The 56,057-nt window shown below is 72.4% G+C and carries 51 protein-coding genes and 1 pseudogene (1 of these 52 running past the window's edge); 24 read left to right on the top strand and 28 right to left on the bottom strand.

The features are described from left to right. Positions 1-895 carry the 3' portion of a MarP family serine protease gene (locus tag ACRWNP_RS00260; RefSeq protein ID WP_431958798.1) on the top strand. It extends 308 nt beyond the left edge of the window, so the window shows 895 of its 1,203 coding nt (coding positions 309-1,203); the start codon falls outside the window, past its left edge; its stop codon occupies positions 893-895. Between the two features lie 41 nt (positions 896-936). On the opposite strand, the gene ACRWNP_RS00255 is transcribed toward ACRWNP_RS00260, so the two are convergent. The 7 genes from ACRWNP_RS00255 to ACRWNP_RS00225 form a co-directional block, all read right to left on the bottom strand. Then, positions 937-1,119, bottom strand: coding sequence for a hypothetical protein (locus ACRWNP_RS00255; RefSeq protein WP_431958797.1), 183 nt, complete (start codon positions 1,117-1,119; stop codon positions 937-939). A 94-nt stretch (positions 1,120-1,213) separates the two neighbouring features. Beyond that, complete coding sequence (locus ACRWNP_RS00250; protein ID WP_431958796.1) at positions 1,214-2,137, bottom strand: alpha/beta fold hydrolase; 924 nt, start codon at positions 2,135-2,137, stop codon at positions 1,214-1,216. A gap of 12 nt (positions 2,138-2,149) precedes the next feature. Further along, complete coding sequence (locus ACRWNP_RS00245; protein WP_431958795.1) at positions 2,150-2,632, bottom strand: phage holin family protein; 483 nt, start codon at positions 2,630-2,632, stop codon at positions 2,150-2,152. 52 nt (positions 2,633-2,684) lie between these two features. Beyond that, positions 2,685-4,124, bottom strand: coding sequence for a Na+/H+ antiporter NhaA (gene nhaA, locus ACRWNP_RS00240; protein ID WP_431958794.1), 1,440 nt, complete (start codon positions 4,122-4,124; stop codon positions 2,685-2,687). Positions 4,125-4,327: 203 nt separating this feature from the next. Further along, positions 4,328-6,289, bottom strand: a complete 1,962-nt coding sequence (gene acs, locus ACRWNP_RS00235) for an acetate--CoA ligase (RefSeq protein ID WP_431958793.1) — start codon at positions 6,287-6,289, stop codon at positions 4,328-4,330. A gap of 245 nt (positions 6,290-6,534) precedes the next feature. Beyond that, positions 6,535-8,829 carry a SulP family inorganic anion transporter gene (locus tag ACRWNP_RS00230; RefSeq protein ID WP_431958792.1) on the bottom strand — a complete coding sequence of 765 codons (2,295 nt, stop codon included), beginning with the start codon at positions 8,827-8,829 and terminating at the stop codon, positions 6,535-6,537. A 196-nt stretch (positions 8,830-9,025) separates the two neighbouring features. After that, positions 9,026-10,006: an ATP-binding protein gene (locus ACRWNP_RS00225; protein WP_431958791.1), complete on the bottom strand. Its 981-nt coding sequence runs from the start codon at positions 10,004-10,006 to the stop codon at positions 9,026-9,028. A 200-nt stretch (positions 10,007-10,206) separates the two neighbouring features. Here ACRWNP_RS00225 and ACRWNP_RS00220 point away from each other — a divergent pair, with 200 nt between their 5' ends. Next, entirely contained in the window at positions 10,207-11,037 is an 831-nt protein-coding gene (locus ACRWNP_RS00220) for an oxidoreductase (RefSeq protein ID WP_431958790.1), read from the top strand. A gap of 371 nt (positions 11,038-11,408) precedes the next feature. Here the strand turns inward: ACRWNP_RS00220 and ACRWNP_RS00215 are convergent, their stop codons facing one another. After that, positions 11,409-12,239, bottom strand: coding sequence for an HAD family hydrolase (locus ACRWNP_RS00215; RefSeq protein WP_431958789.1), 831 nt, complete (start codon positions 12,237-12,239; stop codon positions 11,409-11,411). A gap of 554 nt (positions 12,240-12,793) precedes the next feature. Here ACRWNP_RS00215 and ssd point away from each other — a divergent pair. From ssd to ACRWNP_RS00200, 3 genes are all read left to right on the top strand, one after another. After that, positions 12,794-13,891, top strand: a complete 1,098-nt coding sequence (gene ssd / locus ACRWNP_RS00210) for a septum site-determining protein Ssd (protein WP_431958788.1) — start codon at positions 12,794-12,796, stop codon at positions 13,889-13,891. Further along, positions 13,888-15,171: a TadA family conjugal transfer-associated ATPase gene (locus tag ACRWNP_RS00205; RefSeq protein ID WP_431958787.1), complete on the top strand. Its 1,284-nt coding sequence runs from the start codon at positions 13,888-13,890 to the stop codon at positions 15,169-15,171. The genes ssd and ACRWNP_RS00205 overlap by 4 nt, the downstream gene beginning before the upstream one ends. Before the next feature lie 179 nt (positions 15,172-15,350). Next, a complete protein-coding gene (locus ACRWNP_RS00200) occupies positions 15,351-15,578 on the top strand; it encodes a GntR family transcriptional regulator (protein WP_431958786.1) in 228 nt (75 codons plus the stop codon). 54 nt (positions 15,579-15,632) lie between these two features. Here the strand turns inward: ACRWNP_RS00200 and ACRWNP_RS00195 are convergent, their stop codons facing one another. The 13 genes from ACRWNP_RS00195 to ACRWNP_RS00135 all read right to left on the bottom strand — a co-directional run bounded on the left by ACRWNP_RS00195 (position 15,633) and on the right by ACRWNP_RS00135 (position 24,128). Beyond that, positions 15,633-16,166, bottom strand: a complete 534-nt coding sequence (locus ACRWNP_RS00195; protein ID WP_431958785.1) for a hypothetical protein — start codon at positions 16,164-16,166, stop codon at positions 15,633-15,635. Positions 16,167-16,322: 156 nt separating this feature from the next. Then, positions 16,323-16,943 (bottom strand): helix-turn-helix domain-containing protein, encoded by a 621-nt coding sequence (locus tag ACRWNP_RS00190; protein WP_431958784.1) that lies wholly within the window; start codon positions 16,941-16,943, stop codon positions 16,323-16,325. Continuing rightward, the gene (locus tag ACRWNP_RS00185) at positions 16,940-17,506 is read right to left on the bottom strand and encodes an HNH endonuclease (protein WP_431959215.1); all 567 of its coding nucleotides are present in this window, start codon (positions 17,504-17,506) and stop codon (positions 16,940-16,942) included. The genes ACRWNP_RS00190 and ACRWNP_RS00185 overlap by 4 nt, the downstream gene beginning before the upstream one ends. Before the next feature lie 230 nt (positions 17,507-17,736). Further along, positions 17,737-17,895 (bottom strand): hypothetical protein, encoded by a 159-nt coding sequence (locus tag ACRWNP_RS00180; protein ID WP_431958783.1) that lies wholly within the window; start codon positions 17,893-17,895, stop codon positions 17,737-17,739. 98 nt (positions 17,896-17,993) lie between these two features. Beyond that, positions 17,994-18,332, bottom strand: coding sequence for a hypothetical protein (locus tag ACRWNP_RS00175; RefSeq protein ID WP_431958782.1), 339 nt, complete (start codon positions 18,330-18,332; stop codon positions 17,994-17,996). A 765-nt stretch (positions 18,333-19,097) separates the two neighbouring features. Beyond that, the gene (locus tag ACRWNP_RS00170; RefSeq protein ID WP_431958781.1) at positions 19,098-19,256 is read right to left on the bottom strand and encodes a hypothetical protein; all 159 of its coding nucleotides are present in this window, start codon (positions 19,254-19,256) and stop codon (positions 19,098-19,100) included. Between the two features lie 68 nt (positions 19,257-19,324). Further along, complete coding sequence (locus ACRWNP_RS00165; protein ID WP_431958780.1) at positions 19,325-20,077, bottom strand: hypothetical protein; 753 nt, start codon at positions 20,075-20,077, stop codon at positions 19,325-19,327. Between the two features lie 37 nt (positions 20,078-20,114). After that, the gene (locus ACRWNP_RS00160; protein WP_431958779.1) at positions 20,115-20,309 is read right to left on the bottom strand and encodes a hypothetical protein; all 195 of its coding nucleotides are present in this window, start codon (positions 20,307-20,309) and stop codon (positions 20,115-20,117) included. A 62-nt stretch (positions 20,310-20,371) separates the two neighbouring features. Continuing rightward, the gene (locus tag ACRWNP_RS00155; RefSeq protein WP_431958778.1) at positions 20,372-20,650 is read right to left on the bottom strand and encodes a hypothetical protein; all 279 of its coding nucleotides are present in this window, start codon (positions 20,648-20,650) and stop codon (positions 20,372-20,374) included. 194 nt (positions 20,651-20,844) lie between these two features. Next, on the bottom strand, positions 20,845-21,093 hold the full coding sequence (locus tag ACRWNP_RS00150; protein ID WP_431958777.1) for a hypothetical protein: 249 nt from the start codon (positions 21,091-21,093) through the stop codon (positions 20,845-20,847). A 9-nt stretch (positions 21,094-21,102) separates the two neighbouring features. Next, positions 21,103-21,348, bottom strand: coding sequence for a hypothetical protein (locus ACRWNP_RS00145; protein ID WP_431958776.1), 246 nt, complete (start codon positions 21,346-21,348; stop codon positions 21,103-21,105). Between the two features lie 112 nt (positions 21,349-21,460). Further along, positions 21,461-21,961 (bottom strand): hypothetical protein, encoded by a 501-nt coding sequence (locus tag ACRWNP_RS00140; RefSeq protein WP_431958775.1) that lies wholly within the window; start codon positions 21,959-21,961, stop codon positions 21,461-21,463. Between the two features lie 628 nt (positions 21,962-22,589). Beyond that, on the bottom strand, positions 22,590-24,128 hold the full coding sequence (locus ACRWNP_RS00135) for a recombinase family protein (RefSeq protein WP_431958774.1): 1,539 nt from the start codon (positions 24,126-24,128) through the stop codon (positions 22,590-22,592). A gap of 45 nt (positions 24,129-24,173) precedes the next feature. Between ACRWNP_RS00135 and ACRWNP_RS00130 the strand changes: the two genes are divergently transcribed. The 6 genes and pseudogenes from ACRWNP_RS00130 to ACRWNP_RS00105 form a co-directional block, all read left to right on the top strand. Beyond that, entirely contained in the window at positions 24,174-24,500 is a 327-nt protein-coding gene (locus tag ACRWNP_RS00130; protein WP_431958773.1) for an ATPase, T2SS/T4P/T4SS family, read from the top strand. Beyond that, positions 24,497-25,405 carry a type II secretion system F family protein gene (locus tag ACRWNP_RS00125; protein ID WP_431958772.1) on the top strand — a complete coding sequence of 303 codons (909 nt, stop codon included), beginning with the start codon at positions 24,497-24,499 and terminating at the stop codon, positions 25,403-25,405. The genes ACRWNP_RS00130 and ACRWNP_RS00125 overlap by 4 nt, the downstream gene beginning before the upstream one ends. Beyond that, on the top strand, positions 25,402-26,175 hold the full coding sequence (locus ACRWNP_RS00120; RefSeq protein ID WP_431958771.1) for a type II secretion system F family protein: 774 nt from the start codon (positions 25,402-25,404) through the stop codon (positions 26,173-26,175). Before ACRWNP_RS00125 ends, ACRWNP_RS00120 begins: the two co-directional genes overlap by 4 nt. A 10-nt stretch (positions 26,176-26,185) precedes the next feature. Then, the gene (locus ACRWNP_RS00115; protein ID WP_431958770.1) at positions 26,186-26,383 is read left to right on the top strand and encodes a DUF4244 domain-containing protein; all 198 of its coding nucleotides are present in this window, start codon (positions 26,186-26,188) and stop codon (positions 26,381-26,383) included. Beyond that, positions 26,370-26,717: a TadE family type IV pilus minor pilin gene (locus ACRWNP_RS00110; RefSeq protein WP_431958769.1), complete on the top strand. Its 348-nt coding sequence runs from the start codon at positions 26,370-26,372 to the stop codon at positions 26,715-26,717. The genes ACRWNP_RS00115 and ACRWNP_RS00110 overlap by 14 nt, the downstream gene beginning before the upstream one ends. Beyond that, positions 26,714-26,974: pseudogene (locus tag ACRWNP_RS00105) on the top strand (Rv3654c family TadE-like protein); the annotation flags it as partial. The gene ACRWNP_RS00110 and the pseudogene ACRWNP_RS00105, both read left to right, overlap by 4 nt. Positions 26,975-27,030: 56 nt before the next feature. On the opposite strand, the gene ACRWNP_RS00100 reads toward ACRWNP_RS00105, so the two are convergent. Further along, on the bottom strand, positions 27,031-29,436 hold the full coding sequence (locus ACRWNP_RS00100) for a DEAD/DEAH box helicase (RefSeq protein ID WP_431958768.1): 2,406 nt from the start codon (positions 29,434-29,436) through the stop codon (positions 27,031-27,033). 135 nt (positions 29,437-29,571) lie between these two features. On the opposite strand from ACRWNP_RS00100, the gene bldG reads away from it, so the two are divergent. The 5 genes from bldG (at position 29,572) to ACRWNP_RS00075 (ending at position 35,540) form a co-directional block, all read left to right on the top strand. Then, entirely contained in the window at positions 29,572-29,913 is a 342-nt protein-coding gene (gene bldG / locus ACRWNP_RS00095; protein WP_018562186.1) for an anti-sigma factor antagonist BldG, read from the top strand. A gap of 84 nt (positions 29,914-29,997) precedes the next feature. Continuing rightward, positions 29,998-30,492 (top strand): ATP-binding protein, encoded by a 495-nt coding sequence (locus ACRWNP_RS00090; protein ID WP_431958767.1) that lies wholly within the window; start codon positions 29,998-30,000, stop codon positions 30,490-30,492. A gap of 310 nt (positions 30,493-30,802) precedes the next feature. Beyond that, positions 30,803-33,226, top strand: a complete 2,424-nt coding sequence (locus tag ACRWNP_RS00085) for a sodium-translocating pyrophosphatase (RefSeq protein WP_431958766.1) — start codon at positions 30,803-30,805, stop codon at positions 33,224-33,226. A 173-nt stretch (positions 33,227-33,399) separates the two neighbouring features. Further along, entirely contained in the window at positions 33,400-33,966 is a 567-nt protein-coding gene (locus ACRWNP_RS00080) for a small secreted protein (protein ID WP_431958765.1), read from the top strand. Positions 33,967-34,022: 56 nt separating this feature from the next. Further along, on the top strand, positions 34,023-35,540 hold the full coding sequence (locus ACRWNP_RS00075; RefSeq protein WP_431958764.1) for a DUF7059 domain-containing protein: 1,518 nt from the start codon (positions 34,023-34,025) through the stop codon (positions 35,538-35,540). Positions 35,541-35,606: 66 nt separating this feature from the next. Here the strand turns inward: ACRWNP_RS00075 and ACRWNP_RS00070 are convergent, their stop codons facing one another. The 3 genes from ACRWNP_RS00070 to ACRWNP_RS00060 form a co-directional block, all read right to left on the bottom strand. Then, positions 35,607-35,870, bottom strand: a complete 264-nt coding sequence (locus ACRWNP_RS00070; RefSeq protein WP_431958763.1) for a TM2 domain-containing protein — start codon at positions 35,868-35,870, stop codon at positions 35,607-35,609. A 156-nt stretch (positions 35,871-36,026) separates the two neighbouring features. Continuing rightward, a complete protein-coding gene (locus tag ACRWNP_RS00065) occupies positions 36,027-36,437 on the bottom strand; it encodes a DUF2752 domain-containing protein (protein ID WP_431958762.1) in 411 nt (136 codons plus the stop codon). 5 nt (positions 36,438-36,442) lie between these two features. Further along, positions 36,443-36,868: a TM2 domain-containing protein gene (locus ACRWNP_RS00060; RefSeq protein ID WP_431958761.1), complete on the bottom strand. Its 426-nt coding sequence runs from the start codon at positions 36,866-36,868 to the stop codon at positions 36,443-36,445. A gap of 283 nt (positions 36,869-37,151) precedes the next feature. Between ACRWNP_RS00060 and ACRWNP_RS00055 the strand changes: the two genes are divergently transcribed. From ACRWNP_RS00055 to ACRWNP_RS00035, 5 genes are all read left to right on the top strand, one after another. Next, the gene (locus ACRWNP_RS00055; RefSeq protein ID WP_431958760.1) at positions 37,152-37,352 is read left to right on the top strand and encodes a hypothetical protein; all 201 of its coding nucleotides are present in this window, start codon (positions 37,152-37,154) and stop codon (positions 37,350-37,352) included. 161 nt (positions 37,353-37,513) lie between these two features. Beyond that, positions 37,514-40,390: a type I DNA topoisomerase gene (gene topA, locus ACRWNP_RS00050; RefSeq protein ID WP_431958759.1), complete on the top strand. Its 2,877-nt coding sequence runs from the start codon at positions 37,514-37,516 to the stop codon at positions 40,388-40,390. Positions 40,391-40,469: 79 nt separating this feature from the next. Further along, positions 40,470-43,469 carry a dTMP kinase gene (gene tmk, locus ACRWNP_RS00045; RefSeq protein WP_431958758.1) on the top strand — a complete coding sequence of 1,000 codons (3,000 nt, stop codon included), beginning with the start codon at positions 40,470-40,472 and terminating at the stop codon, positions 43,467-43,469. Between the two features lie 126 nt (positions 43,470-43,595). Continuing rightward, positions 43,596-46,844 carry a BTAD domain-containing putative transcriptional regulator gene (locus tag ACRWNP_RS00040; RefSeq protein WP_431958757.1) on the top strand — a complete coding sequence of 1,083 codons (3,249 nt, stop codon included), beginning with the start codon at positions 43,596-43,598 and terminating at the stop codon, positions 46,842-46,844. A 114-nt stretch (positions 46,845-46,958) separates the two neighbouring features. Beyond that, positions 46,959-47,657, top strand: a complete 699-nt coding sequence (locus ACRWNP_RS00035; protein WP_431958756.1) for a DsbA family oxidoreductase — start codon at positions 46,959-46,961, stop codon at positions 47,655-47,657. Positions 47,658-47,687: 30 nt separating this feature from the next. On the opposite strand, the gene ACRWNP_RS00030 is transcribed toward ACRWNP_RS00035, so the two are convergent. Beyond that, positions 47,688-49,547, bottom strand: coding sequence for a sigma-70 family RNA polymerase sigma factor (locus ACRWNP_RS00030; protein ID WP_431958755.1), 1,860 nt, complete (start codon positions 49,545-49,547; stop codon positions 47,688-47,690). Between the two features lie 111 nt (positions 49,548-49,658). Further along, the gene (locus ACRWNP_RS00025) at positions 49,659-50,357 is read right to left on the bottom strand and encodes a TetR/AcrR family transcriptional regulator (RefSeq protein WP_431958754.1); all 699 of its coding nucleotides are present in this window, start codon (positions 50,355-50,357) and stop codon (positions 49,659-49,661) included. Between the two features lie 293 nt (positions 50,358-50,650). Here ACRWNP_RS00025 and ACRWNP_RS00020 point away from each other — a divergent pair, with 293 nt between their 5' ends. Together ACRWNP_RS00020 and ACRWNP_RS00015 are read left to right on the top strand one after the other, a co-directional pair. Then, entirely contained in the window at positions 50,651-52,030 is a 1,380-nt protein-coding gene (locus ACRWNP_RS00020) for an NAD(P)/FAD-dependent oxidoreductase (protein ID WP_431958753.1), read from the top strand. A gap of 116 nt (positions 52,031-52,146) precedes the next feature. Then, positions 52,147-53,796 (top strand): ATP-binding SpoIIE family protein phosphatase, encoded by a 1,650-nt coding sequence (locus ACRWNP_RS00015; RefSeq protein WP_431958752.1) that lies wholly within the window; start codon positions 52,147-52,149, stop codon positions 53,794-53,796. Positions 53,797-53,803: 7 nt separating this feature from the next. On the opposite strand, the gene ACRWNP_RS00010 is transcribed toward ACRWNP_RS00015, so the two are convergent. Then, entirely contained in the window at positions 53,804-55,051 is a 1,248-nt protein-coding gene (locus tag ACRWNP_RS00010; protein ID WP_431958751.1) for an MFS transporter, read from the bottom strand. Positions 55,052-55,167: 116 nt separating this feature from the next. On the opposite strand from ACRWNP_RS00010, the gene ACRWNP_RS00005 reads away from it, so the two are divergent. Continuing rightward, the gene (locus ACRWNP_RS00005) at positions 55,168-55,731 is read left to right on the top strand and encodes a MarR family winged helix-turn-helix transcriptional regulator (RefSeq protein ID WP_431958750.1); all 564 of its coding nucleotides are present in this window, start codon (positions 55,168-55,170) and stop codon (positions 55,729-55,731) included. Positions 55,732-56,057 lie beyond the last annotated feature (326 nt).

The following is a 56,057-nucleotide window of genomic DNA, read 5'->3' as shown; positions in this document are numbered from 1 at the left end:
CGGCGGCGCCCTGGTCAACGTCCTGGCGATGCTGCTCGTCGCCTGGCTCATCGGTTCCGCGCTCGCCACCACCACCACGCTGCCCAGCCTCGGCCGCGAGGTCCGCTCCTCCCGGGTGCTGCTGGGGGTGGCGCAGATCGTGCCGCGCGAGGCCGACAACTGGTTCGCCGACTTCAGCTCGGTGCTCGCGCAGAACGGACTGCCCCAGGTCTTCTCGCCGTTCGGCAACGAGCCGATCACCGCCGTCCCCGCTCCGGACCCGGCGCTCGCCGACAGCGCGGTCGTCGGCCGCGCGCGGCGCAGCATCGTCAAGGTCGTCGGCACGGCACCGAGCTGCGGCAAGGTGCTGGAGGGCACCGGCTTCGTCTTCGCGCCGCACCGCGTGATGACCAACGCCCACGTCGTCGGCGGCGTCGACAACCCGACGGTGCAGATCGGCGGCGAGGGCCGGGTGTACGACGGCAAGGTCGTGCTCTACGACTGGCAGCGCGACATCGCGGTCATCGACGTACCGTCCCTGGACGCGCCCGCGTTGTCCTTCAGCACCACCGACGCCCGGTCACGGGACGACGCGATCGTGGCCGGCTTCCCGGAGAACGGCGGCTTCGACGTGCGAGCCGCCCGGGTGCGCGGCCGTATCCCCGCCTCGGGCCCGGACATCTACCACCGGGGCACCGTGGAGCGCGACGTCTACTCCCTGTACACGCTCGTCCGCCAGGGCAACTCGGGCGGACCGCTGCTCACCCCCGAGGGGCGGGTCTACGGCGTGGTGTTCGCCAAGTCCCTCGACGACGCGGACACCGGCTACGCCCTGACGGCGGACGAGGTCGGGCCGGACGTCCGGGCCGGCCGTACGGCGAACCGGCAGGTCGACACACAGGGCTGCGCCCTGTAGGCCTGCCGGGGGAGCCTGCCGGCCGGTGCGGGGCCGGGCGGTCAGTCGCTGCGGGTATGCCTCAGCCGAGCGCCCACCCAGCGGGCGCGGCGCCTGAGGATATGGGGAATACCGAGTCGGGAGCCTCCGGACCGATGGTCCGGGGCCTGCGTCCCGGTGGTGATCCGCGCTCCGTCGGCGCGGCGGTCGCGTGACACGTCACGGTAGTCGTGCGTCCAGCCCATACCGAGCTGTCTGCCCGGGGTCCATGGTCGGTAACCGCCTGGCGCTCCATCAGTTGGCCTATGCGCCCGGCATTTGGCTGATCGTCGTACGAGATTAACGATCCGGTTCGGGGTCCTTGAGCCAGTTGACCAGCTCGGTCGAGAACGCCGCCGGATCCTCCTCATGGGGGAAGTGCCCCAGACCGTCGAAGAGCCGCCAGCGGTACGGCGCCTCCACGTACTCCCCGCTGCCCGCGGCGTGCCGGGCCCGCATCGCCGGGTCGAGTGAACCGTGCAGATGCAGCGTGGGCACCCGCACCGGACGCTTCATGCGGCGGTTGAACTGGAAGCCGTCCACGCGGGCCAGTGAGCGCACCATCCAGCGGTACGGCTCGATCGAGCAGTGCGCCGTCGACGGGATGAGCATCGCCCGGCGGTAGGCGTCCACCGTCTCGTCCTCCGGCAGCCGGGGCCCCGACCAGTCCCGCAGCAGCCGTCCCACCAACGCCGCGTCGTCCGCGACCAGCTGCCGCTCCGGGATGAACGGCCGCTGGAACCCCCACACGTAGCCGCCGGCCGCGCTGTGCCGCAGGTCCGTCAGCATCGCCGACCGCCAGCGCCGGGGATGCGGCATGGAGCACACCGCCAGCCGCCGGACGAGCTTGGGCCGCATCGCCGCCGCCGTCCACGCCAGGTAACCGCCGAGGTCGTGCCCGACCAGCGCGGCGTCCGGCTCACCGAGCGAGCGGATCACGCCGGTGACGTCGAGCGCCAGGTTCGCGGGGTCGTAGCCGCGCGGTGTGCGGTCACTGCCGCCCACTCCGCGCAGGTCCATGGCGACCGCGCGGAAGCCCGCGTCGGCCAGCGCCATCAGCTGGTGCCGCCAGGTCCACCAGAACTGCGGGAAGCCGTGCAGCAGCAGCACCAGCGGGCCGTCACCGAGCTCGGCGATGTGGAAGCGGGCACCGTTCGCGGCGACGTCCCGGTGGGTCCAGGGCCCGTCGATGCGTACCACCGGGGAACTGTCAGCGACCGTCATGCCCTGAGCGTGTCACACCTTGGCCTCAACCGCGGCCCCCGTCGTGCCGGAGTGGGCGCTCCGGGGGTGCGGCTTGACACCCTGCAGCACCGCCGCCGTCTCCTTTGCCGAGGCGATGCTGCGCTCCGGCTTCTTGATCTTCTTGAACTTCGAGCGCGCCATCAGGCCCAGCACACCGGCCAGCACCAGATAGGCCGCGCCGACGATCAGGAACGACCAGGCGAGGCCCAGCCCGAGGTTGTGGATGCCGTACGCCGCCGCGAAGCTCAGCACCGGCAGCGAGAAGAGCGCCAGGATGCCGGCCGCGCCCACCGCGCCGCCGCCCATGCCGGCGCGCTTCATGTCCTGCCTCAGCTCGGCCTTGGCGAGGGCGACCTCCTCGTGGACCAGCTCGGACAGGTCCGCCGTCGCCGAGGCGAAGAGCTGACCGAGGCTACGGCTTCCGTTGGGGCTCACGGTCACCCCCACGTTCACGGGCTCGTCCGCTCGGCTCATCGGGTCCTCCGTCGTCGTCATGGTGCGTCAGTCGTCATCCGGGGCAAACGGGTTACCCCCCGATCATGCCCGACTCATCCTCGCCGCTGCCCCCGGAGCGCGCCACTTCCGCGAGCCTGCGGTGCTCGGCCGCCTTCGCCTCGTGGATCGCGGCCATGCGCAGGTGGAACTCGGGGTTCGCCCACTCGTAGACGTCGGGGACGCCGTCCCGGTCCTCGTCGCGCTCCTCGTCCTCGCACATGCGCCGGTACTTGGCGTTGCGGAGCTTCAGCAGCACCGCGGCGAGCACCGCGGCGATGAACGACCCGAGCAGGACGGCCGCCTTGACCTCCTCGGTCAGCAGCTGGTCGCCCTCGAAGGCCAGCTCGCCGATGAGCAGGGAGACCGTGAAGCCGATCCCCGCGAGCGTGGCGACGGCCAGCACGTCGGCCCAGGCCAGGTCGGGGTTGAGCGCCGCGCGGGTGAAGCGTGCGGCCAGCCAGGTGCCGCCGATCACGCCGAGCGGCTTGCCGACGACCAGTCCCAGCACCACGCCCAGCGTCTCGGGGCGGCCGAACACCTCGGCGACCGCGCTGCCGGCGATCGGCACCCCCGCGGAGAAGAGCGCGAACAGCGGCACCGCGAGTCCGGCCGACAGCGGCCGTACGAGGTGCTCGATCCGCTCTCCGGGGGACCGCTCCTCGCCCTCGCGGCGGTGGCAGCGCAGCATCAGGCCCATCGCGACGCCCGCGATCGTGGCGTGCACCCCGCTGGCGTGCATCAGCGCCCAGTTGACCAGGGCGAGCGGCACGTACACGTACCAGCCGCGCACCTCCTTGTGGAGCAGCAGCCGGAACAGCACGAGCCCGGCGAGGGCCAGCGCCAGCGCGACGAGGTTGATCCCCGAGGTGAAGAAGACCGCGATGATCAGGATCGCGAAGAGGTCGTCCACGACCGCCAGGGTCAGCAGGAACGCGCGCAGCGCCGACGGCAGCGAGGTGCCGAGCACGGCCAGCACCGCGAGGGCGAACGCGATGTCGGTCGCCGTGGGCACCGCCCAGCCCTGCAGGGAGCCGCCGCCGACGCCGTTGACCACCGCGTACACGACCGCGGGCGCGGCCATGCCGCAGACCGCGGCGATGACGGGGAGCGCCGCCGCCGACGGACGGCGCAGCTCGCCCGCGACCAGTTCCCGTTTGAGCTCGATGCCGGCGACGAAGAAGAAGACCGTCAGCAGTCCGTCCGCGGCCCAGTGCCCCACCGACAGGTCCAGGTGCAGCGACTCGGGCCCGAAGGTGAAGGCGACGGTGGACCGGTACGAGGCGCTCAGCGGGCTGTTCGCCCAGATCAGCGCGACGACGGCGGCCAGCAGCAGAATTACGCCGCCCACGGTCTCCGTCCGCAGCGCGTCGGCGACGTAGTTCCGCTCGGGGAGGGGCATCCGGCCCAGGAAGACGGAACGGCGGCGGTTGGTCGCGGTCACGGGGGGTGGACCTCCGGTCGGGCTCGGCATGGCTGATCACCTTGCCGACCAGACCTCCCCGCACGCCCCGATTCACTGTCGCGTTTCTTACGCGCGGTTACCGGGTCGGCGCCGGAGGCTCCGGCGTTCTTCACATTACGGACAATCGCCGGGGGTCGCAGGGGCGCTCCCGCCGCCGGGAAACGGCGAAGAGGCCCCCGCGGGGGCCTCTTCGGTGCGGTGACGCGGAACGGTCAGTCCTCGCTCGCGGCGCTCGGGAGCTTCGTCTGGATGAGGTCCATGACCGTGGAGTCCGTCAGTGTGGTGACGTCCCCCAGCTCCCGGTTCTCGGCGACGTCGCGCAGCAGGCGCCGCATGATCTTGCCGGAGCGGGTCTTCGGCAGCTCGGCCACCGTGAGGATCCGCTTCGGCTTGGCGATCGGGCCGAGCGTCTTGGCGACGTGGTCGCGCAGCTCGGCGATCAGCTCCTCGCCGTCCTCGGACGCGGCGGTGCCGCGCAGGATCACGAAGGCGACGATGGCCTGGCCGGTGGTGGCGTCGGCGGCGCCGACCACGGCCGCCTCGGCGACCTTCGGGTGCGAGACGAGGGCCGACTCGACCTCCGTAGTGGAGATGTTGTGGCCCGAGACGAGCATGACGTCGTCCACCCGGCCCAGCAGCCAGATGTCGCCGTCCTCGTCCTTCTTGGCGCCGTCGCCGGCGAAGTAGCGGCCCTCGAAGCGGGACCAGTAGGTGTCCAGGTAGCGCTGGTCGTCGCCCCAGATGGTGCGGAGCATCGACGGCCACGGCTCGGTGAGGACGAGGTAGCCGCCGGAGCCGTCGGGCACCTCGTTGGCGTCGTCGTCCACGACGGTGGCGGAGATGCCGGGCAGCGGGCGCTGCGCGGAGCCGGGCTTGGTCTCCGTCACGCCGGGCAGGGGGGAGATCATCATGGCGCCGGTCTCGGTCTGCCACCAGGTGTCCACGATCGGGCAACTGCCGCGGCCGATGTGCTCGCGGTACCAGATCCACGCCTCGGGGTTGATCGGCTCGCCGACGCTGCCCAGGACGCGCAGCGAGGACAGGTCGAACTTGGCGGGGATGTCGTCGCCCCACTTCATGAACGTGCGGATCGCCGTGGGGGCGGTGTAGAGGATCGTGACCCCGTACTTCTGGACGATCTCCCAGAAGCGGCCCTGGTGCGGGGTGTCCGGGGTGCCCTCGTACAGCACCTGGGTGGCGCCGTTGGCCAGCGGGCCGTAGACGATGTACGAGTGGCCGGTGACCCAGCCGACGTCGGCGGTGCACCAGTAGACGTCGGTCTCCGGCTTGAGGTCGAAGACCGCGTGGTGGGTGTAGGAGGTCTGCGTCAGGTAGCCACCCGAGGTGTGCAGGATGCCCTTGGGCTTACCGGTGGTGCCGGAGGTGTAGAGGATGAAGAGCAGGTGCTCGGCCTCGAAGGCTTCCGGGGTGTGCTCGGCGGACTGCCGCTCGACCAGTTCGTGCCACCACAGGTCGCGGTCCTCGGTCCAGGCGACCTCCTGGCCGGTGCGGCGCACGACCAGCACCTTCTCCACGCCGCCGGCGCGGGCGACGGCGTCGTCCACGGCGGGCTTCAGCGCGGAGGGCTTGCCGCGGCGGTAGCCGCCGTCGGCGGTGATGACCACCTTGGCGTCGGCGTCCTGGATACGGGCGGCGAGCGCGTCGGCCGAGAAACCGCCGAAGACCACCGAGTGCGCGGCGCCGACGCGGGCGCAGGCCAGCATCGCCACGACGGTTTCGGGGATCATGGGCATGTAGATGGCGACCCGGTCACCGGCCGTCACGCCCAGCTCGGTCAGCGCGTTCGCGGCGCGGCTCACCTCGTCCTTGAGCTCGGCGTAGGTGACGGCCCGGCCGTCGCCGGGCTCGCCCTCGAAATGGATCGCCACCCGGTCGCCGTTGCCGGCCTCGACGTGCCGGTCGACGCAGTTGTAGGCGACGTTCAGGGTGCCGTCGGCGAACCACTTCGCGAACGGCGGGTTGGACCAGTCCAGGGTCTTCGTCGGCTCCTTCGCCCAGGTCAGCCGGCGGGCCTGCGCCGCCCAGAAGCCCAGTCGGTCGTCACCGGCCTGCTGGTAGGCCTCCGCGGTCACATTGGCACCGGCCGCCAGCTCGGCGGGCGGAGCGAACCGGCGCTCCTCCTTCAAAAGGTTGGCCAGGCTCTCGTTGCTCACGCCGTGCTCCTTCGCAGGGTGTCCTCTTGTGTCCCAGGCCATAGCTCACCAGCCGGAGGGGCGAAATGACAAGGGTTCGCGGCAAAAATTGGTTTAGACCTGTCGCGGTGTCATGGGCGCCATGGGCGTCGTGGGTCTCGTGGGTGTTATGGGCGGAGTGCCCGGACATGGGCCGGCCCGCCGTCAGGTGCACGGCGGGCCGGGACGCGCGGGTCGCCTGATGCGGGCGGCCCACTCGGACGGTCTCAGACGGCGTCGAGCACTTCCGGCCGCACGGCGGCGAACGTGCCGGTCCCACCGTCGAGGACGTAGGCCTGGGCCTCGGCGACGTGGAAGTACATGCCGTGCAGCTGGAGTGATCCCTCGGCCACCCTGCGGGCGACGCAGGCATGGGCCATCAGATGGTCCAGCTGCTGTACGACATTGACGAGGCAGAGCCGTTCCAGCTCGTCGGCCACCGGGCGGTCCGCGAGGGCGACCTCGCCGCGTCCGGGCCGGCCGATGCGCTCCAGCCGCGCGAGGCTCGGCCGGCCGTGGCGGAGCCAGCGGGCCAGCGGGGTCTGCGCCCCCGGCTCGTGGCCCGCCCCGCTCAGCAGTGCCTGCATGGCACCGCACCCGGAATGCCCGCACACGGTGATGCTGCCGACCTTCAGCACCTCCACCGCGTACTCGATGGCGGCGCCCACGGAGTCGCAGGAGGCGTCGGCGCCGGGCGGCGGCATCAGGTTTCCCACGTTGCGCACGGTGAACAGGTCACCTGGCCCACTCGAGGTGATCATGCTGGTGACCAGGCGTGAGTCGGCGCAGGTGAGGAAGAGCTGGGTGGGCCGCTGCCCCTCGCGGGCGAGCCGCGCCAACTCGTCCCTGACCAGCGGCGCCGTGTTGCGCTGGAAGGCGCTGAGCCCGCCCACCAACTGCCCGGCGGCCCCCGCCTCCGTGCCCGGCTTGGTGCAGTGGTGGTTGCGCCACGGCGTCCAGGGGCGGCAGGCGTGCGCGCTCGACGGGACCGCGATCGGGGTTCCCGAGCGGCCCGTGAGGGTGGACCAGCCGCCGCGCGCCCGGTGGCCGTCGCACCAGTGCTGCAGCGATTCGTACGCCGCGTGGTCCATGAAGGAGCCGTCCAGGGTGACCACGGCGCGGGTCCCCTCCGGCACCTCCGCCAGCGCCCGGGTCAGCCGGGGCACCGCGAGGAAGGTCAACTGGCCCCGTACGTGCACCTGGTGGACGCCGGACTCCTCCGTCACCGTGATCCTGGTGTGCGTCAGCCGGCGCAGTGACAGGAAGACGGCCACCGCGATGCCGGTCAGGACCCCCTCCAGCACGCCGATCAGCAGCACCGCGCCGAGCGTCGCCGCGTAGACCGGGAACTCCCGGTGCCGTTGCACGTGCTTGATGTGCGCGAAGCTCACCATCTTCATCCCGACCACCATGACCAGGGCGGCGAGGGCGGCGAGCGGGATGTGCTCCAGCAGCCCGGCCAGCAGCCCGGCGCAGAGCAGCACCCACACCCCGTGCAGCGTCGTGGACCGGCGCGTCCGCGCGCCCGCGGCCACGTTCGCCGAGCCGCGGATCGCGCCGCCGGCCACCGGCAGCCCGCCGAGCAGGCCCGAGACCACGTTGGACGCGCCCTGTCCGAGCAGTTCCCGGTTGAGGCGGGCCGGCACGGCGTCCCCGGGCGCCCCGCGCCCGGAGCGCAGCTTGTCGATCGCCACCGCAGACAGCAGGGACTCCATGCTCGCCACCAGGGTGACGGTCAGGACGGCGGCGGCGATACCGAGCACCGGCCCGTGTGGCAGCCCTGGCAGCGCCACCGCCTGCCAGGCGGGCAGGTCGACCCGCGGCACCGCGATGGGCGCGCCGACGGCGGTCGCCGCCGCGACGGCTGCGAGCGGCGCGGGCACCGTGCGCAGTGTCCTGCCGGCCCGCCCGGGCAGGCGCGGCCAGCCGACCAGCACGGTCACCGTGACGCCTGCGATCAGCAGAGCGCCCGGGTGCGGGGATGACAACTGCTGTGGCAGGGCGGTGAGATTGGCGAGCGCCGAGCTGTCCGGGCGGGCGCCGAGCACGACATGAAGCTGGGCGAGCGCGATGGCGGCGCCGATGCCCGCCAGCATGCCGTGCACGATCGCCGGGCTGACGGCGAGCGCAGCCCGGGCCACCCGCAGGGCGCCCAGGGCGAGTTGGGTGAGCCCGGCCAGCACCGTGATGGCACAGGTGGTCCGCCAGCCGTAGCGCTGGACGAGCTCGGCGGTGACCACCACCAGGCTGGTGGCGGCACCGCTGACCTGGAGCGGCGCACCGCCCATCAGCCCCGCGACGATGCCGCCGACCGCGGCGGCGATCAGCCCCGACTCCAGCGGGGCGCCGGTGGCCAGGGCGATGCCCAGCGACAGCGGGACGGCGATCAGGAAGACGGTGACCGAGGCCGACAGGTCGTGCTGCCAGGCAGCGGTCCCGTCGTCGGCGCGGAGCGTTGGTGGCGGCAGATCCAGCGGTGGGATCTGCGACTGCTGCGGCTGTGGTTCTGGCGTGGCGTGCATGTTCCCGTCTCCTCCGGGGCGGCGCGGCTGCGTCCGGCTGGTGCGCGTACGCGGTCGTGGTCACGGCTGTTGCGGCGGGTGCTTCGGCCTTGCGAGTAACGGAATGCGATTGCCCGAACACTCTCAAGAGTCGGTAAATGGAGAGTAATGCAGACAAAGGGTCCGTGGATGAGGATTCGCCCGAACGGGCGAACGATTACCCGGTGAGAGTGAACCGTTCGCCCAGGACGAAGCCCGGATCGACCTGGGAGGCGAGGTCCGCGCCGGTCCTCGCGTTGCCCCAGCTCTCCGCGTTCTTGAGGTGGAAGTGGACCATCTGGCGGGTGTAGCGCCCCCAGTCGCGCCGCTCGTACGTGGCGTCCGCGGCGTCACGCATCGACCGCAGCGCGGCGCGGTTGGGCTCCTCCAGTTCCCCGAAGCACGGGGGGCGGCCCTTCTCCATGGCGCGGACCCAGTCCGAGTGCCCGACGGTGACCAGCAGGTCGTCGCCCACGTGCGAGCGCAGGAAGTCCACGTCGTCCGGGCCCTGCACCTTGTTGCCGACGACGTGCAGGGCGACCCCGAAGTCCCGGGCGTACTCCTTGTACTGGCGGTAGACCGCCACGCCCTTGCGGGTGGGCTCGGCGACGAGGAAGGTCATGTCGAAGCGGGTGAACATGCCGGAGGCGAAGGAGTCGCTGCCGGCCGTCATGTCGACGACGACGTACTCCTCGCGGCCGTCGACCAGATGGTTGAGGAACAGCTCCACCGCCCCGACCTTCGAGTGGTAGCAGGCCACCCCCAGGTCGGACTCGTCGAAGGGGCCGGTGACCATCAGTCGCGCCTCGCCGCCGTCGAGCGCGACGGGCCGGGCGCAGGCGGCGTAGACCGGGTTGTCCTCGGTGATCCGCAGCAGGCGGGAGCCCTCGCCGGGCGGGGTGGTCTTGATCATCGTCTCCGCGGACGCGATCCGCGGGTTGGTGCCACGCAGGTACTCCTTGATCTCCGGGAGGTGGGCGCCCATCGCCGGAAGGACGGCGGCCTCCTCCTCGTCGAGGCCGAGCGCCGGGCCGAGGTGCTGGTTGATGTCGGCGTCGACGGCCACGACGGGGGCGTGGGCGGCGGCGAGGTGGCGGATGAAGAGGGAGGACAGCGTGGTCTTGCCGCTGCCGCCCTTTCCGACGAAAGCGATCTTCATGTTCGTTAAGCGTAGTGACGGGGCGCGTCGCATGCGGATTCCGCCGCGGGAGTTCACCCGTCGGTGGACATCCGGGCTTGTCTGGGCTGCCCCCGCGGCCCGTCCTGGCTCCGGTCAGGGGTGGCGCGGGAGCCCGCGGCGCGCGTGACGATGCCCACTCGCCCACCGAGGCGCCGCCGGGGGTGCGTAGGGTCGTGGGTATGGGTACGACAGCTGATCCGCTCGCCGTTCTCGGTTCGCTCCCCGGTGTCGCCGAGTCGGTGGACACCGTACGGAATGCCGTGGACCAGGTCTACGGGCACCGGGTGATGCGCCGCCGCTCCGAGGAGGTGTCCTCGGAGGCGGCGCTGCGCGGCGCCCGCGGTTCCGCGGCGCTCGCCGGCGCCGACTGGGCGCTGGAAGAGGTGCGCAGGCGCAGCGACTTCTCCTCCGATGACGAGTCGCGCGCGGTGGGCGCCGCGCTGCGGCTCACCGCCGAGGCCGGCCAGTTGCTCTCCGTCTGGCGCCGGTCGCCGCTGCAGGCGCTGGCCCGGCTGCACCTGGTCGCGGCCGGCGGCGTCTCACCGGACGAGACGGTCGGCCGGCCGCGGCAGACGGGCGAGAAGGTCGAGGAACCGCTCCTGGACGTCGCCGAGTTCCCGCTGCCCGACACCGCGGAGGTCGTCGCGCGCCTCGACGGGCTCGCCGACCTGCTGCTGTCGGGCAGCCAGGCGCCGGCGCTGGTCGTTGCCGCGGTCGTGCACGGCGAGTTGCTGTGCCTGCGGCCCTTCGGCTCGTACAACGGCATCGTGGCGCGGGCCGCGCAGCGCGTCGTCCTCGTCGGGAGCGGTCTGGACCCCAAGTCCATCTGCCCGGCCGAGGTCGGCCACGCCGAACTCGGGCGCGCGGACTACCTGAAGGCGCTGCGGGGCTACGTCTCCGGCACGCCCGAGGGCATGGCGGCCTGGATCTCGCACTGCGGGCAGGCCGTGGGTCTGGGCGTACGGGAGAGCGTGGCGGTCTGCGAGGCCCTGCAGCGCGGCGCCGCGTAGCACGTAGCACCCGCCGGCCGCGCCCGGCGGGATCCGGGGGCACAAGGTTGCGGCGGCACCGCGTGGGTGCCGCCGCTGGCATGACGGTCGGGTTACCAGGCGTGCACGATGTCTGCCCATCAGGTCGGGGACTTTGCCCGTACCTGGTGCGGCCGGCCCGGTCAGCGGGTCCGCGTCGCGTGGGTTCCCAGCTGTCATGCTCGGTCCGTGGGGCCTGATTCGACGGGGTTCCTCGCGGAAGTCCGTGGTCTCGCGGGCCGTACAACCTTTCTACTGCACCTTCGGGAGAACCGGAACCCCTCACCGCAGTTCTTTGCTGCATACGGGGTCTGATCAGCGCGATCTCCCCGAAGGGTGCGTTCGGGTGCCTATCAGTACAGGACGGGCCTGCGCCGGCGGGCCGCGTACCACACGAGTCCCGCCGTGGCGGCGGCCGCGCCGACCGCGGCGAGCGCCAGCACCGGACCCGAGGGCATCGTCAGCGCGGGCACCCGCTGGTGCAGCCGGACCGGACGGCTGAAGGTGAGTATCGGCCATTCGCGTGACGCCGCCTCCCGGCGCAGCCCGCGGTCGGGGTTGACCGTGTAGGGGTGGCCGACCGACTCGAGCATCGGGATGTCGGTCACCGAGTCGCTGTAGGCGAAGCAGCGTTTGAGGTCGTAACCCTCGGCCGCCGCGAGCTCGGTGATGGCCCGCGCCTTGGCCGGGCCGTAGACGTAGTGTTCGATCCGGCCGGTGTAGCACCCGTCCTCGACCGCCATCCGGGTGGCGATGACGTGGTCCGCGCCGAGCATCTCGCCGATGGGCTCCACGACCTCGGCGCCCGAGGCGCTGACGATGACGACGTCGCGGCCGGCCAGGTGGTGTTCCTCGATGAGGGAGGCCGCCTCGTCGAAGATGATGGGGTCGATGAGGTCGTGGAGGGTCTCGGCCACGATCTCCCGCACCTGCTGCACGTTCCATCCCCGGCACATGTCGGAGAGGTACTTTCGCATCCCCTCCATCTGGTCGTGGTCTGCGCCGCCGAGCAGATAGACGAACTGGGCGTACGCGGTCCGCAGCACGGCGCGGCGGTTGATGAGGCCGCCTTGGTAGAACGGCCTGCTGAACGCCAAGGTGCTCGACTTGGCGATCACCGTCTTGTCGAGATCGAAGAACGCGGCGGTGCGCGGCGACAGGTGGTTTTCCACGAGGACGAGCATAGGGACCCACCATTCGGCGTAAGCTCCTGCGCGTGGGTTTGCCTGAGAAGGCCATCGGGTACACCATGGAAGTCACGGATCGTTCGCGACCGTGCTAACCCGGTCTGGCTCCTCCCCCCCCGAGTCGGACCGTGGGGACGACCCCCGCTCTCCCCCCCGGCGGGGGTCGTCGCATGTCCGGGGGCATATTCAGGCCTTGAGTCCGGACGCGCCCGGCATGTGATCGGCCCCCCGCGGCTTCCGCGGGGGGCCGGTCTTTTTTCTTGTGCGACTACCGTGAGTGACGGATCGCATTCGTTGCGCTGCCCGGCGGAAGCCACTCGGGTGGGTGGCGGGGATATCCACAACGGCCTGGTTATCCACGGATTACCACCAAGATCATCAATTTTCGGCGACTCACGAGACTCTGGCGGCAAATGCCGCGCCGGAGATGGGTCCGGTGCATGTGCCCGATACCGACGGGACGGGCCGGAACGAGCGAGGGGGACGCCGAGGTGGCCGAATCATTCAACGATGAAACAAAAGGAACGCGTGGCGGGTGGCCGTCCGGGCGGGTGTCCGGACGCCCGCGCGGAAAGGACGAATCCGATGGCGGCCCGCTGATCGTCACCGAGGACGGGGCCCTCCTGGACGACCTGCTGCGTCTGTGCGCCGCGGCCGGCGCGGAGCCGGAGGTCGCCTTCGGGGTCCCGCCGGCGCCGGGCAGCTGGGAGGGTGCGCCGCTGGTGCTCGTCGGCGCCGACGACGTCCGCCGGGTGCCGGACACGGCGCACCGCCGGCGGGGCGTGCTCCTCGTCGGCCGGGACTTGGACGATCCCGACGTGTGGCGCCGCGCCGTGGACGTCGGCGCCGAGCACGTCGTCTTCCTGCCCGACGCCGAGACCTGGCTGGTCGACCGGATCGCCGACGTGGCGGAGGGCGCCGGCGACCCGGCCCTGACGATCGGCGTGGTGGGCGGCCGCGGTGGCGCGGGCGCCAGCACCCTGGCCTGCGCGATGGCCGTCACGGCCGCCCGCTCCGGGCGCCGCACCATGCTCGTCGACGCCGATCCGCTCGGCGGCGGGCTGGACGTGCTGCTCGGGGCCGAACGGGTGGGCGGGCTGCGCTGGCCCGACCTCGCCGAGTCACGGGGCCGGGTCAACAGCGGCGCCCTGGAGGAGTCGCTCCCCTGTACGCACGCCCTGAGCGTGCTCAGCTGGGACCGGGGCGACAGCGTCGTCATCCCGCCGCCGGCCATGCGGTCGGTGATGGGCGCCGCCCGGCGGCGCGGCGGCGTGGTGGTCGTCGACCTGCCGCGCCGGATGGACGAGGCCGTGGCCGAGGCGCTCGCCCAGATCGACGTCGGCCTGCTGGTCGTCCCGGCCGAGTTGCGCGCGGTCGCCGCCGCCGGCCGCGTCGCCTCGCGGATGGCCATGGTGCTGCGGGACCTGCGGGTCGTCGCCCGCGGCCCCTTCGGCTCGGGGCTCACCGACGAGACGCTCGCCGAGCTGGTCGGGCTCCCGCTCGCCGGCGAGCTGCCGCCGGAGCCCGGCCTGCGCCTCGCCCTGGACAGCGGCGAGGCACCGGGAAGCAGCGGCCGGGGCCCGCTGGCAGGGTTCTGCTCGGCCTTCCTCACCGCGGCGCTGCCCGGTGGCGGGAGCGTGGCCGCATGAGCGCCGACGTGATGACACCCGCCCTGCTCGACGCCGTGCGCCTGCGGCTGGCCGCCTCGGGGGACGAGCCCACCCCGGCCGGCGTGGCCGCCGCATTGCGGGCGCAGGGCCGGCTGCTGGGCGACACCGAGGTGCTCGACGTGGTGGCCGCCCTGCGCTCGGAGATGGTCGGCGCCGGGCCCCTGGAGGGGCTGCTCGCCGAGCCGGACGTCACCGATGTCCTGGTGAACGGGCCGGACGAGGTGTGGGCCGACCGGGGCGCCGGACTGGAGCGCACCGACGTGCGGTTCGCGGACGCCGCGGCGGTGCGCAGGCTCGCCCAGCGGCTCGCCTCCGCGGCCGGACGACGCCTGGACGACGCCCGGCCCTGGGTGGACGCCCGGCTGCCGGACGGCACCAGGCTGCACGCGGTGCTGCCGCCGGTGGTGGTCGGCGCCCCGTGCCTGTCCCTGCGCGTCGTCCGCACCCGGGCCTTCACCCTGGACGAGCTGATGGCCGCGGGCAGCATGGACGGCGGTACGGCCGCCCTCCTGCGGGCGGTGCTGGACGCCCGCCTGTCGTACCTGGTCTCCGGCGGCACGGGCTCCGGCAAGACCACACTGCTGAGCTGCCTGCTCGGCCTCGTCCCGCCGGGCGAGCGCATCGTCCTCGCCGAGGACTCCGCCGAGCTGCGGCCGCGCCATCCGCACGTCGTACGGCTGGAGACCCGGCCCGCCAACCAGGAAGGCGCCGGGCTGGTCACCCTGCGGGACCTCGTACGGCAGGCGCTGCGCATGCGGCCGGACCGGTTGGTGGTCGGCGAGGTGCGCGGGCCCGAGGTCCTCGATCTGCTGGGCGCCCTCAACACCGGTCACGAAGGCGAATGGCACGCTGACCGTACACGCACCTCTGCCGAATCGTCAGGACGGCCGATTGGGGCGCGTGAACGACGATGCCCCCGGGATGTACCCGAGGGCGGTCGTTCGGCCGTTCAGCGGCGAGCAGGCGCGGTCAGTGGTGCGCGCGGCGAAGGACGTCGAGCAGTGCGCGGGCGGCGGTGCTGTCCAACGCGTCGCCCGGGTCGTCGAGGTGCTTCGCGGCGATCGCGATCACCTTCCCCAGCGCCGCAGTCATGGGCTCCAGGAACACGGCCCGTTCGGCGTCGCCGATCGCTTCGCCAGCCTCCAAGATCGTCTCAACCACCGCGTGAAGAGCGACGGCGGCTTCGACCTCGGCGACGTCTGCGGCCCGGTCCAAGGGGGAGCCCGGCTTGGTCAGGGCGAACACGGTCTTCCCCGTGAGCGGGTCGGTGCCAAGTCGGCGCGGGGCGGTAGCCTCATGCATGTCATTCGCTCCTCTAAGCGAGTGGCCAAGCCCCGGGACGGTTGCCTCCGTCGCCGGGGTCCTCTCGCCGTTGAGCATACGCGCATTCGCGCATGCGCGGTCGCACGATGACGCACATTCGCGGACGCTAGGCACCATGGATCTTGACCGCTCCGTTCCCGTGTGGCCGCAAGTCGCCGACGAGCTCAGGCGGCGCTTGGACGCGGGTACGTACCCGCCCGGCTCTCGTTTCCCGGCGGTCGTCGACCTCGCGGCCGAGCTGGACGTCGCCGCTTCGACCGTTCAGAAGGCGGTGGCGGCGCTGCGCGCGGAGGGGCGACTGCGGACCGTGCTCGGGCAAGGGTCGTTCGTCGCGGACGTGTAAACGCGAAAACGCCCCCCAGCGGTTCACTGAGGGGCGTCTTAGCAGTTGGCCGGGTCAGTCGGTACCCCCGGCAGCGATCGCGGCGCATCCGCCACACCAGTCCTGCGGGCGGCGGCGAGCCGTCCACGCGTCGCGGTGGGTCGGGTGGAAGTCCTGCTCGTTGTGCGTCACGCACAGAGCCATCCACTTGTCGGCGGCATCGATCAGTCCATACTCGGCGCAGTTCACGGACGCCGTGAGCGCACCGGTCGCGCGGACCTTCGCCGCCCAGCGAGCGCCGGGGATCGTGGCGGCGTCGGCGTTCTTGTCGGAGGCGAAGAGTTTCGTCGTACCCGCCGCCTTCGTGGCGCGGGGCTTGCGGCCCTTCGGGGCCTTCCGCTTGGCCTTGGGCTTCGGAGCCTCGACCGGCGCGGGAGCGATCGGCTTCACGAGCTCAGGCGACCGGCGTTCGCAGACCTTGCACGTCGAACCGGTAATGACCGGCTCGCCGTAGACCCCTTGCTTGCCGCAAGCCGTCCAGCCGGAGGCCAGGATGACGTGCACAGCGGCCCCCCGGCCCATCGCGCGGTGCGTGTGTTCGGTGTTCATTCGGTACCCCTCCGCAGTTGCCTGACTCCGCTCTGTAGCGGCGCCGGGAACATTTGAAGACGCTGTTCGGAGGCTTCTCAAGCTCGTGACCAGGGCAAACGCAAAAAGCCCCGCCCCGGCTCGTGATGAACCAGGGCGGGGCGGCGTGTAAACGGTCTAAGCGACGGCGGCCAGGTACCGGCGTGCGGTCCGCTCGGACACACCGAGTCGGTCGGCCAACATCCGGCCGGTCACGCGTTGGCCAGTGGCGGCCAGCTCGCGGACGGCGTCGCGGACGGCGGACATGTCGGCAGCCGGTGCGGCCGGTCGCCGTTCCGCTGGAGTCGCCTTCGGCCTGTTCGTGACCGTGTCCGGTCGCGTGGCCTGCTGGGCGACTGGGGGCGTGTCCGGGACCGGTGCGGCCGGTCGGTCGGCCGGGGCGTCCTGCGTCGTCAGCGGGTCGGCAGCGGGCGCGTGACGCCGGTGCATCCGCCACACGGTCAACGGGAAGACCGCGTGCAGTCCGGCGGACACCCAGGTGTCGACGGCGGCCAGCGGCTCGACGGTCAGCACACCGGCCACGTTCGCGGCGACGGCTACGGCCACGGACAGCGCGACGTCACGCCGTGTCCGGACAGCCCACACCATGAACAGGTCGACGGCCACGGGCACGGCCGGAGCGACGACCGTCGGCACGCCGTGGGACAGCGCCAGGTCGCGCTCGACGGCGAACGAGATGAACATCGCTGCGGCGAGGGCGGCTACGCGGACGGCGGTGGTTACGGAGATGCGTCTCAAGCGGTCACCTCGATGACCTCGACGGGCCAGCCGGCTACCAGGTCGAGGAGCTCGGGGTCGCGGCGAGCGATCCATTCAAGGACCGGGGCGGCGTTCTTCGACGTGTTGCACTCCGCGCAAGCCGGGACGAGGTTCACCGCGTCGTCGCTACCGCCGTGAGCCTGCGGTATGACGTGGTCGGTGTGCTCGGCAGGGCCGCCGCAGTAAACGCACGTCCACAGGTCCATCGCTTCGATGTGAGGCATTGCGGCGCGGCGGAGCTTCGGGTTGTCGCAGTCGCGGCAGTCGACGTTGAGGCCGTCGGCGCGGGTGCGGTTGTCGCTGAATGCGTCGAGCGGGAGTTGCTCACGGCACTTGCGGCACCGCTTCAGGCCGTCCGGTCGAAGTCGCGCACGGCCAGCAGCTATCTCGGCGTCGGTGCGGGCAGCGAGACGAGCGCGGTGCGCCCGGCTGTCGGCAGCGTGGGCACCCGGATTCGCGGCGCACCGGGCGCGCCCGGCGGCAACGTGGTGCGCCCGGCAGATCGTGTCGATCCCGCCGGGCCTGTGCGCGTGGCGCTTCATGTCGCCCACGTCCGCCAGGTGCGGCCCGACGCGGCACCATGCCTGACCGTCCGGCACGGGGTGTGGCCAGCGGTTATCCCATCGGCCCATGGGTTGTCTCCTTCGTTCGCTTGGATCGCCCCGGATACGCCGAAGCCCCCCGGACGAATCCGAGGGGCGTCAGGCGATGGGAGACGCAACCGGGAGCGACCCGGTCATCGTGGAAGTGGGCCAGCTGGCGGCGGGCCTGCTCAGGCGAGATCAGCGATCCGCCGCCGCAGGTCGTCGCCACTCGTACGGACCTCGGGAGCGTCCACCTCGACGATCGCGTCCAGCATGGTGATCATCTGGTTTTCGGCGATGGTCGGGTAACCCGCCGTGCACCACTTGCAGGGCGCGCCCCGATGCACGTAGCTCCTGTGGCGCGGACACAGCCTCGGGTCGACATGCGCGGGGGCGGCTTCGGCCCTCTTCCGCGCCGCCTGCTGACGGGCACTGGGTCGCTTGGTCACTTTTTCTCCTCGATGGTGTAGCCCATACGGGCGCGAGACTGCGGGGTCATGCCGAGCGATTCGCCGAGCGCCTTGACCTCGCGGATCGTGGCTGCGGTACCGGTGCCGTCGAACAGCGTGCGTTCCAGGTGCACGTACGCGGCCACGAGGCCGATCTCCGACTCCGACCACAGCCACGCGGACGGGGTGGCCCAGAGTTCATCCCAGCGGGACGCCTGCGCGTCCGTGAAGTTGGCACCAGGCGGTATCGCCGGAGTAGGCAAGTCGCAGTAGTTCGGCAGCTTGGTGGTCGACTCGCCGCGCTGGATCGGGTTGCGGCGAGCGGGTTGCTTCATTCCGGGCACACCGGCCACGGTTCACCTCACGTTGTGTGGTCGGGGCACGCCCCGGAAAGTTGATACTGGTCAACAAATGCTCGATTCCCCTCCCCCGCGCGTTGAGCCCCCGGGGTCGAAGGGGCCGCCCGCCGGGTGGGGGTCACAATTAGTGACCGAAGGACTCGCGAGCGGTCTTCCGGCCGTGACACGGCGCGCAAAGCGCTTGCAAGTTGGTCTCGTCGAAGCCCCGTGGGCCCTGGATGCCTAGCCCGTCGATGTGGTCGACGACCTTCGCGGGCGGCGCGGCGATCGCGGGCTGGTGGCTTGAGTCTTCACACCACGGGTGCTCGCGGAGGTAAGCACGGCTGGCACGCAGCCAGCGCGCCTGGTCGGTCGAGCTGCCGTCGTTGTGGCTGTCGCGGTACCTCACCCCGGTAGCGTTGTACCGAGCGTGCGCCCGGCACTTACCCCGGTAGGTCTTGCACTGGCACCCATCCACCGGGCACATCTGTAGCGATGCACGCGCACCCTGAGGGCGCGGCCCTGGCTCACATGGGCACTCGGCGCGGGTGCGGCCCTTGGCCTTCCGGGGCTTAGGTTCCGGCTTGGGTGGCTGCGGTACGGCACCAGGCACCACGCCGCGCCAGTCGCCGTCGGCGGGGATCACCATTCCGGTAGCGAGGAAGTTCGCGGCCACCTCGTCGGCGACCTCGAACGTGTCGCCAGCGCTGAGGACCTTGTCGCCCAGCACCAGCTGGTGGAAAGCGGCGACGCGGAGCAACATCAAGGGCGCTCGCGCAGTCGCTGTACGTCGTCGTCGTGCGCCCACGACATCGGCTCGCCGTTGTACAGCGCGGCGGCTCGCTCGCTCGTGGACATGTCGGCCCACTCCCGCTGCGTGATGCCGGGCGGCGGGTAATCGAGGGGTGACGGGTCGGTCATGTGTACTCCTTGGGTTGGGCGCCGACGGGGCGGCAGCGATCGGCCACCGCCCCGAGCCGGCTGATTGGTCAGGCGGCGCCGTCGACGTACTCGGCTTGGCCCTTGGCGACCAGCGCGGCGGCGTGGTGCTCGTCGATCTCCAGCTCCTGGCCATTGACCGTCGATCGGATCGCACGCTTCGGCTTCGCAACGACGCGGCCGTACGACTCGTCGATGGCTCGGACCTCGGCGGCGCCACGGTCGATCGGGAAGCCGTACAGATCGACGGCGGGGCCCTCGGATGCCGTGACCGGCGTAGCTTCGGTGACGTCCGGGCAGTCGGTGTACAGGCCGAGCTTGTCCCAGTTGGTCACCCACGCGCGCCGGGTGAGAGCGGCCCCGTACACCTGCCGGGCGGCGTCAGCGACCCGCTGGGCGTCGATGTATGCGTTCGCGGCCTTGGACACGTCGGCTTCGACCAGCTCCGCGATCGCGGGCATCTCCCGGCGAACAGCGGCCTTGAGCGCGGCGTCGGCCTTGTGGACCTCGGCGGCGAGCTGTCGGAGGGCGCCGATCACACGCGGGCGGCGGCGCTGGGCGGCTTCCAGGTGCGACGGCTCGTCGAGCGGATCACGACCGGCGGCCATGGCATCGCGACCGGCAGCCTCGTCCTTCGCGATGGCGGCGGCCTCCCAGCTGGACATCAGCAGCTCGGCGTGTTCCGACTCGTAGTCGACGAACCGCTCGTAGGCGGCCTCGCGGGCGTCGAGGAACTTGTGAAGGGGCTTGGGGAGGAAGGCACGGGGCGGGATGCCGGTGATGTCGGCGTAGATCTGGGACACGGGGTCTCCTTCGAGGTGTGTGTAAACGCGGTGTGGATCAGTCGCGCGGCTTGGCGCGCAGGTGGTAGCCATCAGCCCACTTGTTCACGAGGGCCCAGACGACATCGCAGGCGATGTCGGCCGCTTCGTCGTACGGGATATCGACCCAGTCCGGCACGGTGAGTGCTTCGACGAGGCGTGTGTATGCGGCTTCACGGGCTGCGACCGTGGACAAGTCGTCACGGGCATTCACGAGGTGAGCTCCGGCGACACGGCGGACGGTCCTGGCCCAACGCTTGCTCACGGGGCCACGGCTCATGCGGCGTCCGACAGCGCCAGGCCGAACACGTACGTACTGCGTCGACCGTCACGCGTCGTCTTCCGGACGACCCACCCGGCATCACGCAGAAGCCGGACCATCACGCCGAGCGGAACAGTCGCCTGCTGCCGTCGGGTGAGCTCGTCGTTCACGGCCCACATGACGCGGGTGACGTTCTCGTACGAGCCGGGGCGCTGGTCGATGACGTCGGGCAGGACGTCGGCAAGCCGGGCGGCGTGGATCTCGTCGCCGGGGCGAAGGTGCTTGGGGTTCATGGGTGGCTCCAGGCATGGCGAAGGGGCGCGCTGCGCGGTCAGCAGCACGCCCCGGGGCGGTTTGGCGTGTGAGGTTGTGGTCGGCGGCTAGATCGTCAGCAGGACGAGCGCGAGGAGTATCAGGAGCGACGAGCCGGCTGTCCAGCGGAACAGCGCGATCAGGTCGGCGCGGGTGATCGTGGGCATGGGTTCCTTCACGTGCGGGCGCTGCGGATCTCTCGGTCGAGCGCGTAGTTCGCGGCGGCGGCGATCATCGCGGCGCGCTGGCTTGCGGGCAGGTGGTCGGGGCCGCGCAAGTCCGAGGTGAGCTCGTCGAAAGCGCGGGCGCGGGTCTCCGGAGATGCGAGTTCGGCGGCGGTGTAGCCCTTCGACCGCAACGCAGCGCGGGCAGCCCAGCGGATCGCCTTCCAGGCGCGGTACGGCACATGCAGGTAGTCGTCCATGGGCGCTCCTCAGTGGTTGGGCAGCAGGCTCGGGGCGTGGGCGGTGAGCGTTGCGTCGAGGTGGCTGAGGGCTTCGTCGTTCTGACGGCGCCAAAACTCGGCGTCGTCGGGGTCGCCCCGGCGTATGGCGTCGGCGCGGTTCGCGGCAGTCCTCGTCAGGTGCGACCAGTTGGCTGCCAGCATTGGCGGGCACGCGGGATGGGCCAGCATGACTGCGAGGTTGGCGGTCGTGTAAACGGTCGTGGGTGCGGCCATGGGGCCTCCATTCGGGAACGAAAGAACCGCCACCCAGCGCGATGCTGAGTGGCGGTGTTGGTGAGGGGACGGTCGTCGCGTGCTCGGCCGTCAGCGGGGCAGCAGTGGCGTGCTACGGGCGTCGCATGGGACGACGGTTGCCGACGATCGCGGCAGTGTCGGGCTGGCGGCAAAACACACACCAGGTGTCGCCGCGAGTCGTCCAGAACGGTCCGGCGCACGACTCGCACTCGCGGAACTCCTTGGTCACCGGCTTACCGCGCCAGCGAAGCCACGCCGACCGGGCGGCGGCGACGCGGGCGCGGGCACGCTCGCGGAGGTCCGGGTCGATGATGTTCCAGCGGGACCGGCGGTCGACGGCTCCAGCGTCGTACGCGCGGTGGCAGCTACGGCACAGCGGAACGTACGCGTCGAGCGAGTCAGCGTAGGTGCGGCGGCGGCGCTGCGATCCGCGATGCACTCGGGCGTCATCGAGCTTGATCTCGTGCCCGGCGTCGCGGTTCAGAGCCCAGTCGCTGGCTTGCAGGCCACAGATGTAGCAGCAGTGGTACTTCGCTGGACCGCGCTGGAAGGAAGCGCGCTGGTGGACAGCGGTATACGGGTTAGACGGCATGGGAGGACCTCCAAACGGTGGATGGGTCATGCGGGCGGCCCGGAAGTGCGCCAGGCACGAACGGGGTGCTCACGCTGCGGCGAGCGCGCGTCCCGAAGGCGGGCATCGGCGCGGCGGGTGCTCAGGCGAGGCGCGGACGGGGCGCGAGCGAGGGGCGCCGGACAGGGCCGCGTGACGCGTGGTGACGAAGAAACGTCACTTCAGGATTGTTGGCTTAGTGAAACCGACCGACCAAAACTACTTGTTGGAATAGCGAGTGACGGTTCTACGTCACGAACCACCACTCCGGCGGGCAGTGCTCAGCTTTGCGCTAGCGCTCTTTCACCGGCGGTTACGCCCGCAGCGCCTGGGCGCCAACGGCCCCGGAGTCGCACCCCGCGTCATCCGCGAGGGCGGCCCCGAGGCCGTCGCTACCCGTGCCGTCCCCAGGCACCCGCCGCAGCACCGAAGTGCCGCGCCACATGTACTAAGTGGGCCAGCACCTCGGAATTGGCTCGGGTCCGTCCCACATAGTGGAGACCAAATTAGTGACGTCGGCCACAACGCCACTGCTGGGCGTGTAAACGACGAAGGGCGGCGCCCCGGGGTCATCGCCCGAGACACCGCCCGTCGGCCGTCAGTGCCGCCGTCAGTCGGCGAGGTCGACGTGCAGTGCGGCCAGTTCCGCCTCCGCCGGGTCCAGGCCACGAAGCCACGCCGGGCCGTCGTAGTCGATCGTCACCCGCGCCGGGTCGAACCGCTTCGGTGCGCCGGGGGTCGCCGGACGGACGACTACCCGCGTACCCAGGTCGGCCAGCAGTGCCCGGCGGCCCTCCTCGTCGCGTCGCTCCCACTCGTCGGCGACGGTGCCTCCGGCGTCGACCCACCTGCCGACGGAGTGCTCGGCCTCGGCCTTGAGCTCGGCCTGTCGCTTCTCCAGTACTTCCAGCTGGCGGTACGCGATGCGCACCGCTGTGCCGTTCGGGTCAAGCGCCTGCAAGTTAATCGAGAGTCGTTCGATCGACGCGGACACCTCGGAGAGTTGGAGGACGGCGGACCCGTCCGGCTCGGCCCAGCGCATCCGGGTGAAATTGCCGAACCGACGGAGGTAGTCCTCAGTGACCAGCTCCTCCAGGTATCGCGCCGTGACGACGTTCGGGCGGTGGATGCCGCGCTTCCCGACACCGGCACGGCACACGTACGTCGAGTAGTCGACGCCCTTCACGGCTCGCCGCTGCCGGTACATCGGGCCGTCGCACTCGGAGCAGCGGGCGATGTGGAGGAGGACGGACTTCCCGGAGCGGTCGGTGCCGCGCCCCTTGGCCTTTTCGTCCAGCGCCGCGCGGACAGCGGCCCAGGTCTCGGCATCGAGGAGTGCGGGGCCAGCTGATATGGGCTTGCCCTTGTTGTCGAGCACGGGCTGATTGGTCAGGGCACCGCGCTTGGTGCCTGGCGTTGCCTGGATGAGCCACCCCCGTACGGCGGGCGTGTACAGCACGTCGCGGAGGGTGGTCGTGTGCCATTGCTGCCCCCGGAGCTCTCGCCCGGCACGGGCGCGGGCGTGATCTGCGGGCGGGAGTACGCCCCTCTTGTTCAGGTCGCGAGCAAGGGCAGCGATCGGCTCGCCGTTGTGGACGAGCCGGCTGGCACACTCGCGGATGATCGCGGCGGCGGGCTCGTCGATCTCCCACCGCTTAGCGTTGACCGGTCCGACCACCTGGTACCCGTACGGCGGGAGCCCTCCGAGGTGGTTGCCCTTGGAGCGGTGGTGCTCCTTCGACGCGGTGATGCGCGCCTTGATCATGTCGCGCTCGTACTCGGCGAACGACGCGAAGACGTTGACGATAAACCGCGACGTCTCCGGGGTGAGTACGCCGTCCGCCGTGACGATGGTCGTATTCGTGGCTTCGGCGGCTTTCAGGAGCCGTTGAAACTCCCAGACCGACCTCGCGTACCGGTCGAGCTTGGCGGCGAGCACGTAGTCGGCCCTGGGGAGCCGGGTCAGCACCTCACGCATGCCGGGGCGGTCCTCAAGCTGGGACGCGCCGGAGACGTTGGTGTCGGTCGCGATGTGGACGACGGTCCAGCCACGGTCGGCGGCGTACCGCTTGCAGGCGGCGATTCGGTGGTCGGGCGCCTCGTCGGCGAACAGGCGAGATAGGCGGTCGTAGATCACGACGGTAGGCACGGGCGGCCCTTTCCTTGGATGGCTAGGAAGTGGGCCATCCGCCCTGTGCCTGTTCATGCACGGTTTACGCGGCACGCGGGCGGCTGCGGGACGGTCCACGCCAACGCCGCGGGGGATGTGCCCGCCCGGCTGGAGGCGCTGGGTGCCGTGGCGGGTCTGGACCGGGCAGCGCTGCACAGCCAGTTGGCGGCCGCCCTGTCAGTGGTGGTGCATCTGGTGCGGGACCGCTCGGGCCGGCGCCGGGTCGCCGAGATCCACGTCCTGGAGCGCGGGCCGGACGGGATCGTCGGCACGGTGCCGGCCCTGCGCGGTGCCGAACGCGGCCCGGGATGGGACCGGTTGGCCGCGCTCTGCGAGAGGGGGCGGCCATGAGCGCCGCGGTGCTCCTTGCCGCCCTGTCGGCGGGCGCCGCTGCCTGGGTGGTGTGCGCTCGGGACGAAGTCCTGCGCAGGGCGCGGACGTTGCTCGGTGGCGGTCCTGAGGCCCGCGGGACGCCCGGCGGGCTCCTGGGGCCAGTCGGGATCGAAACCCGCCTCAGCGGGCTGCTGGAGCCGTTCCGGGTGCGGTTCGGCTGGCGCCTCGGCCGCGAAGTGCTTCTCCTGCCCGGCGGGTTGGTCGCGGGACTGGCCGCAGGCTCGGTGCTGCCGGTCCTGCTCGGGGCGGCCGCGGTGCCACTCGCCGGGCGCGGGCTGCGCGAGCGGGAGCGGCGGGCCGAGGCGGAACGGCGGGCCGTGGCGGTGGGTGCGCTGTGCGCGGCGGTCGCCGGTGACCTGCGGGCCGGACTGGCCCCGCCCGCCGCGCTGGCCGGTGCGCTGGGCCGTGAGGGTTGGCCGGAGCGTCCCGGCCTCTCGGACGCCGCGCTGCCGTTGCTGGCCGCCGCCCGGTTCGCCGGTGACGTACCCGCGGCGCTGCTGGCGGCCGCCCGGCTGGAGGGCGCCGAGGGGCTTTCCGGCGTCGCCGCGTGCTGGCGGGTGGCGATGGACGGAGGTGCCGGGCTCGCGGACGGCCTGGACCGGATCGCGGCCGCGCTGCGTGCCGAACGCGACCAGCGGGAGGACCTGAGGGCCCAGCTTGCGGCGCCCCGCTCCACCGTGGCGCTGCTGGCCCTGCTGCCCGTCTTCGGGCTGGTCCTTGGCACCGGGCTGGGCGCGGATCCGCTGGGCACCCTGCTGCGCACACCCGCCGGGCTGGGCTGCCTGGCGGCGGGCGGGTCATTGGAGTGGGCCGGGCTCGCCTGGACCGCGCGCATCGTCCGGACCGCGGAGGGCGGGTCATGAGCGGCGACGTCGTCCACAGGCTGGGGATCGTCGTGGCCGTCGCCGCCGCCCTCTGCGTCGCGGGCGCGTTCGCCGCCGCCCGGAGGGAGCGCGCCGCGCGGCGCAGGCTCCGGCTGCTCATGGGCATGGCACCCCCTGCCCGGCGCGGCAGCAGGTGGCCGGGTACGGCCCCCGTCCGGGAATGGGCGCCGGTCGCCGGGGTCGCTCTGGGCGCGTTCGCCCTGGTCGGCGGAATCCCCGGCGCGGCGGCCGGGATCGGTGCCGCTTACGCGATACGTCGCCGGCAGCGGCGGCCCCGGCCCGCCGGGCCCGTGGACCAGGCGCGGGCCGCGCGACAGCTGCCACTGGCGGCCGATCTGATGGCGGCCTGCGTGACGGCCGGGGCGGGTCCCCGCGAGGCCGCCGAGGCCGTCGGGCCGTCCCTCGGAGGGCCGCTCGGGGAGGCGCTCACCCGCGCCGCCGCCGAGCTCCGCCTGGGCGGCGACCCCGCGCAGTGCTGGGGCCGGCTGGACCGGCTCGGCTGCCGAGAGCTCGCCCGGTGCCTGGAGCGGGCCACCACGACGGGAGTGCCGCCCGTCGAGGAGATCGCGCGGCTGGCCGCTGGCTGCCGCGCCGAACACGCCCGTCGCGGGGCGGCGCGCGCACGTCGCGCCGGAGTGCTGGTCACCGCCCCGCTGGGGCTGTGCTTCCTGCCGGCCTTCCTCCTCGTGGGGGTCGCGCCGGTGGTCATGGGGCTGGCGGGGGCGATCCTCGCCGGCACGACGAACTGAAGGGGGAGTCATGCGAGTGAAGCGTTGTCTGAGGAAGCTGAGCCGCCGCTGCCGCACCGGCGAGCGCGGGATGACCACGGCCGAGTACGCCGTGGGCACGCTGGCGGCCTGCGGTTTCGCGGCCGTGCTCTACAAGGTGGTCACCTCGGGCGCGGTCAGTTCCGCGCTCAGCGGGCTCATCAAGCGGGCCCTCGATGTGGCGTTCTGAGCGCCGCGGCGACGCCGGCTACGTCACGGCGGAGGCCGCGGTGGTCATCCCGTCGCTGGTGTTCCTCACGGGGCTGCTGCTGTGGGGGCTGGCCGCGGCGGCCGCGCAGATCCGCTGCGTCGACGCCGCACGGGCCGGAGCGCGCGCGGCCGCCCGCGAGGAGCGGGACGGCGCGGTGCTGCAGGCGGCCCGCACGGCGGCTCCCGCCGGGGCCGTGGTCTTCCTCCACCGGGGCGGCGATGTGGTCCGGGTGACCGTCGAGGTCCGCTCCCTGTCCCTCACGCTCCGCGGGGAGGCGGTCGCCGCCGTGGAGGGAACGGGGGAGCGGCCGTGAGCCGGCGAGCGGACGACCAGGGCTCCGCGACGGTCTGGACGGCGCTTCTGGGGGCGCTGCTGGCGCTGGCCGCGTGCGCCGTGCTGACGTTCGGCGCCGCCGTCGCGGCACGGCACCGCGCGGGGGCGGCCGCGGACCTCGCGGCGCTCGCCGCCGCCGACCACGCCCTGCGGGGTGGCGCGGAGGCCTGTGCCACGGCCGGACGGGTGGCCGCCGCCCAGCACGCCCGGCTGTTGCGCTGTGTGGTCAGCGGTGAGATCGCCGACGTCACGGCCGCGGTCGGGCCCGCCCGGGTGCGCTCCCGGGCCGGGCCTCAGGGCTCCGGATCCGGGGCGGGCGCGGGGACGGCGGGGGCGGGCTCCGACGGGCCCTCCGTCGCAAGGAGCACGTCGAGCAGACGTACCGCGCCCTGCTTGTCCAGCGGGTCGTTGCCGTTGCCGCACTTGGGCGACTGCACACAGGAGGGGCAGCCGAACTCGCACTCGCAGGAGGCGATCGCCTCGCGGGTGGCGGTGAGCCAGCCGCGGGCGGTGCGGAAGGCCCGCTCCGCGAAGCCCGCGCCACCGGGATGGCCGTCGTACACGAAGACGGTCGGCAGCCCGGTGTCCTGGTGGAGCGGCACGGAGACCCCGCCGATGTCCCAGCGGTCGCAGGTGGCGAAGAGCGGGAGGAGACCGATCGAGGCGTGCTCGGCCGCATGGAGGGCGCCGGGCAGCTCCTCGGGGTGGATACGCGCCGCGTCGAGCTGATCGTCGGTGACCGTCCACCACACGGCTCGGGTCCGCAGGGTGCGCGGTGGCAGGTCCAGCCTGGTCTCGCCCATCACCTCGTTGGTGATCAGCCGGCGGCGCAGGAAGGAGACGACCTGATGGGTGACCTCGACGGAGCCGAAGTGGAGGCGGGCCTCGCCCCACTCCTCCACCAGGTCCTCGTCGAGCACGGAGATCGCCGTGGTGTCGCGGGCCATCGTCGAGTACGGCGGGTCGGCCCGCTCCACCAGCGCGACGGAGTCCTCCAGGTCCAGGTGCCGGACGAGATAGGTACGGCCCTGGTGCAGATGGACGGCGCCTTCGTGGACGGTGGTGTGCGCGGCGCCCGCGTCGACGGTGCCGAGCAGGCGCCCGGTCCCGGCCTCGACCACCTGGACGGGCTTGCCGCCCTCGCCTCGGATGTCGGTGAGGTCGGCGGCCCTCTCCCGCCGCGTCCAGAACCAGCCACCGGTACGGCGCCGCAGCAGGCCGCGGCGCTCCAGCTGCGGCAGCAGCCCGGCGGTCTCGGGCCCGAAGAGCGCCAGGTCCTCCTCGCCCAGCGGCAGCTCGGCCGCCGCGGCGCACAGGTGCGGGGCGAGGACGTAGGGGTTGTCGGGGTCGAGCACGGTCGACTCGACGGGACGCCGGAAGAGGGCGTCCGGGTGGTGCACGAGGTAGGTGTCCAGCGGGTCGTCGCGGGCGATCAGCACCGCCAGTGCCCCCTGGCCGGACCGTCCCGCCCGGCCCGCCTGCTGCCACAGGGAGGCCCTGGTGCCCGGGTACCCGGCCAGGAGCACGGCGTCGAGCCCGGAGACGTCCACGCCCAGCTCCAGGGCCGTCGTGGAGGCCAGTCCGAGGAGCCGCCCGGTGTGCAGGTCCCGTTCGATGGCCCGGCGCTCCTGGGGCAGGTAACCGCCCCGGTAGGCGGCGACCCGGCGGGGCAGCCGGCGGTCGATCTCGGCGAGGCGTTCCTGGGCGATGACGGAGATCAGCTCGGCGGCCCGCCGGGAGCGCACGAAGGCGACGGTGCGGGTGCCGTCGAGCACCAGGTCCGTCAGTAGGTCGGCGGCCTCTGCGGTGGCGGTGCGGCGCACCGGGGCGCCGTGCTCCCCGCTGAGCTCGGTGAGCGGGGGCTCCCACAGGGCGAAGGCGACCTCGCCGCGGGGCGAGGCGTCCTCGGTGACCTCGGCGACGGGCACACCGGTCAGCCGGGTGGCGGTGGCGCCGGGGTCGGCGGCGGTCGCGGAGGCGAGGAGGAAGACGGGATCAGCCCCGTAGCGGGCGCAGACGCGCCGCAGCCTGCGTATGACCTGGGCGACGTGCGAGCCGAACACGCCCCGGTAGCTGTGGCACTCGTCGATCACGACGTAGCGCAGCCGCCGGAGGAAGGAGGACCACCGGGAATGGCCCGGCAGGACGCCCAGATGGAGCATGTCGGGGTTGGTGAGCACGTAGGTCGCGTACTGGCGGACCCACTCGCGTTCCTCGAACGGCGTGTCGCCGTCGTAGACCGCCGCGCGCACCGCCTTGCCCAGCGGGGCGGCGAGCTCGGCCACGGCACGGCGCTGGTCGGCCGCCAGGGCCTTCGTGGGTGCCAGGTAGAGCGCGGTGGCACCCCGGCCGTTCGGGGCCTCGGAGCCCTCCAGGAGGGCGCTGAGGACCGGCACGAGGTACGCCAGGGACTTGCCGGAGGCCGTCCCCGTGGCGACCACCGCGGAGGTGCCGGCGAGGGCGTGGGCGGCCACCCGGGCCTGGTGCTCCCAGGGCTGTTCGATGCCGCACGCGCGGACCGCGTCGATCACCTCCGGGCGGATCTGATCAGGCCAATCGGCATGGCGACCCGCCCGCGGGGGCAAGTGCTCCGTATGGGTGATGCGCGCGGCCCTGCCCGCCCCCGTGGCAAGCCGCTCCAGGAGGGCGACGGGGGAGGTACGGCCGTGCGCCGACTGCGGAAGATGATCCTGAGCCATCGGCACTCAGTGTGTCACTGGCATGACGGACAATCGCCGTAAGGCGTCGTGCATGCCCGCTGGTAAGTGATTGAATGCCATCGCGGCTGCCGATCCATGGGGGGCGACCGCTCGATGCAAGGTGCTGGAGGATCCGTGGACCTGTCCCTGTCGACTCGAACCGTCGGCGACCGTACGGTCGTCGAGGTCGGCGGCGAGATTGATGTGTACACCGCACCCAAGCTGCGGGAGCAGCTGGTGGAACTCGTGAACGACGGTAGCTACCACCTGGTCGTGGACATGGAAGGCGTGGACTTCCTGGACTCGACCGGACTGGGTGTGCTCGTCGGCGGGCTCAAGCGGGTTCGCGCGCATGAAGGCTCGCTGCGCCTGGTGTGCAACCAGGAGCGCATTCTCAAGATTTTCCGTATCACCGGCCTGACCAAGGTGTTCCCCATCCACACCTCGGTCGACGAGGCCGTCGCGGCGACCGACTGACGTTCGGCGCCGGACCGCGGGGCTCCGGGCGACGCCGACGCCCGGGCCCCTGTGTTGCCCGCCCACAGGCACGAGGGGGAGGCCATGCCCACCGTAGAACTGCTCTTCAGCGCACTGCCGGAGCACGTCCGCACCGCACGACTGGTGGCGGCTGCGGTAGCCCGCAGGGCAGGGGTGGACGAGGCCGTCCTCGACGAGGTCCGGCTCGCCGTCGGTGAGGCGTGCAGCCGGGCCGTCGGGCTGTACCGCAGCAGCGGTGCGGACCGTCCGGTGCGGGTGGTGCTGACCGAGGAGGAGAAGAAGTTCTCCATCGAGGTCGGCGACAAGTCCTCGGAGGCGGACGACCGCCCGGCCGACGCCGCAAATGTGCCCTCGGCGCGTGGTGACAGCCCCGCCGAGCACCCCGAGTCGCTTCCCGACGGCTCGTCCTCCTCGTCCGACTCCTCCGAGGCGGAGGACGAGGGCCAGATGGGTCTGGCCGTCATCAGTGGCCTCGTCGACGACGTCGAGGTCTTCTCGGGAGAGTACGGCGATGTCATCCGGATGAGCTGGCCGCTGAACCCGGCCGCGCTCTCCTAGCCGCCCCGCCCCTTCACGCGCTCCTCCTGCCGAGCCGCCTGCGAGCTTCACCGCAGGTCAGCTCGGCGTGCGCGGATTCACCCGGTGGTTGATCCACTTACACGGTGACTGTTCACCTTTTCCGGTGATATCTGTGGGCGATCTCCTTTGCTACATCCCCGGCCTCGGCGAATTTCGTTTCCTGCGCCCTGTTTTGATCTAGTTCGGCTCCCTACAATCCGTCCATCTTTGCTCAGCTCACAAGCCTGAGCGTCGCGGCTGCTAAGTCGCCGGAGCCGCGCGCCCACGTGCCAAACGTCAAGGAGGACGAATGGCGGGGCCACTCACCCCTCACCTGCAGGACATCGCTCAACCCCTGGCCGCATCACCCGTACTGACCGACGGCAACCGCAATCTCGTGCTCGTCATCGTGGTGGTGGCACTGGCCGCCCTGGTGCTCGCCGTGGTGCTGGTACGTCAAGTGCTCAGTGCCGACGAGGGCACCGACAGCATGAAGAAGATCGCGGCTGCCGTGCAGGAAGGCGCAAACGCCTACCTCGCACGGCAGTTCCGCACTCTGGGAGCTTTCGCGGTCGTCGCGTTCTTCCTGCTCATGTTGCTGCCCGCGGACACCACGTCGCAGCGCATCGGCCGTAGCGTGTTCTTCCTGGTGGGCGCCGGCTTCTCGGCGGTCACCGGCTACATCGGCATGTGGCTGGCGGTGCGCAGCAACGTCCGCGTGGCCGCGGCCGCACGAGCCGCGACCCCGGCGCAGGGTGAGCCCGCGGCGGACCTGACGACCGTCTCGCACCGCGCGATGAAGATCGCCTTCCGCACCGGCGGTGTGGTCGGCATGTTCACCGTGGGCCTGGGTCTGCTGGGCGCCTCCGTCGTCGTGCTGGTCTACAAGGCCGACGCGCCCAAGGTGCTGGAGGGCTTCGGCTTCGGTGCCGCGCTGCTCGCGATGTTCATGCGTGTCGGCGGCGGGATCTTCACCAAGGCCGCGGACGTCGGCGCCGACCTGGTCGGCAAGGTCGAGCAGGGCATCCCCGAGGACGACCCGCGCAACGCCGCCACCATCGCGGACAACGTCGGCGACAACGTCGGCGACTGCGCAGGCATGGCGGCCGACCTGTTCGAGTCGTACGCCGTCACCCTGGTGGCCGCGCTCATCCTCGGCAAGGTCGCCTTCGGCGACTCCGGTCTGGCCTTCCCGCTGCTGATCCCGGCGATCGGTGTGCTCACCGCCATGATCGGCATCTTCGCGGTGGCCCCCCGCCGCAAGGACCGCAGCGGCATGACCGCCATCAACCGCGGCTTCTTCGTCTCCGCGGTGATCTCGCTGGCGATGGTGGCCGTCGCGGCGTTCGTGTATCTGCCCTCGACGTACGCGGAGCTGGCAAACGTGCCCGGCGACATCGCCTCGCACGGCGGTGACCCGCGCATCCTGGCGCTGGTCGCGGTCGCCATCGGCATCGTGCTGGCGGCGCTCATCCAGCAGCTCACGGGCTACTTCACCGAGACCAACCGGCGCCCGGTGCGGGACATCGGCAAGACGTCCCTGACCGGGCCCGCCACCGTCGTCCTGTCCGGCATCTCCGTCGGTCTGGAGTCGGCGGTGTACTCGGCCGTCCTCATCGGCCTCTCGGTGTACGGCGCCTTCCTGCTGGGCGGTGCCTCGATCTGGCTCGCCCTGTTCGCGGTGGCGCTGGCCGGTACCGGTCTGCTCACCACCGTCGGCGTGATCGTCGCCATGGACACCTTCGGCCCGGTCTCCGACAACGCCCAGGGCATCGCCGAGATGTCCGGCGACGTCCACGGCGAGGGCGCCAAGGTGCTCACCGACCTCGACGCGGTCGGCAACACCACCAAGGCGATCACCAAGGGCATCGCCATCGCGACCGCCGTGCTCGCCGCGACCGCCCTGTTCGGCTCTTTCAAGGAGGCCGTCGACACCGCGGTGCGGGAGGCGAACATCTCCGCCGCAGACCTCAGGTGGCTGGACCTGGACATCTCCCAGCCCAACAACCTGGTCGGCCTGCTGCTCGGTGCGGCCGTCGTCTTCCTCTTCTCCGGACTGGCGATCAACGCCGTGTCCCGGTCCGCCGGCTCGGTGGTCTTCGAGGTGCGCCGGCAGTTCCGCGAGCACCCCGGGATCATGGACTACACGGAGAAGCCCGAGTACGGGCGCGTCGTCGACATCTGCACCAAGGACGCGCTGCGCGAGCTGGCCACCCCCGGTCTGCTCGCCGTCCTCGCCCCGATCGCCGTGGGCTTCGCGCTCGGCATCGGCTCGCTGGGCTCGTACCTCGCCGGGGCCATCGGCGCGGGCACGCTCATGGCGGTGTTCCTGGCCAACTCCGGTGGTGCCTGGGACAACGCGAAGAAGCTCGTCGAGGACGGCCACTACGGGGGCAAGGGCAGCGAGGCCCACGCCGCCACCGTCATCGGCGACACCGTCGGCGACCCCTTCAAGGACACCGCGGGTCCGGCCATCAACCCGCTGCTCAAGGTCATGAACCTGGTGGCGCTGCTGGTCGCCCCCGCGGTGGTGAAGTTCTCCTACGGCGACGACGCCAACCTGGGCGTGCGGATCGGCGCCGCGGCCGTGGCGCTCCTGGTCGTCGTCGCCGCCGTCTACATCTCCAAGCGGCGCGGCATCGCGGTCGGGGATGACGAGGGCGCCGACACCGGCCACGACGACACCGCGAGCACGAAGCGATCAGCCGACCCAAATGCGACGGCCACGGTCTGACGTAGCGTTGGCTCATCCTGATACGGCGGCGGGCGTCATCCTCCGGGGTGGCGCCCGCCGCCTGCGCCCACGTCAGATGCATCACCCTCTTCTTGGTTCATAAGGAGCAATAGTGGGCATATCGAGTGGAAGCGATGTGGCCCGCGGACAAGAGCCGTGTAGGTTCCGGGGCCGTGAAGAACAAACTCGCGGCTGCACTGTCCGTCACGGCTGTGATCCTCGCGACGGGGTCGCTGTCGGGATGCGGCGACGGCGGTAACAAGGAGCTCGACGCCTGGGCGAAGACGGTCTGTGACCAGGCTTCCGCCCAGGTCGAGAAGATCAACGACGCGAACACCCACATCAGCAACACCCCGAGCAACGCCAAGCCGCAGGAGGTCCGGAGCGCCGACTCCACGGCGTTCGGGCAGATCTCGGACGCCTACAAGGCGCTCGCCGGGATCGTGGGCAAGGCCGGCGACCCGCCGGTCGACAACGGCGCCAAGCTCAAGCAGGACGCGGTCAGCGACCTCAATGCGCTGTCCACCGCATACGCGAACCTGCGCGAGCAGGTCGACGCGCTACCCGTCTCCGACCAGGCGAAGTTCGCCGACGGGCTGAAGAGCGTCTCCGACAGCCTGGCCAAGGTGAGCAAGAGCGGCGAGCAGGCGCTCGACACGCTGCGCCAGGGCGAGGTCGGCCAGGCGATGGCGAAGCAGCCCGGCTGCCAGGACTCCGGCGCCACGCCCTCGAAGTCCTGACGGCCCGAGGGCGGGTGGGGTCCACCGGGCGCCCTCTCCGGGGCGACAATGGCAGCGTGAGTACGCAGCCGCCCCCGCAGCCCCTGCCCGCCCCCGACCGCGCCGGCCGCCTCCGCGACGCGCTGCGCGCCGCGGCCTTCACGGCCGACGGCTGCCTCGACCTGCTCGGGGCGACCGCCTACGCCGCGCTCTCGCGGGCGGAGACCGTGCCCGCCCTGCGCGCCACCCGCGGTGGCGGCCCGCTGGAGAGCCTGGTGCGGCTCTTCCTGCTGCAGCAGCCGGTCCCGTACGCGCGGCTGCGGGGCGTGCTGCCCCTCGACGCTGCCCTCGAGGACGGCTGGCTCGTCCGGGACGGCGAAGAAGTGCGCGCCACGGTGGACGTCCGCCCCTACGGCGGCGACGGCGGCGAGGACTGGTACATCGTCTCCGACCTCGGCTGCGCCGTGGGCGGCGCCAACGGCATCCGTACGACGCCCGGCGTGGACCGCGCGGACCTGGTGCTCGGCGTCGGTGGCGCGTCGACCACCCTCGCCGGGATCACCGTACGCACGCCCGTGGCCCGGGCGCTGGACCTCGGCACCGGCTCCGGCATCCAGGCGCTGCACGCCTCCCGCCACGCCACCCGGGTGACCGCGACCGACCTCAACCCCCGCGCCCTGCACTTCACGCGGCTCACCCTCGCCCTGTCGGGCGCCCCCGAGCCGGACGTCAGGCAGGGCAGCCTCTTCGAGCCCGTCGGCGACGAGCGCTACGACCTGATCGTGTCCAACCCGCCGTTCGTCATCTCCCCGGGCAGCCGCTTCACCTACCGCGACGGCGGCATGGCCGGCGACGACCTGTGCCGAACCGTCGTCCGGCAGGCCACCGACCACCTCACCGAGGGCGGGCACCTGCAGCTGCTGGCCAACTGGGAGCACACCGAGGGCGAGGACTGGCGGGACCGCGTCGCCGCCTGGGTGCCCGCCGGCTGCGACGCGTGGATCGTGCAGCGGGAGGTGCAGGACGTCACGCAGTACGCGGAGCTGTGGCTGCGCGACGGTGGCGACCACCTGGCCGGGCCTGAGGCGTACGCCGCCCGTTACGACGCGTGGCTGGACGCCTTCGAGCAGCGCAAGACCCGGGCCGTCGGTTTCGGCTGGATCACCGTGCGCAGGACCGGTTCCGACCGTCCCGTGATCACCGCCGAGGAGTGGCCGCACCCGGTCGAGCAGCCGCTCGGCCCGCACATCGCGGCCTGGTTCGGGCGCCAGGACTTCCTGCGTACCCACGACGACGCGGCGCTGCTCGACGAGCGCTTCCGGCTGGCGGACGAGGTGGTGCAGGAGCAGGTGGGCCTGCCCGGCGCCGAGGACCCGGAGCACGTCGTCCTGCGGGCCAACCGCGGCATGCGGCGCGCGACGAGGGTGGACACGGTCGGCGCGGGCTTCGCGGGCGTCTGCGACGGGACGCTGACGGCCGGTCGGATCCTGGACGCCATCGCCCAGTTGCTGGGCGAGGAGCCGGTGGTGCTGCGGGACCGCACGCCGGAGGCGATCCGGCTGCTGGTGGAGCAGGGCTTCATCGAGCCGGTCTGAGCGGGAGCGCGACGGCCCGCCTCCGCTGCGGAGAGCGGAGGCGGGCCGTCGGGGTGCGACCGGGGATCAGCCCTGCAGGACGCGGCCCTTGGCGTCGGTGCGGTCCTTGCTGGTGAAGAAGAGGATCGCGTCGATGAAGGACCAGATGCCCAGACCACCACAGGTCAGGAGCTGGCCGATCGCCATGCCGGTGTGGCCGGTGTAGAAGCGGCCGATGCCCAGGGTGCCCAGGAAGAGCTGCAGCAGACCGGCGGTGATCTTCGACTTGTCGGACAGCGGCCGACCGGCCGGGTCGTAGCCGTGCGGGGCGTCAGTGGTGGGCGTGGCCATGTGAGGTCGCTCCTTGCGCAAATGGGGACGAGCGGGCGGGAGCGCGCGTTTCCTCAGGATCCGGCCCCCCGCCTCGGATGGCCACATACTTACATCAGAGAATTGACATCCGTCCCACTGATGAACACCCGTCACGCAACCGTGATCACCGCGTTGTCAAACCGCGTTGCGTACGACCGCCCAGGCCACGGCGATCCCCAGGATCGCCATCTGCGCACGCCGACCCAGCGTGGGGTGGTAGGAACGGCCGCGCAGCCCCTCCCTCACCCATCGCGCGTACAGATAAAGAGGAAAGGGACTCGCCAGGAGCATCAGCGCGTTGTCGTGGAAGGCCGCCGAGGGATCGCCGTGCATCAGGTCGTAGACCATGCGGGTCGCTCCGCAGGCGGGACAGAGCAGCCCCGTCAGGAAGTTGAAGGGGCATCGGGGCAGCCAGTGCCCCTCCTGGTGCGGGTTGGTGCCCCACAGGTAGGCGGCGCCAGCCGCGCCCGCGACGAGCGACGCCAAGGGGGCCGTGGCCGGTCGTCCGGCCACGGCCCTGAGCTTGTTCCAGGTCGGAGAGGTCATCGTGCTCAGCTGCGCAGGATGCGGCCCTGGGAGTCGGTGCGGTCGTTGCTCGTCAGGAAGAGGATGCCGTCGATCAGCGCCCAGATGCCGAGGCCGCCGCAGGTGAGGAGCTGCGCGACGCCGATGCCGATGTCACCCACGTAGAAGCGGCCGATGCCCAGGCCGCCCGCCAGCAGTTGCAGCACGCCCGCCACGACCTTGGACTTGTCCGACAGCGGACGGCCGTACATGTCGTAGCCGTACGGGGCGTTGGGGTCACCGGTGTAGGCGCCCTGGGGGTAGCCCTGCGGGTAACCGGGCTGGGGGTGGCCCTGCTGTGGGTAGCCGTAGCCGGGCTGCTGCCCGTAGCCGCCGGGGCCGGCCGGGGGCTGCTGCGGGTATCCGTAACCGTCCTGCTTGGGCTGGCCGTACGGGTTGTTCGGGTCGGACATCGTGGGACTCCCCCTGAGAGAACGTTCGGTGTATCCGGACATCTTGTCAGGCGAGTCAAGACGGTAGGGGGTGAGGCGGCGGCGCGGGCGGAGGGGGACGGTGAGCGGGACGGGCCGCGGCCGGCTCCTCGCGGGACCGGGCCGGCGGACGGGCGGGAGCGGAAGGATTCGGCCAGGCTCTTTCGAGCGGAGTTCACCGATGGTTCCTCCCGTTGTCGCCCCGGCGTGCCACTCTCCATGGCTGCGGGGCGCCGGTCGTGGAGCACCAGAGGGATCCGGGGGCATGTACATGGAAACCGCGCCAGGAATCTTCGCCGGGACGGTGTTCGCGGTATTCGGGGCGGCCCTCGTGGCCTGGACCGTCACCCGGTCGCTGCGGCACCTGCCGGTGGTCCAGGCAGGGGGGCCGGCGTCGGCCGCCGTGGCAGGTTTCTTCGGAGTTGCTTCGCTCCTTGTCGGTCTCTGGCTGTTCCTGATCCTCTGAGCTGGGCAAATCGGACATGGGCGGCAGTCCGTGCGGCAGACAGGACGCTTGTCGGGTTACCGTTCGAGTGGCGTTGCGGACTTTTCCCGTTTGACACGGGACCGGGATGTACGGTCACACTCCGCAGCGAGACCACCTTCGACCCGGAGAGAAGAGCGAAGTTGTCCCCGACCCGCGAGACCGCACAGGGCAGCGGCCGCCGACTCGTGATTGTCGAGTCGCCTGCCAAGGCGAAGACGATCAAGAGCTACCTCGGCCCCGGCTATGTCGTCGAAGCCAGCGTCGGGCACATCCGCGACCTGCCGAACGGGGCCGCCGAGGTGCCGGCGGAGTACAAGGGTCAGCCGTGGGCGCGGCTCGGCGTCAACGTCGACAGCGAGTTCCAGCCGATCTATGTCGTCAACGCGGACAAGAAGGCCCAGGTCAAGAAGCTGAAGGACCTGCTCAAGGAGTCCGACGAGCTCCTGCTCGCCACCGATGAGGACCGCGAGGGCGAGGCCATCGCCTGGCACCTGCAGGAGGTCCTCAAGCCCAAGGTCCCGGTCCGCCGGATGGTCTTCCACGAGATCACCAAGGACGCCATCCAGGAAGCCGTCCGCAACCCTCGCGAGCTGAACCAGACCCTCGTCGACGCCCAGGAGACCCGCCGCATCCTCGACCGCCTCTACGGCTACGAGGTCTCGCCGGTCCTGTGGAAGAAGGTCATGCCGCGCCTGTCGGCCGGCCGCGTCCAGTCCGTCGCCACCCGGCTCGTCGTCCAGCGCGAGCGCGAGCGCATCGCCTTCCGCTCCGCCGAGTACTGGGACCTGTCCGCGACCTTCGCCACCGGCCGGACCGGTGATGCCACCGACCCCGGCACCTTCGGCGCCAAGCTCAACGCCGTCGACGGAAAGCGCGTCGCCCAGGGCCGCGACTTCGGGTCGACCGGGCAGCTCAGGGACGGTACGGGCGTCCTCCACCTGGACGAGGCCGCCGCCCGCGCGCTCGCCGCCGCCCTGGAGGGCGCCGCCTTCTCCGTCCGCTCGGTCGAGTCCAAGCCGTACCGCCGCTCGCCCTACGCGCCCTTCCGCACCACGACGCTGCAGCAGGAGGCCAGCCGCAAGCTCGGCTTCGGCGCCAAGGCCACCATGCAGGTCGCCCAGAAGCTGTACGAGAACGGCTTCATCACCTACATGCGTACGGACTCCACGACCCTGTCGGAGACCGCCATCGCCGCCGCCCGGGCCCAGGTCACCCAGCTCTACGGCGCCGAATACCTGCCGGACAGGCCGCGCGTCTACGCGGGCAAGGTAAAGAACGCCCAGGAGGCGCACGAGGCGATCCGCCCCTCGGGTGATCGTTTCCGCACCCCGGCGGAGACCGGCCTGACCGGTGACCAGTACCGCCTGTACGAGCTGATCTGGATGCGCACCGTCGCCTCCCAGATGAAGGACGCGGTCGGCCAGTCCGTCACCGTCAAGGTCGGCGGCAGCGCCGCCGACGGCCGGGACGTCGAGTTCTCCGCCTCGGGCAAGATCATCACCTTCCACGGCTTCATGAAGGCCTACGTCGAGGGCGCCGACGACCCCAACGCCGAGCTCGACAGCAGCGAGCGCCGGCTCCCCGCCGTCACCGAGGGCGACGCGCTCACCGCGCGGGACATCACCGCCGACGGCCACGCCACCAAGCCGCCCGCCCGCTACACCGAGGCCTCGCTGGTCAAGGAGCTGGAAGAGCGCGAGATCGGACGTCCGTCGACCTACGCGTCGATCATCGGCACCATTCTCGACCGCGGCTACGTCTTCAAGAAGGGCACGGCCCTGGTGCCGTCCTTCCTCTCCTTCGCCGTCGTCGGCCTGCTGGAGAAGCACTTCGGCCGGCTCGTCGACTACGACTTCACCGCCCGCATGGAGGACGACCTCGACCGCATCGCCCGCGGCGAGGCCCAAGCCGTGCCGTGGCTGCGCCGCTTCTACTTCGGCGAGGGCGAGACCCCGGTGGGCGGCGCCGCCGACGCGGGCAACGGCGACGGCGACCACCTCGGCGGCCTCAAGGAGCTGGTCGAGGACCTCGGCGCCATCGACGCCCGCGAGGTCTCCTCCTTCCCCGTCGGCAACGGCATCGTGCTGCGTGTCGGCCGCTACGGCCCGTACGTGGAGAAGCCCAGCGAGGTCGAGGGCGAGACCGGGCAGCGCGTCGACGTCCCCGACGACCTGCCGCCGGACGAGCTGACCGTCGAGCTCGCCGAGGAACTGCTCAACAAGCCGAGCGGCGACTTCGAGCTGGGCACCGACCCCGAGACCGGCCGCCCGATCGTCGCCAAGGCCGGCCGCTACGGCCCGTACGTCACCGAGATCCTCCCCGAGGGCACCCCGAAGACCGGCAAGAACGCGGTCAAGCCGCGGACCGCCTCACTCTTCAAGTCGATGTCCATCGACACGGTCACGCTGCAGGACGCGCTGAGGCTGATGTCGCTGCCCCGGGTCGTCGGCACCGACCCCGAGGGCGTGGAGATCACCGCGCAGAACGGCCGCTACGGCCCGTATCTGAAGAAGGGCACCGACTCGCGCTCCCTGGAGACGGAGGAGCAGCTCTTCACGATCACCCTCGACCAGGCTCTGGCGATCTACGCCCAGCCCAAGGTGCGCGGCCGCGCCGCCGCCAAGCCCCCGCTGAAGGAACTGGGCACCGACCCGGTCAGCGAGCGCCCCGTCGTCGTCAAGGACGGCCGTTTCGGCCCGTACGTCACCGATGGCGAGACCAACGCCACACTGCGCCGCGACGACGACGTCGAGACGATCACGCCCGAGCGCGGCTACGAGCTGCTCGCGGAGAAGCGGGCCAAGGGCCCCGCCAAGAAGACGGCGAAGAAGGCCGTCGCCAAGAAGGCCCCGGCGAAGAAGGCGACCGCGACCAAGACGGCGGCGAAGAAGACGGCCGCCAAGACCACCGCGGCGAAGAAGACCGCGGCGGCCAGGACGACCGCCAAGAAGACCGCGGCCAAGGCCACGACCACGGCGAAGAAGGCCGCGTCCTCGGCCGCGAAGCCCGCCGAGTAGTCCTCGCGGGGACCGCACGGCCGGTGCGGTCCCGGCAGGCGCCCTCCGGGACGGCACCGGGTCCCGATAGGCTGGCGGAATGACGCGATCCGAGCAGCCAACGGACACGTTCGCCGACGAACTCGAGGCCGACTCACGGCAGCGCGCCGTGGGCGCGCTCCTGAAGATCCCGCCCCTGCGCAAGCTGTGGGGCGCTCAGCTCACAGGCACCGTCGGCGACCGGCTCGCGCTGCTGGTCCTGGTCGTCCTGACGGCGCAGGCCGCCGTCGGCGCCCAGTCCTTCGGCGGCGGATACCGCGGCGCGGCCTTCGCCGTCGCGGCCGTCTTCGGCGCGCGCGTCCTGGCGGCCCTGCTCTTCGGCGCCGTTCTGCTCGGCCCGCTGGGCGCCCTCACCGGACCGGGCGGAGTGCTCGACCGCCGGTGGTCGATGATCGGCTCCGACGTCGTGCGCCTGGCGCTGCTGATCGTCGCGCCGCTGTGGATCGACTGGGTGCCGGACAACGCGGTCGCCTGGCTGCTGGTCACCGTCTTCGTCACCGGGGTGGCCGAGCGGCTGTGGACCGTCGCCAAGGACGGTGCCGCTCCCGGTCTGCTGCCCGCGCCCGCGCCGGGCGCGGGAACGGTACGTCCGCTGCCCGACCGCCTCGACGCGCTGCGCCGCCTCGACCAGCGCACGGGCTTCGTCGCCTTCCCGATCGCCGCCGCGAGCCTCGTCGTCGTCACGCTCGTCGGCAACCTGATCGGCCTGGGCGTCGTCTGGTTCGGCGTGCACCAGGCCGCTCTCGCCTCCTACGTCGCCGCCGGGCTGTTCGCCGCCTCCGGCGCCGTGCTCTACCTGCTGGAGCTGCCGGGCGACCAGGCCACCCCGCCGCACTCCCCGCTGCAGGGCCTGCGCAGCAACGACCGCGGGCGCACAGGCGCCGTGCCGCTGCTCGTGCTCGGCACGGCCGCCGTCGCCGGCGCCGTCGCCGCCGCCGTGGCACTCGCCGTGCTGCACGCCGCCGACCTCGGCGGCGGCCCGGTCGGCTACGGCCTCCTCGTGCTGGCGCTCACCGCCGGCCCGGTGCTCGGCATCCGGATCGCCCCGCGCACCTTCCCGGGCCTGTCCAGGCGCCGCCTGCTCGCCATCGCCATCGCCGTCACCGGTCTGGCCCTGCTGCTGACCGGCATCGTGCCCGACCCGACGACCGTGCTGCTGCTGGCGCTGCTCGCCGGCGTCACGGCCGGGATCACCGCCGGCACCGGGCACGTCCTCATCGACCAGGAGACCGAGGAGCCCCGCCGGGCCCGCGCCACCGACCACCTGCACGCGGTCACGCACCTGCTCATGGCGGTCGGCGCCGTCGGCGCCCCCCTGCTGGCCGGCGGCATCGGCCCGCACCGCGTCGTCAACGGGCACTTCACCTTCGACCACGGCGGCGCCGCGTACGCCCTCATGCTGATCGGCGCTCTGCTGCTGCCCGTCGCCGCCCTCGTCCTCGGTAAGACCGACGACCGCCAGGGCGTGCCGCTGCGCCGCGACCTGCGTGAGGCGCTGCGCGGCGGCGACCCCGAGCAGGCACCCGCCCCCACCGGCTTCTTCATCGCCGTCGAGGGCGGCGACGGGGCCGGTAAGTCCACCCAGGTCGAGGCCCTCGCCGAGTGGATCCGCGGCAAGGGCCACGAGGTCGTCGTCACCCGCGAGCCGGGTGCCACGGCGGTCGGCAAGCGACTGCGCTCGATCCTGCTCGACGTCTCCAGCGGCGGGTTGTCCCACCGCGCCGAGGCCCTGCTGTACGCCGCGGACCGCGCCGAGCACGTCGACACCGTCGTACGCCCCGCGCTGGACCGCGGCGCGGTCGTCATCTCCGACCGCTACATCGACTCCTCCGTCGCCTACCAGGGCGCCGGACGCGACCTCGCGCCGACCGAGATCGCCCGCATCTCCCGCTGGGCGACGGACGGGCTCGTCCCGCACCTGACCGTCCTGCTGGACGTGACCCCCGAGGCCGCCCGCGAGCGCTTCACCGAGGCGCCCGACCGGCTCGAGTCCGAACCCGCGGAGTTCCACGACCGCGTGCGCGCCGGCTTCCTCACGCTTGCCGCGGCCGACCCCGCGCGCTACCTGGTCGTCGACGCGGCCCAGGAACCGGAGGCCGTCACGACGGTGATACGGCACCGGCTCGACGAGATCCTCCCCCTGTCGGAGAAGGAGATCGAGGCCCGCGAGGAGGCCCGCCGCCAGGCCGAGGAGGACGCCCGCAGGCGCGCCGAGGAGGAGGCCGCCCGCCGGGCCGAGGAGGAGCGGCTCGAACACGAGCGCCAGGCCCAGCTGGAGAAGCTCCGTGCGGAGCAGGAGGAACGCCGCCGCGCCGAGGAGGAAACCGCCCGCCGTGAGGCCGAGGAGGCCGCGGCGGAGGAGGCCCGCCGCCAGGCCGAGGAGGCCCGCCGCCAGGCGGAGGAGGAGCGCGCCCGCCGCGAGGCCGAGGAGCGCGTCCGCCGCGAGGAGCAGGAACGGCTGCGCCGCCAGGCCGAGGAGGAGGCCCGTCTCCGCGCCGAGGCCGAGGAACGCCGCCTGGAGCGCCAGCGCAAGGCCGAGGAGGCGCTGATGCGGGCCGAGCAGGCCCGCATCGAGGCGGAGGACGCGACGAAGACCGTCGAGACGCCCCGCCCGCAGGCCCCGTCGGCCGACGCGGCCGAGGACGCGGAGACGGCTGTGCTGCGCGCGATGCCCGTCGACGACGAGACGGCGGTCCTGCCGCCGGTCAAGCCGGCCTTTCCGGACTTCACCAAGACCGTCGAGACGCCGCGGCCCGCCGCGCCTTCCGACGTGGAGGAGACCGCGGTCCTGCCGCCCGTTCCCTCCGCCGACCGTGTGCCGCCCGGCATTTTCCGGCCCGAGGAGCCGCAGGCGGCGCCGCGTGGCCCTGACAACGAGCGCACGCGCGAGATGCCGTCCGTCCCCGCGGAGGGGCAGCGCCCCCGCCGTCGGCCCTCGTGGGCCGAGGAGACCCCGCTCGACGACCTCCCCTCCCTCGCGGACGAGTTGCTCGGCCCGCGTGAGGAGGACGACGACCGGGACGGCGGCACCGCCAGGTAGGCGGCGCCCGCTGCGGCCTGTTGCCGTGTGCGCGGCTTCGCCCCGCGGCGCGGCTTCGCCCCGCGGCGCGGCTTCGCCCCGCGGCGCGGCTTCGCCCCGCAGGGCCCGCACCGGGAGAATGGCCCCGTGCGATACCGGTACCTGATCCTCGGCGCCACGGAGGCGCGCACCCCCACCGGGGCGCCGGTGCCCCTGGGCAGCGGCAAGCGACTGCGCGCCCTGCTGGCCGCACTCGCGCTGAACGCCCCGCACGCGGTGTCCCCGCAGGCCCTGATCGCCGAGGTGTGGGGCGGCGAGGGCGACGAGCCGCCCCAGGACGCCTCCGGCGCCCTGCAGGCGCTCGTGTCGAGGCTGCGCCGCGCCCTCGCGCCCGGGGACATGAACGGTGCCAGGGACATCGTCGCCTCCGGCCCCGCCGGCTACCGCCTGCTCACGGCCACCCCGGACGACGTCGACCTCCACCTCTTCGAGCGCCTCGTACGCGACGGCAGCGCCTCCCTCGACGCGGGCGACCCGGCCGCCGCCGCCGAGACCCTGGAGTCCGCGCTCGCACTGTGGCGCGGCCCCGCGCTGGCGGACCTGCCCGACCGGGGTTCCGCCGCCGCGCGGGCGGAGGATCTGCGGCTGACCGCGACGTACCGCCGCATCGAGGCGTGCCTGGCGCTCGGCGGCGCCGCCGAACTGCTGCCGCAGCTACGCGGGCTGGTCGCCGAGCACCCGCTGCACGAGCCGTTCCGGACGCAGTTGATACGGGCGCTGCGCGCGACAGGCCGCCCCGCCGACGCCCTGGCCGCGTACGAAGACACCCGCCTGGCCCTCGCCGACCGCCTCGGCACCGACCCCGGTCCCGAACTCCAAGCACTGCACGCCGAGTTGCTCACCGCACAACCGCGAACGCAGCCGGCCGCCGCCCCGCCCCGCACCGGAAACCTGCGGGCCCGCCTCACCAGCTTCGTCGGCCGCGAGGCCGAACTCGGCGCACTACGCGCGAGCCTGACCGACGGCGGGCACCGCCTGGTGACGCTGACCGGCCCGGGCGGCTCCGGCAAGACGCGGTTGTCGCAAGAGGTGGCGGCCGCGGTGGCCGGGTCATCGGCGTACCCGGACGGGGTGTGGCTGGCGGAGTTCGCCCCGCTGGACCGCCCCAACGCCGTGCCGGACGCCGTGCTGAGCGCGCTCGGGCGCCGTGACACGGCCGTGCTGGCCGCCGCCCGCGAGTTGCGCAGCGCGGGCCAGGAGGCTGACCCGGCCGCGCGGCTCCTGGAGCACTGTGCACACCGCCGAATGCTGCTGGTGCTGGACAACTGCGAGCACGTCATCGACGCCGCGGCCGCGCTCACCGACCAGTTGCTCGCCGCCTGCCCCGGAGTGACCGTGCTCGCCACGAGCCGCGAGCCGCTGGGCCTGCCCGGCGAGACGGTGTGCCCCGTGGAGCCGCTGCCGCTGCCGACCGCGCACCGGCTGTTCGTGGAGCGGGCGGCGGCCGTACGCCCCGGGTTCGATGCGGACCGCGACCACGCGGAGGCGGTGGACGAGATCTGCCGCCGTCTCGACGGGCTTCCGCTGGCCATCGAGCTGGCCGCCGCGCGGCTGCGGGTGCTCACCCCGCGGCAGATCGCGGAGCGCCTCGACGACCGCTTCCGTCTGCTGACCGGCGGCAGCCGCACCGCGCTCCCCCGCCAGCAGACGCTGCGCGCGGTCGTCGACTGGAGCTGGGACCTGCTCGGCGAAGCGGAACGCACGGCGTTGTGCCGACTGAGCGTCTTCGCCGGCGGCTGCACGCTGCAGGCGGCCGAAGCGGTGTGCGGGGAGGAGGCACTGGAGCTGGTCGGCCAGCTCGTCGACAAGTCCCTCGTCGTCGTCGATCACGGCGCGCGGGAGGTGCGCTACCGGCTGCTGGAGACGATCCACGAGTACGCCGCCGAGCGCGCCGCCGGCGAGCCGGCCGACCTGGCGGAGGCGGCGCGCCGGCACACCGCGTACTTCACGGACTTCGCCCGCACCGCCGACTCCGGCATGCGCGGCCCCGACCAGCTGCTGTGGGCGGCCCGCCTGGAGGCGGACCTGGACAACGTCCGGGCCGTGCTGCGCCGCACGATCGAGGCGGGGGACGCGGACGACGCGATCGAAATCGCCCTGGCCATGGGCTGGTTCTGGTGGCTGCGCAACTTCCGCGACGAGGCGCGGGAGTGGCTCGGGCGGCTGATCGCGATCACCGGCCTCCCGGACGACCCCGCCGCCCCCGGCTTCTGGCCGCGCATGAACCTGCGGCTGCTCCACCTGTTCGTGGCCGGCGACACCATGCCCCGCGAGGAGTTGCAGAGCCCAGAGGTGCTGGCGCTGGCCTCGAGGATCATCGAGGTCTACAGCGTGCCCAGCGTCCACTCGGCCCGCTTCCCCGGAGTCCTGTGGCCGTTCTCCGGCTACGTCGTGGGCCGCCACGGGGCGATCCGGGAGCACGCCGACGCGATGGTGGCCACGTGCCGCGTGTACGGCGGCGAATGGGAGCTGGCGGCCGCGCTGATGTTGCGCACGCACATCACGATCGACCTCCCCGGCGGGCTCCCCCGGGCCGACGCGGACTGGCCGGAATTGCTGGAGCTGAGCGAGCGGCTCGGCGACCGCTGGATGCGCGCCCAGGTCTGCGAGGCCGGCGCCGAGATGGCCCTGGCGTACGGGGACTACCCGGCGGCCCGGGCGGACCTGGAGGAGGCGCTTCGGCTCGGTTGTGAGCTGGGCGCGCACGCGGAGGGCATCTTCGTCCGTTCCCGCCTGGGCGAACTGGCCCACCGGGAGGGCGACGACGACCGCGCCGAGAAGCTGCTGCGCCAGGCCGCCGAGGAGGCCGAGCAGTACGGGGTGTGGGACGCCCGCGCGTACATCCGCGCGCTGATGGCGACGATCCTGCTGCGCCGCGGCGAACTCGGGGAGGCCAGGACGCTGGTCGAACTCGCCCACGGCGAGGGCTGGCTGGGTACGCCCCCACCGGACTTCGAGCTGCTCGTGGCGAGCCTCGCGGCCCGGGTCGCCGCCGCCGGGGGCGACCAGGCGGACGCCCTGGCCGGGTTCGCGCGGGCACTGCGCGCGGGGCTGGACGGCTTCTGCGCCGAACCGCGCACGGCGGCGGTGGTCGAATACGCCGCCGAGGTGCTGGTCGCCCTCGGTGATCCTGTACGGGCCGCCCGGCTGCACGGCGCGGCCGACGGGCTGCGGGCGGGTCTGCCGCGTCCGGTGCCGGAGGAGGAGGGGGTGCGCGCGGCGGAAGCGACGGCCCGCGCGGCGCTGGGGGACGGGCCGTACGAGCGGGCCCGCGCCGCGGGCCACGAGCTGGGTGGCGAGGGCGCGTACGCGCTGCTGGCCGAGGCGACCGTCTAGCCGTGCGCGGGGCCGAACCCACGAGGACGGCCGGGGCGACCGGGGAATGGCCGGAGACGGGCCCTTCGTTGCAGCGTTGAGGATTCAACTGACGATTTCGATGACGGAGAGAGCATGAAGGTCGAGATCTACAGCGACATCGCCTGTCCCTGGTGCTACGTCGGCAAGCGCCGCTTCGAGCGGGCGCTGGCCGCCTTCCCGCAGGCCGATCAGGTCGAGGTGGTCTACCGCCCCTTCCAGCTCGCTCCCGACAAGTCCGAGACCCCCGAGCCCCACCGCGCCTACCTCAACGAGCGCTACGGCCCGCAGTCCGCGGCGATGGACGCCCGGCTGGAGGAGCTCGGCCGCGCCGAGGGCCTGGCCTTCGACTTCGACCGCGCCATCGAGAACAACACCCTGCTCGCCCACCGCCTGCTGTGGCACGCCCTGAACGCCTACGGCGCCAAGGAGCAGGCCGCACTCAAGGACCGGCTGCTCGTGGCGCACTTCGCAGAGGGCGCCGACGTCGGCGACCGCGCCACCCTGGCCGCGCTCGCCGCCGAGGCCGGGCTCGACCGCGACCGCGCGGCCGCCTTCCTCGCCTCCGACGAGGGCCTCGAGGAGGTGCTCGCCGAGATCGACGACGCCCGGGGCATCGGTGTGAACGCCGTCCCGACCTTCGTCTTCGAGGGCAAGTGGGCCGTCCAGGGCGGCCAGGAGTCCTCGACCTTCCTGCGCGTGCTGGAGCAGGTCGCGAAGGAGACCGGCGCCGTGCCTGCCGCCCCCGCGACGGACGCCTGCGCCGACGGCGCGTGCGAGGTCCCCGCCGGCTGAACCGGCGGGGATGCGGCGGGCGGACAGGGTTCAGTCGCAGGTGATCCGCGACACCGCCCAGTCCGCCACGTTCACCACCTGGAACCTGTGCGTCGGCTCGACCTGCAGTCGGATGGAGCGGTTGCCAGCGATCGGCACGTGCACCGGCACGCCGGGGTCACCACCGCGCAGCACTTCGGAGCGCCACAGCCACCCGTTATCGCCGTGGACCGAGAAGCGCGCCGCGCCGAAGCCCAGGGCGATGTCGTCGATGCCGACCACGGCGTCGAAGGCGGTGCAGGAGCGGTTGAGGTCGATGGTGACGGTGGACGGCGCGCCGACCGTGACGCCGTCGGAGTAGCGCGTGCCGTCGATGCCGAGGCCCCAGCGCTGCCAGACCCAGTCGCCGAGCCGGATCGTGGGCCGGTCCGACCGGCCGAGGACGCCGTGCTCCAGTGCGCTCAGCCGGTGGACCGTCGGCTCGGGCGCCGGGGTGGGCGTGGGCGGGGGCTCGGCGGTACGGCTGGGCGACGGGGCGGGCGGCTCGCTGCGCGTGGGCGCGGGCGCGAGCTCCTCGACGGGACGCGCCGGAGGCGTCGGGGTCGGTGCGGCGGCCCGTACGGGGGGTAGGACCGGCGGCGTCGGGCTCGGCGCGGGGGAGCGCCGCGACGGTGAGGGGGGCGGCGTGGGAGCCGGCGCCGGTACGACCGGCGCGGCCGAGGGCCTGCTCTCCGCCTGCGGCCGGGGCGTGCTGTCGTCACCGGTCAGGGCGATCGCCACCACCGCACCGGCCGCCGCGAGGGCCAGCCCCGCGGCCACGGCGATCTTCACCGGTGCCGCGGCCCCTTCCGCGGCCACGGCGCCACCGGCACCCGCCGCCGCGCCCCCTCCCGCGCCACCGCCCGAGGTGGCGGCGGCCACGGCACCCGCGCCGGCACCGGCCACCGCGCCACCCGCGGCGACGCCCGCCGCCTTCGCCGCGTACGCGGCGCCGAACCAGCCGACGACCGCGACCGGCAGCAGCCCCTTGAGCGCCGCGTTCACGTCCGCCAGCTCCGCCGCCGCCAGGCGGCACTTGGCACACTCCTCCAGGTGTTTGCGCAGCTCCCGGTCGGCCCGCATCCGCAGACCGCCGCGGGCGTGCGCGCCGAGGCGGTCCGCGTAGCGGGCGCAGGACCCCTGCGCGGTCAGCGCGGACGAGACGTGCGCCTGCAGGTAGGCCTGGCGCAGTCCCTCGCGGGCACGGTGCGCGAGGACCGCCGTCGCGTTGGCCGACAGACCGAGCAACGGCGCGACCTTGCTGGGCGACTCCTCCTCGACCGCGGTGTGCCACAGCACCGCCTGCCAGCGCTCGGGGAGCGTGCGGAAGGCCTGGATGGCCAGCGACCGTTCTGCCTCGTGCATGGCGCGCACGTCCGCGCCCGGCTCCTGGCTGCCCTCGCCCGCCGCGGCACCGGCCGACGTGACCGCGAACACCGCGAAGTCGTCCACCAGTTGCTCCCGCTTGGCGGTGCTGCCCCACGACGCGGCCACCCGCCGCACCGTGGTGAGCAGGTAGGCGCGCACCGCGGCGTCCGGACCGCTGCCGCTGCGGATCGCCTGCAGTGTGCGGGCGAAGACCTCGCCGGTCAGGTCCTCCGCGGTGTGCCGGTCACGGCAGCACCCCCGTGCGTAGCGCCGTACGGCCGCGACGTGCCGCCGGTACAGCTCCTCGTACGCGCTGTCGTCGCCGCCGCGGACACGGGCCACCAGGTCGGCGTCGGACAGCTGCGCCCCCGGAATGTCACCGGCCTCGGGGACGCGCTCCGCCAGCGGCTCCCGCTGCCCGGGTACACGGCCGGACGGCGGGCCCCCACCGGAGTCCGCCCCCGCCCCCGTGGGCGGACCGGACTCCCCGTTTCCTTCATCCACGGGCGTAAGAGTGGCACACGCGTACCGTCCGACGGCCTGTCAAGCACCAGAACCACTCGTCCGGGGAGTTTCACCCCCCGGACGCGACTCATCACCTGAACGGGTCAGCCCTCACGCCCCCGGACGGGAGCGCAGTCCCTCCAGCAGGATGTCCAGCAAGCGGGCCGAGGCGGCCGCCTGCTGGGCGGAGTCCGGCAGCGACGGCGCCGAGGTGGCGATCACCAGCAGCACATCGGCCACCGACACGTCCGCGCGCAGCTCACCGGCCGCCCGCGCCCGCTCCACCAGCTGTCCGACGACCTCCAGCAACGTGGCTATCCCGGCGCCCGACGCGATGTCGTCGGCCCCGCCGCGCTGCTGCGGCACCCGCGTCCCGTCGGCCGCACCGGCCGGCCGCACCTGAAGCACCTGCGGCGGCAGCAGCCGCCCGGCGCCGGAGGCCACCGACGTCCGCAGGAAGCGGGACAGCGCCGACCAGGCTTCCTCCTCCTGGCCCAGGGCCGCGCGCGCCTGCTCCGTCAGCCGCGCCGTCTCCTCCTCGGCTATGCGCCGCACCAGCACGTCCTTGCTGGGGAAGCGCCGGTAGACGGTGCCGACGCCCACCCGGGCCCGCCGCGCCACGTCCTCCATCGGCGCGCCGTACCCCAGCTCGCCGAAGACCTCCCGGGCGGCCCGCAGGACGTGCTCGAGGTTGCGCTGCGCGTCCACGCGCAGCGGGGAAGTACGACTCCCGCCGCCACCGCGCACGACCGGATCCGGATGGCCGCTGACGGTCGCGGTCATCGCCCACTGAGAGTCCTGGATATGCATATGTGTATCCCCCGGTTGATCGCGTCTCCCCCCGGAGACTCCCCACCCCATGATCGCCGGGAGGCGGCGGACGATGCCGCGCGTGCTCCCCGGCGGGATACGAACATAGTTGAGCCCTGGTCAAGAATGAAGGGGGCGCCCACCCACGATCGGAGTACCGCGGCCGCCGATTCTCCGTCCCGGCGGTTCACACCGGTCAGTACCCGCCCGTGACCTGCCCGAGAACAGGATTCGGCCATTCATTGCCGTACGCCCTGTGGACAAACCCCGATGGCCCATTGCCTCATGGAACGATGGCAGCATTCAAGGGGCCGTCCGGCGCGGCAGAAGGATCCGGGATCCCGCGCATCCTGGTCGTCGGCGGCGGATATGTGGGCATGTACACCGCTTTGCGGCTGCAGCGCAGGCTGAAACACGACGAAGCGGAAATCGTCGTGGTCGAACCGCAGCCCTACATGACCTATCAGCCCTTCCTGCCCGAGGCGGCGGCCGGCTCGATCTCCCCCCGCCACGTCGTGGTGCCGCTGCGCCGGGTCCTGGACCGCTGCACGCTGGTCATCGGCGAGGCCCGGCGCATCGACCACGGCAAACGGGTCGCCACGCTCGCCACCCTCGCCACCGACGAGGAGGGCTCCGGCGCGCTGGAGCTGCCGTACGACCACCTGGTGCTGGCGCCCGGCTCGGTCTCCCGCACCCTGCCGATCCGCGGCCTCGCCGAGCACGGCATCGGCTTCAAGACCGTCGAGGAGGCCATCGGGCTGCGCAACCACGTCCTGGAGCAGCTCGACATCGCCTCCTCCACCCGGGACGTCGAGGTTCGCGAGGCCGCCTTGACCTTCGTCTTCGTCGGAGGCGGCTACGCGGGCGTGGAGGCCCTCGGCGAGCTGGAGGACATGGCCCGCTACGCCGTGCGCTACTACCACAACGTCGAGGCCGACGACCTGAAGTGGATTCTGGTGGAGGCCACCGACCGTATCCTCCCCGAGGTCGGCGAGGAGATGGGCAGGTACGCCGTCCGCGAGCTGCGCGGCCGCAACGTCGACATCCGCCTGAACACCCGGCTGGAGTCCTGTGAGAACCGCGTCGCCGCCCTCGACGACGGCTCCCGCGTGCCCACCCGCACCCTGGTGTGGACGGCCGGCGTCAAGCCGCACCCCGTGCTCTCCCGCACCGACCTGCCGCTGAACGGCCGCGGCCGGATCAAGTGCACCGCGGCCCTGCGGATCGCCGGCACCGAGGGCGCCTGGGCCGCGGGCGACGCCGCCGCCGTCCCGGACCTCACCTCCGGCGACCCCGAGGCGCTCTGCGCGCCCAACGCCCAGCACGCGCTGCGCCAGGCCCGGGTCCTGGCGGACAACATCGTCGCGAGCCTGCGCGGGGAGCCGCTGACCGACTACCGTCACCAGTACGCGGGCTCGGTCGCCTCACTCGGCCTCCACAAAGGCGTGGCGCAGGTCTATGGGCGCAAACTCAAGGGCTACCCCGCCTGGTTCATGCACCGCGCGTACCACCTCAGCCGGATGCCCACCTTCAACCGCAAGGCGCGCATCCTGGCCGAATGGGTCCTGTCCGGGCTCTTCAAACGGGAGATCGTCTCGCTGGGCTCGCTGGAGAACCCCCGCGCGGAGTTCGAGCTCGCCGCGGAGACCGGCCGCAAGCCCGACGCGCCCTGACCGCCAGTGCGGATGCGGTGGCCGATTCCCCCGGAGCGGTGGGTCGGCCACACTGGACCCGTGACCAAGCGTGCGTCAGCACCTGCAAAGAGTGACAAATACGAGGAATCGGACGTTTGAACCTCACGCGCTGGAGCGCCCGGCTCCCCGGAACACAACGACGCAATGCCCAGGCGGCGGCCGCCGGATCCGAACCCCCGTCCGGCGGAGCGGTCCCCCCGGCGCGCGGGGAGGCCGCCGAGCACCCCGACGCGCCGGCGCACACCCTCGACGCCCTCCCCGTACGCGAGGTGCTGGGCCGGCTGCCCGCCCTCATCGCGGTCACGCACGGAGCCACTCACCACCTCGGTTATGTCAACGAGGCCTGGGCCGAGGTCTTCGGCCCCCGCGCCCCCGGGGAGCCCGCCCGCGAGTCCCTTCCCGAGCTCGCCGAGCTCGGCCTGCTCCCCCTGATGGACCAGGTCTTCCGCAGCGGCAAGCCGCGTACCGTCAAGGCCCGCAAGGTCGCCACCGCCACCCGGCAGGGTTACTTCACGCTCACCTGCAGCCCCGTCCCGGTGAAGGACGGCGGCGCCACCGGCGGGGTCCTGGTCTTCGCCACCGACGTCACCGACCAGGTCCAGTCCGCCGAACGCCTGCGCGAGAGCGAGCGCCGCCTCCACGCGACCGCCGTGACCCTCCAGCGCAGCCTGCTCCCCCAAGAGCTCGAACAGCCCGACGACCTGCGCGTCGCGGCCACCTACCAGCCCGGCGGCACCGACGCCGCCGTCGGCGGCGACTGGTACGACGTCATCACCCTCGGCGCAGGCCGCACCGCCCTGGTCATCGGCGACGTCATGGGCCGCGGCGTGCGCGCCGCCGCCGTCATGGGCCAGCTCCGCACCGCGGTCCGCGCCTACGCGCGCCTCGACCTCCCCCCGCACGAGGTCATCCAGCTCCTCGACGGCCTCGCCGCCGAGATCGACGCCACCCAGATCGCCACCTGCGTCTACGCCGTGCACGACCCCAGCGAGGGACGGCTGTCGTACGCCTCCGCCGGCCACCTGCCGATCGTCGTCCGCGACGCCGACGGCACCGTCCGCCGCGCCGACGAACCCACGGGCCCGCCGCTCGGCACCGGCGGCTGGGTCCACACCTCCGGATCCGTCCCCCTCGGGCCCGGCGCCACCGCCGTGCTCTACACCGACGGACTCATCGAGCGCCGCGGCGAGGACATCGACGAGGGCGTCTCCGCCCTGATGAACGCCGTCGCCGGCGCCACCGGCAGCCCCCAGGTCATCTGCGACCGCCTGCTGCGCGCCCTCGGCGTCACTTCCGAGCACGCCGACGACGTCGCCGTGCTCGTCATGCAGTACCCGCAGCGCGAGGGCAACGACTCCGAGCTGTTCCGCAACGCCTCCCTGGAGCTGCTCGGCGGCATCGAGGCGGCCCCCCGCGCCCGTGCCTTCGCCCAGGGCGTGCTGACCTCGTGGCGTTTTCCCGTCGAACTCGTTGACCTCGGTGTCCTCGCCGCCAGCGAACTGGTCGCCAACTCGCTCCAGCACGGCGTCCCGCCCATGCGGCTGCGGCTGCGGCGCACCGACCGGCGCCTGATCATCGAGGTGACCGACGGCGACGACCACCTGCCGCGCCGCCGTCGCGCCGAACCGGCCGACGAGGCCGGCCGGGGCATCTCCATCATCGCCACCATCGCCTCCGCCTGGGGATCCCGGCGGACCCCCGGCGGAGGCAAGGCGGTGTGGTGCGAGTTCGCGCTCCCCACCTGACGGAGGATCACGCGGCCAGCACGGGCTCCCGCATCGGCGCGTCCTGTCCGACGGTGAGCCGCCGGCCCAGCCGTACGGAGAGCACGCTGACCGCCAGCGAGCACGCGACCAGCATCACGATGTACTCGGTGTACATCCCGCCGCCCGCCATGAGCCCGCCGACCGCGGGCCCCACGGCCAGCGCCAGCTGCTTCACCAGGGCGAACGCCGCGTTGTACTGGCCGACCATCCGCTCCGGCGCCATGTCCGCCACCAGCGGCGCGACCGTCGGCGACAGCATCGCCTCACCGAGCCCGAACAGCGCGTACGTGCCGATCAGCATGGCCGTCGCGACCCCGTGCGCGGAACCGGTCAGCCCCGAAAGCCCGGCGACGACCCACGCCACGGCCCACAGCACACCGACCGCCGCGATCACCCGGCTGCGCCGCCGCCGCTCCACCGGCCGCAGAACGAGGAACTGCGCCACCACGATCGCCGCGGTGTTCGCGGCAAGGGCGACGCCCAGCGTCGCCGGCGACACCTTCGTCACCTCGACCGCGTACGCCGACAGGCCCGACTCGAACTGCCCGTAGCAGGCGAAGAACAGCACCCCGCCCAGCACGCACAGCTGCACCATCGCCCGGTCGGCGAACAGCGCCCGCCAGCCCCCGGCCGCCTTGTCCGTCGGCGCCGCCTCCATGCGCGCCGCCTTCGGCAGCCGTACGGAGGCCGCCACGACACCGAGGACCACGAACATCGCGGCCTCGACCGAGAACAGCAGGGTGAAGGAGCCCGGCCGCGAGGTGTCGACCAGCAACCCGCCGAACAGGCCGCCGACGCCCAGCCCGAGGTTGCTCAGGAAGAACTGCGTCGCGAAGGCCCGTGACCGCGACCTCGGGGTGGAGCACCACACGATGAGCGTGGCCAGTGCCGGCTGCATCACCGCGATGCCGGCGCCCATCACCGCGGACGCGGCGATCACCAGGGGCGCGCTCGACGCCAGCCCGAAGCCCATGGAGCCCACCGCCGCCGCGAAGGCACCGGTCAGCAGCACGGGCAGCGGGCCGCTCCGGTCGATCGTCCGGCCGGTGAACGGCAGCACAGCGAGCGCGGCGACGGCGAACGCGGACAGCACGACACCGGCCGTGCCCGCTCCCAGGTCCCGCACCCGCGCCACGTAGACGAACAGGAACGGGACGGTGAAACCGTTGCCGAACGCGCTCAGCGCGTTGCCCATCTGGATCCGGCGCAGCGCGGCGCCCATCGCGGTGGTCACACTCACCCCTTAGGTCAGTAGTCCTCGAACTTGAAGACTTCAAGATTAAATTTCGAAGCTAAACAGTACATGCCAGAAGCCTTTAGGGCCAATGAGTTTCGTGGGACACTCCTGCCATGACGAGCGCAGCCGACGGCCCTGCCGGCACCCCGCAGGAGCTGGACCTCGATGAGCAGATCGCGATCTACCAGCGTGAATACCCCGAGGTGGACCCCCAGGTCGAGAAGATCGTCACGGCTCTGGGCAGGCTCAACCGCCGTATGAACGTGGGCTACGGCCGACACCTGTCGGCCGTCGGCATCACCAGCGCCGAGTGGGAGGTCCTCAAGGCCCTTGTGGTGGTGGGACGTCCGTACCGACTCGGCCCCGGCGACCTGGCCAAGCGGCTCGGCCTCACCCCCGCCGCCATGACCCACCGCATCGACCGCATGGTCTCGGAGGGCCTGGTCACCCGGGAGCGGGACGAGAGCAACCGCGTCCGTGTCATCGTCGAGCTCACCGACCTCGGCCGCAGCAAGTGGCTGGAGACGATGCGCATGGCCTCCGTCTTCGAGGCGGATCTCCTCCAGGACCTCGCGCCGGACGAACACAACGTCCTCGGCGACCTTCTGACCCGCATCCTCCGCCGCGTCGAGGCCGACCAGCCCGATGCCGGCGGCCGCCTGAAGGACCTCGACTGACCCGGCTGCCCCGGTTTGACAGCCGTACGGGGGATCCGTAATGTTCTCCGGGTTGCCCGCTGGTGAACACCGGCTCCGGTCGGCCCCGGGCAGCCATCCCGCAAGACCTACCTCGACGAACGGCCCTGTGCCGTCTCGTTCGTGCGTGCGTTTTTCGGAATGAGGATCGACGGAATTGCTCGATTGGCGTCGGGCGCCACTGATCCGCTAATGTCTCACCAGTCGGAACGGCCCAACGGCCGCGAGGACAAGCCCCGCTGACCGGGGATCAGGCCGGAAACGGTCTGATAGAGTCGGAAAAGCCGAAAAGCGAGAGCCGGACGGCG

The sequence above is a fragment of the Actinacidiphila sp. bgisy160 genome, assembly GCF_965342435.1.
Classification (GTDB): Bacteria; Actinomycetota; Actinomycetes; order Streptomycetales; family Streptomycetaceae; genus Actinacidiphila.
Note: the sequence above shows the minus strand (reverse complement) of the source record. Positions and strands in the feature narration are given on the sequence as shown.

Excerpts from the sequence above, each read along its gene's own strand:
- ACRWNP_RS00145 (WP_431958776.1), bottom strand. The coding sequence starts at position 21,348 with ATGGCCGCACCCACGACCGTTTACACGACCGCCAACCTCGCAGTCATG.
- ACRWNP_RS00245 (WP_431958795.1), bottom strand. The coding sequence starts at position 2,632 with ATGAGCCGAGCGGACGAGCCCGTGAACGTGGGGGTGACCGTGAGCCCC.
- ACRWNP_RS00140 (WP_431958775.1), bottom strand. The coding sequence starts at position 21,961 with ATGCCGTCTAACCCGTATACCGCTGTCCACCAGCGCGCTTCCTTCCAG.
- ACRWNP_RS00065 (WP_431958762.1), bottom strand. The coding sequence starts at position 36,437 with ATGACCTCTCCGACCTGGAACAAGCTCAGGGCCGTGGCCGGACGACCG.
- ACRWNP_RS00195 (WP_431958785.1), bottom strand. The coding sequence starts at position 16,166 with ATGAACACCGAACACACGCACCGCGCGATGGGCCGGGGGGCCGCTGTG.
- ACRWNP_RS00220 (WP_431958790.1), top strand. The coding sequence starts at position 10,207 with ATGGGTACGACAGCTGATCCGCTCGCCGTTCTCGGTTCGCTCCCCGGT.
- ACRWNP_RS00085 (WP_431958766.1), top strand. The coding sequence starts at position 30,803 with ATGGCGGGGCCACTCACCCCTCACCTGCAGGACATCGCTCAACCCCTG.
- ACRWNP_RS00230 (WP_431958792.1), bottom strand. The coding sequence starts at position 8,829 with ATGCACGCCACGCCAGAACCACAGCCGCAGCAGTCGCAGATCCCACCG.
- ACRWNP_RS00170 (WP_431958781.1), bottom strand. The coding sequence starts at position 19,256 with ATGACCGACCCGTCACCCCTCGATTACCCGCCGCCCGGCATCACGCAG.
- ACRWNP_RS00100 (WP_431958768.1), bottom strand. The coding sequence starts at position 29,436 with ATGGCTCAGGATCATCTTCCGCAGTCGGCGCACGGCCGTACCTCCCCC.
- ACRWNP_RS00150 (WP_431958777.1), bottom strand. The coding sequence starts at position 21,093 with ATGGACGACTACCTGCATGTGCCGTACCGCGCCTGGAAGGCGATCCGC.
- ACRWNP_RS00035 (WP_431958756.1), top strand. The coding sequence starts at position 46,959 with ATGAAGGTCGAGATCTACAGCGACATCGCCTGTCCCTGGTGCTACGTC.
- ACRWNP_RS00110 (WP_431958769.1), top strand. The coding sequence starts at position 26,370 with ATGTGGCGTTCTGAGCGCCGCGGCGACGCCGGCTACGTCACGGCGGAG.
- tmk (WP_431958758.1), top strand. The coding sequence starts at position 40,470 with ATGACGCGATCCGAGCAGCCAACGGACACGTTCGCCGACGAACTCGAG.
- ACRWNP_RS00175 (WP_431958782.1), bottom strand. The coding sequence starts at position 18,332 with ATGAAGCAACCCGCTCGCCGCAACCCGATCCAGCGCGGCGAGTCGACC.
- ACRWNP_RS00225 (WP_431958791.1), bottom strand. The coding sequence starts at position 10,006 with ATGAAGATCGCTTTCGTCGGAAAGGGCGGCAGCGGCAAGACCACGCTG.
- ACRWNP_RS00250 (WP_431958796.1), bottom strand. The coding sequence starts at position 2,137 with ATGACGGTCGCTGACAGTTCCCCGGTGGTACGCATCGACGGGCCCTGG.
- ACRWNP_RS00090 (WP_431958767.1), top strand. The coding sequence starts at position 29,998 with ATGCCCACCGTAGAACTGCTCTTCAGCGCACTGCCGGAGCACGTCCGC.
- nhaA (WP_431958794.1), bottom strand. The coding sequence starts at position 4,124 with ATGCCGAGCCCGACCGGAGGTCCACCCCCCGTGACCGCGACCAACCGC.
- ACRWNP_RS00185 (WP_431959215.1), bottom strand. The coding sequence starts at position 17,506 with ATGAAGCGCCACGCGCACAGGCCCGGCGGGATCGACACGATCTGCCGG.
- ACRWNP_RS00205 (WP_431958787.1), top strand. The coding sequence starts at position 13,888 with ATGAGCGCCGACGTGATGACACCCGCCCTGCTCGACGCCGTGCGCCTG.
- ACRWNP_RS00200 (WP_431958786.1), top strand. The coding sequence starts at position 15,351 with ATGGATCTTGACCGCTCCGTTCCCGTGTGGCCGCAAGTCGCCGACGAG.
- ACRWNP_RS00070 (WP_431958763.1), bottom strand. The coding sequence starts at position 35,870 with ATGGCCACGCCCACCACTGACGCCCCGCACGGCTACGACCCGGCCGGT.
- ACRWNP_RS00215 (WP_431958789.1), bottom strand. The coding sequence starts at position 12,239 with ATGCTCGTCCTCGTGGAAAACCACCTGTCGCCGCGCACCGCCGCGTTC.
- ACRWNP_RS00125 (WP_431958772.1), top strand. The coding sequence starts at position 24,497 with ATGAGCGCCGCGGTGCTCCTTGCCGCCCTGTCGGCGGGCGCCGCTGCC.
- ACRWNP_RS00120 (WP_431958771.1), top strand. The coding sequence starts at position 25,402 with ATGAGCGGCGACGTCGTCCACAGGCTGGGGATCGTCGTGGCCGTCGCC.
- ACRWNP_RS00020 (WP_431958753.1), top strand. The coding sequence starts at position 50,651 with ATGGCAGCATTCAAGGGGCCGTCCGGCGCGGCAGAAGGATCCGGGATC.
- ACRWNP_RS00060 (WP_431958761.1), bottom strand. The coding sequence starts at position 36,868 with ATGTCCGACCCGAACAACCCGTACGGCCAGCCCAAGCAGGACGGTTAC.
- ACRWNP_RS00255 (WP_431958797.1), bottom strand. The coding sequence starts at position 1,119 with ATGGGCTGGACGCACGACTACCGTGACGTGTCACGCGACCGCCGCGCC.
- ACRWNP_RS00055 (WP_431958760.1), top strand. The coding sequence starts at position 37,152 with ATGTACATGGAAACCGCGCCAGGAATCTTCGCCGGGACGGTGTTCGCG.
- ACRWNP_RS00115 (WP_431958770.1), top strand. The coding sequence starts at position 26,186 with ATGCGAGTGAAGCGTTGTCTGAGGAAGCTGAGCCGCCGCTGCCGCACC.
- ACRWNP_RS00005 (WP_431958750.1), top strand. The coding sequence starts at position 55,168 with ATGACGAGCGCAGCCGACGGCCCTGCCGGCACCCCGCAGGAGCTGGAC.
- ACRWNP_RS00155 (WP_431958778.1), bottom strand. The coding sequence starts at position 20,650 with ATGAACCCCAAGCACCTTCGCCCCGGCGACGAGATCCACGCCGCCCGG.
- ACRWNP_RS00025 (WP_431958754.1), bottom strand. The coding sequence starts at position 50,357 with ATGCATATCCAGGACTCTCAGTGGGCGATGACCGCGACCGTCAGCGGC.